The sequence below is a fragment of the Pseudomonas sp. Tul2A7 genome, assembly GCF_054790505.1.
Genome location: NZ_CP186499.1, coordinates 2,141,319 through 2,198,294, shown reverse-complemented (window position 1 = coordinate 2,198,294; position 56,976 = coordinate 2,141,319). Strand labels below are relative to the sequence as shown.

At 59.8% G+C, this 56,976-nt stretch carries 49 protein-coding genes and 1 pseudogene (2 of these 50 running past the window's edge); 24 read left to right on the top strand and 26 right to left on the bottom strand.

Annotated features, from left to right (window positions below):
* On the bottom strand, positions 1-542 hold the 5' portion of the coding sequence (gene pdxR, locus ACOYXJ_RS09810) for a MocR-like pyridoxine biosynthesis transcription factor PdxR (RefSeq protein ID WP_460369220.1). The gene continues 1,012 nt to the left of window position 1, outside the view; only the first 542 of its 1,554 coding nucleotides appear in the window; the start codon lies at positions 540-542; the stop codon falls past the left edge of the window.
* Positions 543-634: 92 nt separating this feature from the next.
* On the opposite strand from pdxR, the gene ACOYXJ_RS09805 reads away from it, so the two are divergent.
* From ACOYXJ_RS09805 to ACOYXJ_RS09795, 3 genes are read left to right on the top strand one after another with little or no spacing between them, the layout of a single operon-like run.
* On the top strand, positions 635-1,258 hold the full coding sequence (locus ACOYXJ_RS09805) for an FMN-binding negative transcriptional regulator (RefSeq protein WP_150793860.1): 624 nt from the start codon (positions 635-637) through the stop codon (positions 1,256-1,258).
* A 10-nt stretch (positions 1,259-1,268) separates the two neighbouring features.
* Positions 1,269-1,715, top strand: a complete 447-nt coding sequence (locus ACOYXJ_RS09800) for a GNAT family N-acetyltransferase (protein ID WP_460369218.1) — start codon at positions 1,269-1,271, stop codon at positions 1,713-1,715.
* Positions 1,716-1,727: 12 nt separating this feature from the next.
* A complete protein-coding gene (locus ACOYXJ_RS09795; RefSeq protein WP_460369215.1) occupies positions 1,728-2,399 on the top strand; it encodes a GNAT family N-acetyltransferase in 672 nt (223 codons plus the stop codon).
* Between the two features lie 100 nt (positions 2,400-2,499).
* Here the strand turns inward: ACOYXJ_RS09795 and ACOYXJ_RS09790 are convergent, their stop codons facing one another.
* The gene (locus ACOYXJ_RS09790) at positions 2,500-3,399 is read right to left on the bottom strand and encodes a homocysteine S-methyltransferase family protein (protein WP_150793863.1); all 900 of its coding nucleotides are present in this window, start codon (positions 3,397-3,399) and stop codon (positions 2,500-2,502) included.
* A gap of 113 nt (positions 3,400-3,512) precedes the next feature.
* On the opposite strand from ACOYXJ_RS09790, the gene ACOYXJ_RS09785 reads away from it, so the two are divergent.
* Together ACOYXJ_RS09785 and ACOYXJ_RS09780 are read left to right on the top strand one after the other, a co-directional pair.
* Positions 3,513-4,334 (top strand): ABC transporter substrate-binding protein, encoded by an 822-nt coding sequence (locus ACOYXJ_RS09785; protein WP_460369213.1) that lies wholly within the window; start codon positions 3,513-3,515, stop codon positions 4,332-4,334.
* A complete protein-coding gene (locus ACOYXJ_RS09780) occupies positions 4,331-5,167 on the top strand; it encodes an amino acid ABC transporter permease (protein ID WP_460369211.1) in 837 nt (278 codons plus the stop codon). The genes ACOYXJ_RS09785 and ACOYXJ_RS09780 overlap by 4 nt, the downstream gene beginning before the upstream one ends.
* A gap of 32 nt (positions 5,168-5,199) precedes the next feature.
* Here ACOYXJ_RS09780 and ACOYXJ_RS09775 read toward each other — a convergent pair whose 3' ends face one another.
* Positions 5,200-5,478, bottom strand: a complete 279-nt coding sequence (locus ACOYXJ_RS09775; RefSeq protein WP_077575106.1) for a helix-turn-helix domain-containing protein — start codon at positions 5,476-5,478, stop codon at positions 5,200-5,202.
* A 243-nt stretch (positions 5,479-5,721) separates the two neighbouring features.
* Between ACOYXJ_RS09775 and ACOYXJ_RS09770 the strand changes: the two genes are divergently transcribed.
* Positions 5,722-8,679, top strand: coding sequence for an autotransporter outer membrane beta-barrel domain-containing protein (locus tag ACOYXJ_RS09770; protein WP_460369209.1), 2,958 nt, complete (start codon positions 5,722-5,724; stop codon positions 8,677-8,679).
* 200 nt (positions 8,680-8,879) lie between these two features.
* Entirely contained in the window at positions 8,880-11,072 is a 2,193-nt protein-coding gene (locus tag ACOYXJ_RS09765; protein WP_460369207.1) for an autotransporter family protein, read from the top strand.
* A 122-nt stretch (positions 11,073-11,194) separates the two neighbouring features.
* On the opposite strand, the gene oadA is transcribed toward ACOYXJ_RS09765, so the two are convergent.
* Together oadA and ACOYXJ_RS09755 are read right to left on the bottom strand one after the other, a co-directional pair.
* Complete coding sequence (oadA, locus tag ACOYXJ_RS09760) at positions 11,195-13,018, bottom strand: sodium-extruding oxaloacetate decarboxylase subunit alpha (protein ID WP_460369204.1); 1,824 nt, start codon at positions 13,016-13,018, stop codon at positions 11,195-11,197.
* 11 nt (positions 13,019-13,029) lie between these two features.
* Complete coding sequence (locus ACOYXJ_RS09755; protein WP_025112637.1) at positions 13,030-14,445, bottom strand: acetyl-CoA carboxylase biotin carboxylase subunit; 1,416 nt, start codon at positions 14,443-14,445, stop codon at positions 13,030-13,032.
* Between the two features lie 189 nt (positions 14,446-14,634).
* Between ACOYXJ_RS09755 and ACOYXJ_RS09750 the strand changes: the two genes are divergently transcribed.
* A complete protein-coding gene (locus tag ACOYXJ_RS09750) occupies positions 14,635-15,597 on the top strand; it encodes a LysR family transcriptional regulator (RefSeq protein WP_095119741.1) in 963 nt (320 codons plus the stop codon).
* Here ACOYXJ_RS09750 and ACOYXJ_RS09745 read toward each other — a convergent pair.
* The 3 genes from ACOYXJ_RS09745 to ACOYXJ_RS09735 all read right to left on the bottom strand — a co-directional run bounded on the left by ACOYXJ_RS09745 (position 15,539) and on the right by ACOYXJ_RS09735 (position 19,845).
* Complete coding sequence (locus ACOYXJ_RS09745; RefSeq protein ID WP_008078845.1) at positions 15,539-15,742, bottom strand: PA3496 family putative envelope integrity protein; 204 nt, start codon at positions 15,740-15,742, stop codon at positions 15,539-15,541. The two genes, ACOYXJ_RS09750 and ACOYXJ_RS09745, sit on opposite strands and share 59 nt — an antisense overlap.
* A 238-nt stretch (positions 15,743-15,980) precedes the next feature.
* Positions 15,981-16,847 (bottom strand): transcriptional regulator HexR, encoded by an 867-nt coding sequence (gene hexR / locus ACOYXJ_RS09740; protein WP_008078846.1) that lies wholly within the window; start codon positions 16,845-16,847, stop codon positions 15,981-15,983.
* 127 nt (positions 16,848-16,974) lie between these two features.
* Entirely contained in the window at positions 16,975-19,845 is a 2,871-nt protein-coding gene (locus ACOYXJ_RS09735; RefSeq protein WP_460369201.1) for a putative bifunctional diguanylate cyclase/phosphodiesterase, read from the bottom strand.
* A 257-nt stretch (positions 19,846-20,102) separates the two neighbouring features.
* On the opposite strand from ACOYXJ_RS09735, the gene uvrD reads away from it, so the two are divergent.
* The 3 genes from uvrD to ACOYXJ_RS09720 all read left to right on the top strand — a co-directional run bounded on the left by uvrD (position 20,103) and on the right by ACOYXJ_RS09720 (position 24,005).
* A complete protein-coding gene (gene uvrD, locus ACOYXJ_RS09730) occupies positions 20,103-22,286 on the top strand; it encodes a DNA helicase II (protein ID WP_016984013.1) in 2,184 nt (727 codons plus the stop codon).
* 297 nt (positions 22,287-22,583) lie between these two features.
* Positions 22,584-23,459, top strand: coding sequence for a Tim44 domain-containing protein (locus ACOYXJ_RS09725; RefSeq protein ID WP_095119739.1), 876 nt, complete (start codon positions 22,584-22,586; stop codon positions 23,457-23,459).
* A 138-nt stretch (positions 23,460-23,597) separates the two neighbouring features.
* Positions 23,598-24,005, top strand: coding sequence for an SMI1/KNR4 family protein (locus ACOYXJ_RS09720; RefSeq protein ID WP_329516754.1), 408 nt, complete (start codon positions 23,598-23,600; stop codon positions 24,003-24,005).
* Between the two features lie 21 nt (positions 24,006-24,026).
* On the opposite strand, the gene ACOYXJ_RS09715 is transcribed toward ACOYXJ_RS09720, so the two are convergent.
* Positions 24,027-25,790, bottom strand: a complete 1,764-nt coding sequence (locus ACOYXJ_RS09715; protein WP_102902487.1) for a cation:proton antiporter — start codon at positions 25,788-25,790, stop codon at positions 24,027-24,029.
* A 279-nt stretch (positions 25,791-26,069) separates the two neighbouring features.
* On the opposite strand from ACOYXJ_RS09715, the gene ACOYXJ_RS09710 reads away from it, so the two are divergent.
* A complete protein-coding gene (locus ACOYXJ_RS09710; protein WP_460369198.1) occupies positions 26,070-26,552 on the top strand; it encodes an acyl-CoA thioesterase in 483 nt (160 codons plus the stop codon).
* A 104-nt stretch (positions 26,553-26,656) separates the two neighbouring features.
* On the opposite strand, the gene pdxY is transcribed toward ACOYXJ_RS09710, so the two are convergent.
* The gene (pdxY, locus tag ACOYXJ_RS09705) at positions 26,657-27,529 is read right to left on the bottom strand and encodes a pyridoxal kinase PdxY (RefSeq protein ID WP_007912061.1); all 873 of its coding nucleotides are present in this window, start codon (positions 27,527-27,529) and stop codon (positions 26,657-26,659) included.
* Positions 27,530-27,646: 117 nt separating this feature from the next.
* Here pdxY and ACOYXJ_RS09700 point away from each other — a divergent pair, with 117 nt between their 5' ends.
* The gene (locus ACOYXJ_RS09700; RefSeq protein WP_007912059.1) at positions 27,647-28,060 is read left to right on the top strand and encodes a DUF3301 domain-containing protein; all 414 of its coding nucleotides are present in this window, start codon (positions 27,647-27,649) and stop codon (positions 28,058-28,060) included.
* A gap of 78 nt (positions 28,061-28,138) precedes the next feature.
* On the opposite strand, the gene ACOYXJ_RS09695 is transcribed toward ACOYXJ_RS09700, so the two are convergent.
* Complete coding sequence (locus ACOYXJ_RS09695; RefSeq protein WP_460369196.1) at positions 28,139-29,104, bottom strand: CobW family GTP-binding protein; 966 nt, start codon at positions 29,102-29,104, stop codon at positions 28,139-28,141.
* A gap of 29 nt (positions 29,105-29,133) precedes the next feature.
* Between ACOYXJ_RS09695 and ACOYXJ_RS09690 the strand changes: the two genes are divergently transcribed.
* On the top strand, positions 29,134-29,490 hold the full coding sequence (locus tag ACOYXJ_RS09690) for an NADH:ubiquinone oxidoreductase (RefSeq protein WP_223026547.1): 357 nt from the start codon (positions 29,134-29,136) through the stop codon (positions 29,488-29,490).
* 4 nt (positions 29,491-29,494) lie between these two features.
* Here the strand turns inward: ACOYXJ_RS09690 and ACOYXJ_RS09685 are convergent, their stop codons facing one another.
* Together ACOYXJ_RS09685 and zigA are read right to left on the bottom strand one after the other, a co-directional pair.
* Positions 29,495-30,139: a DUF1826 domain-containing protein gene (locus ACOYXJ_RS09685; protein ID WP_460369194.1), complete on the bottom strand. Its 645-nt coding sequence runs from the start codon at positions 30,137-30,139 to the stop codon at positions 29,495-29,497.
* Positions 30,139-31,344: a zinc metallochaperone GTPase ZigA gene (gene zigA / locus ACOYXJ_RS09680; protein WP_095119733.1), complete on the bottom strand. Its 1,206-nt coding sequence runs from the start codon at positions 31,342-31,344 to the stop codon at positions 30,139-30,141. Before zigA ends, ACOYXJ_RS09685 begins: the two co-directional genes overlap by 1 nt.
* Positions 31,345-31,565: 221 nt before the next feature.
* On the opposite strand from zigA, the gene ACOYXJ_RS09675 reads away from it, so the two are divergent.
* Positions 31,566-31,943 carry a glutamine synthetase gene (locus ACOYXJ_RS09675; RefSeq protein WP_460369192.1) on the top strand — a complete coding sequence of 126 codons (378 nt, stop codon included), beginning with the start codon at positions 31,566-31,568 and terminating at the stop codon, positions 31,941-31,943.
* Here the strand turns inward: ACOYXJ_RS09675 and ACOYXJ_RS09670 are convergent.
* Positions 31,940-33,142: an N-acetylmuramoyl-L-alanine amidase gene (locus ACOYXJ_RS09670; protein ID WP_460369190.1), complete on the bottom strand. Its 1,203-nt coding sequence runs from the start codon at positions 33,140-33,142 to the stop codon at positions 31,940-31,942. The two genes, ACOYXJ_RS09675 and ACOYXJ_RS09670, sit on opposite strands and share 4 nt — an antisense overlap.
* A gap of 84 nt (positions 33,143-33,226) precedes the next feature.
* On the opposite strand from ACOYXJ_RS09670, the gene folE2 reads away from it, so the two are divergent.
* Genes folE2 through ACOYXJ_RS09640 form a run of 6 tightly spaced genes read left to right on the top strand, consistent with a single transcriptional unit; the run spans position 33,227 to position 38,433 of the window.
* Positions 33,227-34,123 carry a GTP cyclohydrolase FolE2 gene (gene folE2 / locus ACOYXJ_RS09665; protein ID WP_110718270.1) on the top strand — a complete coding sequence of 299 codons (897 nt, stop codon included), beginning with the start codon at positions 33,227-33,229 and terminating at the stop codon, positions 34,121-34,123.
* Complete coding sequence (locus tag ACOYXJ_RS09660) at positions 34,120-34,788, top strand: metal ABC transporter ATP-binding protein (protein ID WP_460369188.1); 669 nt, start codon at positions 34,120-34,122, stop codon at positions 34,786-34,788. The genes folE2 and ACOYXJ_RS09660 overlap by 4 nt, the downstream gene beginning before the upstream one ends.
* Entirely contained in the window at positions 34,788-35,654 is an 867-nt protein-coding gene (locus tag ACOYXJ_RS09655) for a metal ABC transporter permease (protein ID WP_095119729.1), read from the top strand. Before ACOYXJ_RS09660 ends, ACOYXJ_RS09655 begins: the two co-directional genes overlap by 1 nt.
* Before the next feature lie 11 nt (positions 35,655-35,665).
* Positions 35,666-36,541, top strand: a complete 876-nt coding sequence (locus ACOYXJ_RS09650) for a metal ABC transporter substrate-binding protein (protein ID WP_102902496.1) — start codon at positions 35,666-35,668, stop codon at positions 36,539-36,541.
* Entirely contained in the window at positions 36,538-37,098 is a 561-nt protein-coding gene (locus ACOYXJ_RS09645; RefSeq protein WP_102902497.1) for a gamma carbonic anhydrase family protein, read from the top strand. The genes ACOYXJ_RS09650 and ACOYXJ_RS09645 overlap by 4 nt, the downstream gene beginning before the upstream one ends.
* Before the next feature lie 3 nt (positions 37,099-37,101).
* Complete coding sequence (locus ACOYXJ_RS09640; protein ID WP_460369185.1) at positions 37,102-38,433, top strand: dihydroorotase; 1,332 nt, start codon at positions 37,102-37,104, stop codon at positions 38,431-38,433.
* 113 nt (positions 38,434-38,546) lie between these two features.
* Here the strand turns inward: ACOYXJ_RS09640 and ACOYXJ_RS09635 are convergent, their stop codons facing one another.
* Positions 38,547-39,065: a DUF3617 domain-containing protein gene (locus tag ACOYXJ_RS09635; protein WP_095119725.1), complete on the bottom strand. Its 519-nt coding sequence runs from the start codon at positions 39,063-39,065 to the stop codon at positions 38,547-38,549.
* Between the two features lie 131 nt (positions 39,066-39,196).
* Between ACOYXJ_RS09635 and cls the strand changes: the two genes are divergently transcribed.
* Positions 39,197-40,636 (top strand): cardiolipin synthase, encoded by a 1,440-nt coding sequence (gene cls / locus ACOYXJ_RS09630; RefSeq protein ID WP_460369183.1) that lies wholly within the window; start codon positions 39,197-39,199, stop codon positions 40,634-40,636.
* 48 nt (positions 40,637-40,684) lie between these two features.
* On the opposite strand, the gene cfaB is transcribed toward cls, so the two are convergent.
* The 5 genes from cfaB to hflK (ACOYXJ_RS09605) form a co-directional block, all read right to left on the bottom strand.
* Complete coding sequence (gene cfaB, locus ACOYXJ_RS09625; RefSeq protein WP_095119723.1) at positions 40,685-41,872, bottom strand: C17 cyclopropane fatty acid synthase CfaB; 1,188 nt, start codon at positions 41,870-41,872, stop codon at positions 40,685-40,687.
* A 167-nt stretch (positions 41,873-42,039) separates the two neighbouring features.
* On the bottom strand, positions 42,040-43,947 hold the full coding sequence (locus ACOYXJ_RS09620; RefSeq protein ID WP_150793882.1) for a heavy metal translocating P-type ATPase: 1,908 nt from the start codon (positions 43,945-43,947) through the stop codon (positions 42,040-42,042).
* Positions 43,944-44,993: a protease modulator HflK gene (hflK, locus tag ACOYXJ_RS09615; RefSeq protein ID WP_460369178.1), complete on the bottom strand. Its 1,050-nt coding sequence runs from the start codon at positions 44,991-44,993 to the stop codon at positions 43,944-43,946. Before hflK (ACOYXJ_RS09615) ends, ACOYXJ_RS09620 begins: the two co-directional genes overlap by 4 nt.
* The gene (gene hflC / locus ACOYXJ_RS09610) at positions 44,990-46,030 is read right to left on the bottom strand and encodes a protease modulator HflC (RefSeq protein WP_460369176.1); all 1,041 of its coding nucleotides are present in this window, start codon (positions 46,028-46,030) and stop codon (positions 44,990-44,992) included. Before hflC ends, hflK (ACOYXJ_RS09615) begins: the two co-directional genes overlap by 4 nt.
* A complete protein-coding gene (gene hflK / locus ACOYXJ_RS09605) occupies positions 46,027-47,991 on the bottom strand; it encodes a protease modulator HflK (protein ID WP_460369173.1) in 1,965 nt (654 codons plus the stop codon). Before hflK (ACOYXJ_RS09605) ends, hflC begins: the two co-directional genes overlap by 4 nt.
* Before the next feature lie 212 nt (positions 47,992-48,203).
* On the opposite strand from hflK (ACOYXJ_RS09605), the gene lpdA reads away from it, so the two are divergent.
* Complete coding sequence (gene lpdA, locus ACOYXJ_RS09600) at positions 48,204-49,604, top strand: dihydrolipoyl dehydrogenase (RefSeq protein WP_460369171.1); 1,401 nt, start codon at positions 48,204-48,206, stop codon at positions 49,602-49,604.
* A gap of 129 nt (positions 49,605-49,733) precedes the next feature.
* Here the strand turns inward: lpdA and ACOYXJ_RS09595 are convergent, their stop codons facing one another.
* Positions 49,734-50,207, bottom strand: a complete 474-nt coding sequence (locus ACOYXJ_RS09595; protein WP_405122613.1) for an Lrp/AsnC family transcriptional regulator — start codon at positions 50,205-50,207, stop codon at positions 49,734-49,736.
* Between the two features lie 144 nt (positions 50,208-50,351).
* On the opposite strand from ACOYXJ_RS09595, the gene ACOYXJ_RS09590 reads away from it, so the two are divergent.
* Positions 50,352-50,981, top strand: a complete 630-nt coding sequence (locus tag ACOYXJ_RS09590; RefSeq protein ID WP_460369168.1) for a LysE family translocator — start codon at positions 50,352-50,354, stop codon at positions 50,979-50,981.
* Here ACOYXJ_RS09590 and ACOYXJ_RS09585 read toward each other — a convergent pair.
* The 5 genes and pseudogenes from ACOYXJ_RS09585 to ACOYXJ_RS09565 form a co-directional block, all read right to left on the bottom strand.
* A complete protein-coding gene (locus ACOYXJ_RS09585) occupies positions 50,978-53,116 on the bottom strand; it encodes a hypothetical protein (protein WP_460369164.1) in 2,139 nt (712 codons plus the stop codon). The genes ACOYXJ_RS09590 and ACOYXJ_RS09585 overlap by 4 nt on opposite strands.
* A complete protein-coding gene (locus ACOYXJ_RS09580; RefSeq protein WP_460369161.1) occupies positions 53,103-54,287 on the bottom strand; it encodes a DUF3142 domain-containing protein in 1,185 nt (394 codons plus the stop codon). Before ACOYXJ_RS09580 ends, ACOYXJ_RS09585 begins: the two co-directional genes overlap by 14 nt.
* A 148-nt stretch (positions 54,288-54,435) precedes the next feature.
* Complete coding sequence (locus tag ACOYXJ_RS09575; RefSeq protein ID WP_460369158.1) at positions 54,436-55,263, bottom strand: class I SAM-dependent methyltransferase; 828 nt, start codon at positions 55,261-55,263, stop codon at positions 54,436-54,438.
* Positions 55,257-56,411: pseudogene (locus tag ACOYXJ_RS09570) on the bottom strand (acyltransferase family protein). Before ACOYXJ_RS09570 ends, ACOYXJ_RS09575 begins: the two are co-directional and overlap by 7 nt.
* Positions 56,408-56,976 carry the 3' portion of a class I SAM-dependent methyltransferase gene (locus ACOYXJ_RS09565; RefSeq protein WP_102902510.1) on the bottom strand. 307 nt of this gene lie beyond the right edge of the window, so only the last 569 of its 876 coding nucleotides appear in the window; its start codon lies beyond the right edge, outside the window; the stop codon is at positions 56,408-56,410. The pseudogene ACOYXJ_RS09570 and the gene ACOYXJ_RS09565 overlap by 4 nt, the downstream one beginning before the upstream one ends.

Below are 56,976 nucleotides of genomic sequence, written 5' to 3'. Positions count from 1 at the left end.
TTGCGCCAGAAAGCCGCATTCAGCTTGGCCCACACCTCAAACGGGAACAGATCAAACGCTGGAACCCCGACCCGAAAGGCGCGCGGCGGACCGCTTGGTGGCTTGGACAAATGGTTGTTTTCGATGCGCGAAAAACCACCACTGTGGATAACTTTACTGGATGGAACCACAGGCAAATCCAGCCAATTTGTGGATAAGGCTGTGGGTAAGCCTGTTGAAAACCCTGTGGATACTTTTGTGGATAAATTTTTCGTTGGACTCGCCACGGGCATCAGTTGTGCGACGTAGGTGCCATCCCCTACCCGCCCTTCGATAAACCCCTCGGCATAAAGCTGATCGTAGGCCCGCACGACGCTGTTGCGGGAGATCCCCAACGCCGCCGCCAGATCGCGACTGGCCGGCAACCGCGTGCCGCTCGCCAGTCGCCCGTCCAGTACCCGCAGGCGCAACGCCTGATAGAGCTGCCGACTCAAACCCTGGCGGCGATCAAGCTCGATACCGGCAGGGTTGAATGGCATGGACATCGTTGGCGAATCGGACATGACAATGGACCTATGAAATTGGTCATCAATGGCTCTTACAACAGACCAATAGCCTGCCTACGATGCTGGCATTCGCCAAGGAAAATCTGCCCATGTACACGCCACGCGCCTTTGCCATCGAAGAGTTGTCCCAACTGCACGAACTGATCCTCGCCACCCGCCTCGCCATTTTGGTGACCCACGGCGAAAGTGGCTTGCAGGCCAGTCATGTACCGGTGCTGCTGCATTGCGAACAAGGCGAGTACGGCACGCTGTACGGGCACCTGGCCCGCGCCAATCCACAGTGGAAAGACTTGCGCGACGGTGCCGAAGCCATGCTGATCTTCGCCGGCGCGGATGCCTACGTCAGCCCGGGTTTTTACCCGAGCAAGGCCGAGCACGGCAAAGTCGTGCCGACCTGGAACTACATCGCCGTGCACGCCTATGGCCACGCCGAAACCTTCAGCGATGGTGGGCGTTTGCTCGACATCGTCAGCACCCTCACCGACCGTCATGAGGCCGGCCGCGCCCAGCCGTGGTCAGTCGCCGATGCGCCCGCCGATTACATCGACGGCATGCTCAAAGCGATTGTCGGTTTTGCCATTCCCATCGACCGTCTCGAAGGCAAGCGCAAACTCAGCCAGAACCGCAGCGCCGAAGACATTGCCGGCGTGCGCGAAGGCCTCGCTGCCAGCCCGGAAATCAATGATCAAACCCTCGCCCGATTGATGCGCTAAGGAAATCTCCATGAGTCAGATCGACATTCGCCCGGTCAGCGCCGACGACCACGCCGCGTGGCTACCGCTGTGGCAGGCTTACTTGCGTTTCTACAACACTGAATTGCCGGAAGCTGTGACGCACAGCACCTGGCAGCGTTTTCTCGACCCAAGCGAGCGAACCCACGCAGCATTGGCGTGGGCCGACGGTAAAGCCGTGGGCATGGTGCATTACATCTACCATCGCTCGAACTGGAGCATCGAAAACTCCTGCTACCTTCAAGACCTGCTGGTGATACCCGAAATCCGCGGCACCGGCGTCGGCCGTCTGTTGATCGAACACGTTTACGCCACGGCCAAGACTGACGGCTGCTGCAAAGTGCACTGGCTGACCCACGAAACCAACGCCACCGCGATCCAGCTCTACGAGCGCATCGCCGAACGCCCGGGCTTCATCCAGTTTCGCAAAGCCATTTAAGGAGACGCACGCATGACCGCATCACTCGCTGACTGGAAAGGCGTCCCTGCCCCTAGCGCCACACTGCTCGAAGGCCGTTTCATCCGCCTGGAAAGACTCGACCCGGCGCGCCACGGTGACCAACTGTTCGCCGCCCTCGAAGGCCCCGGTGCCGACCCGAAACTCTGGGATTATTTGCCCTACGGCCCGTTCCCGGAACGCAGCGTTTTCGACGCTTGGCTGAACAACCACGCGGCCGCCAGCGACCCGTATTTCTTCAGCATCGTTGATCGCGCGACCAATCAGGTACAAGGCATCCTCAGCCTGATGTCGATTGTCCCGGCCCAGGGTCGCATCGAAATCGGCCACGTCACCTTCGGCGCGCCGATGCAACGCTCGCCGAAAAGCACCGAAGCGGTGTACCTGCTGGCCAAACACTCCTTCGACCTCGGCTACCGCCGCCTCGAATGGAAATGCAACAACGGCAACGCCCGTTCCAAGTACGCCGCCGAACGTCTGGGTTTCAGTTTTGAAGGTGTGTTCCGCCAGCACATGGTGGTCAAGGGGCAGAACCGCGACACCGCGTGGTATTCGATTCTGGATGGCGAGTGGCCGGCGATTGCGGCAGGGTTCGAGAGGTGGCTGTCGGATGAAAATCAGACGCCCGACGGACAGGTGAAAGGCTTGGTTGAATGCCGATCGTGATTACCTGAAAAGCAAAAGATCGCAGCCTGCGGCAGCTCCTACACGGGATTGACGTTCACCCTGTAGGAGCTGCCGCAGGTTGCGATCTTTTGAGCTATTTTCAGCCCAGCTTTTGCGCAAGCACCGCAATGTGCTCTGGCCCGATCCCGCAGCAACCGCCCAAATGGCTCGCACCGCGCTGCTGCCAGTCAATCGCCCAGTGCAAGTAACCCGGCGGATCCAGATCCTCGCGTAGCGGATCGAGTCCGTCATTGGCGGTAGCTTCTTTTGGCTGCGGCGGAAACGCATTGGCGTAAGCACCAATGTGAATCTTCACCCCCAGACGCTCGAAGGTGTCACGCGCGGCATCAATCGCGGCACCGATCACTTCTGGCTGACTGCAATTGAACAACAACGTCTCGACACCCAACTCAGCCGCCACCGCCGCGGCCTCGGCGACCGGTTCGCCAGAGCGCAGGCGCGGCACTTCATCGGTGTCTTCGTCCTTCAAGGTGAACGACAACCAGAACGGTTTGCCATCCTTCGGCAATCCCGCGTGAATGGCTCGCGCCTCGATGATCGAGCTTTGGGTTTCCGCCAGCCACAGATCAACGTGCGGTGTCAGGCCATTGACCAAGGGCGTCAGCAACTCGGTTACTCGTGCGGCCTCGAACAGATCCGGACGATAGGAGCCAAACAGCGGCGGCAATGAGCCGGCCACCCGCACGGATTTCCCCGAGGCCTGCACCGCACGCCGCGCCAGCTCACCGGCCAACGCGGCCAGCGCCTGCCCTTCGGCGGCGAAACGTTCTTCGCCAATATGGAACGGCACCACGGCGTAACTGTTGGTGGTAATCACATTGGCGCCACTGGCGATATAAGCGGCATGCACCCCCTCAACCGCTTGCGGCGCCTCGCTCAACGCCAGCGCCGACCACTCCGGCTGACGAAATGGCGCCCCGGCGCGCTGCAACTCACGGCCCATGCCGCCATCGAGAATAATCGTGCTGCCTGCGCCCATATGCTTTTCACTCATATGCTTATGAAAATAACTCACTATCAGAGTCGTTCTTATAACTATTTAATACGCACCATTCCGTTAAAAACAACCTCTTTTTTACCCAGGGATCGACTGTGAAATTCAAACCGCTACTGGCCCTGGGCCTGACGATTCTGGCCGCGTCCACTCACGCCTTTGCTGGCGCCACGCTGGATCGTATCGAGCAGAAAAAAGAACTGGTCGGCGTGCTGATGGAAAGCTATCCACCGTTCTCGTTTCTCAATGACCAGAACCAGCTCGATGGCTTCGACGTGGACGTCGCCAAAGCAGTGGCTGACAAGTTGGGTGTCAAGCTGCGACTGGAAACGCCGTCGTGGGACGTCATTGCCGCCGGCCGCTGGAGCGGGCGTTACGATATCTGCATCTGCTCGATGACGCCGAGCAAGGCCCGCGCCGAAGTGTTCGATTTCCCGGTCGAGTACTACGCGTCGCCGGCAGTGATCGTGGTCAACGCCAAGGATGATCGGATTCACGCTGCCAAGGATTTGAGTGGTAAAAAAGTCGGCCTCACCAGCGCGTCCAGTTACGAAAGTTATCTGAACAAGAACCTGGTCATCGAAGGCGCCGAAGACACGCAGTTGCAGTACCCGTTCGACGATGTGCAGATCGCGCCGTACGATACCGACAACGTCGCCTTCCAGGATTTGGGCCTGGGTGCCGGCGTGCGCCTGGATGCAATCCTCACCAACCTCGTCACCGCGCAACCACGTCTGAACCAGGACAAACGCTTCAAACTGGCCGGCGCGCCGCTGTATTCGGAACCGAACTCGGTGGCCATCGAAAAGGGTGACGCGCAATGGGATGCCAAAGTGCGCGAGGTGTTCGCGCAACTGAAACAGGACGGCACCCTGGGCAAGCTGTCGCAAAAATGGATCGGCGCCGATATCAGCCAATGACTTCTTTCCCGACACCGCCACAGCCACCACAACCGGTGGCTGAATCACGCCTGCAACGCCTGTTCGGTTTTCGAACGCGGCTGTACATGACCTGGGCCGCGCTGTTCTGCCTGTTCGCCGGGTTCTTTCTGAGCTTCGACCTGAAGTTCTCGATCATCCTCGACAAACTGCCCAATCTGATCGGTCTGCACCTGGCGCCCAACGGTTTTCTACAGGGTGCGGCGCTGACGCTTTTCCTCTGTGTGTGCTCGATTGTCGCCTCGTCCCTGCTGGGCTTCGTCACGGCATTGGCACGCCTGTCGAAAAGCGCCGTGGCGTTCGGCATCGCCAGTTTTTACACCTCGTTCTTTCGCGGCACGCCACTGCTTATCCAGATTTTGCTGATCTATTTGGGCTTGCCGCAACTGGGCATCGTGCCTGGCGCCATCGTCGCCGGAATCATTGCCCTGTCGTTGAACTACGGCGCCTATCTCAGCGAGATCTTCCGCGCCGGCATCCTCGGTGTCGACCACGGCCAGCGCGAAGCTTCGCTGGCCTTGGGGATGCGCGAGACAGTGATTTTCTGGCGTATCACCCTGCCGCAAGCCATGCGCACGATCATCCCGCCCACGACCAACCAGTTCATCTCGATGCTCAAGGACTCGTCGCTGATTTCGGTAATGGGGGTTTGGGAAGTGATGTTTCTCGCCCAGTCCTATGGACGCTCAAGCTACCGCTACATCGAAATGCTCACGACGGCGGCGATCATTTACTGGCTGATGTCGATTGGACTGGAATTGATTCAGGCGCGGATGGAGCGGCATTACGGCAAGGCTTACGTGCGGCGGAGCTAGGGCGATCGACACATTGCGGGCTGCGTCGGATTTTAATTGGTCTCTCGGCGTACCCGCACGACGCCCATTTTCAGGCCAAACAATCGGAATATTGAGTCCAACGACCTCAACGTCTGATTACCCTCAGCGTGCTCTATGTGTATCAACGTGCGGACCGAAATTTTGCACATCTTAGCGAATTGGATTTGATGCAGCCCTGTCACCTCCACTCGTAAACGGCGGACGGCTTCGCTGATTTCCAATGTCCCGTCGGCCAGCGCTTCTTGGATGCTTTCGATGAGCGCCATGCGCTCAGCTACCGTCAGGCTCATTGCAGATCCCACGCTTTCATTTCCTGTACTTTTAAATACATTTCAACAGAGCCTTCATTGATGCCGGATGCAATGTAGTGCATTCAAAGCCTGATAGAACGCCAAAATCTGCAACAAAATGCAGATTTACCCCTAACAAGCGAAATCTGAATGCAAAACAATGCAGATCAACCACCGACATCATTCTGTAAAAACCCTTCGCTATACAGGACGGCCCGCTTATAACAAGAAGGCCGTACGACCATGCCGTTCCCGCCCCAGCGTCTGTCCCTCGCCATTGCCCTGTTGATCGCTGCCACATCGGCAAACGCTAAAACCGTGCAGATCGACACCGCCACCACGGCAGCGCAAACCCTGGGTGGCAGCGACACATTGACGATTTCCACGCCGGGCAGCATCACCAACAGCGGCAAGGCCGTGAGCCTGAAAGACAAGACCAGCGGTGCCGGTGTGGTGATCGATAACGCCGGCAAAATCGTTTCCAGCGGTGGCCGGGCCATCGACAGCAGCGGCGATCTGACCCAGGCGCGGAACTACATAATCTATAACCGCAGCGGCGGGCAGATTCTCGGCGCCAACGACGCCTTGCGCATCGACAGCAACTTTGTCAGCGGCAGTCTGTTGATCGACAACAGCGGCGTGATTCGCTCCACAACCGGTCAGGGTCTGGACCTCGATGCGCTGCGCAGTGACGGCGTGAAGACCACCATTATCAACCGCGTCGGCGGGCTGATTCGCGGCGACGCCAGCGACGGCATGAAGACCGGCGCGAATGCGACGATCAGCAACTATGGCGAGATTTCGACCGGCGATTCGCACAATGCCGACGAGAAATTCGACGGCATCGATATCGATTCCGCGAGCGGCGTCAGTGTGACCAACTACGGGGTGATTTCCGGTGGCCGGCACGGCATCACCACCGATCTTGGCGCGACGCTGATCAACTACGGGCAGATCACCGGCCGCAATGGTTCCGGCTTCGGTTCCGACGGCGATGGCACGGTGATCAACCACGGCACCATCAACGGGGCTTACTCAGGCTTGCAAGCGAACGGTGACGGCGACGGCGTGGACATCGACAAGATCGCCCACATCGAAAACTACGGGACCATTCAGGGGGTCGGCGCGGGCGGTGTGGACAAGGGCGGTTTCGCCAATGGCAGCGAGGGTATCGCGCTGGGTGGCGGTTACATCCTCAACGCCAGCAACGCTTTGATCAGCGGTGCCGACAGCGCCATTCTGGTCGACGATGGCAGCGGCGGCTCGGGACTGGCGGCGACCACGCTGGAAAACTTCGGCACCATTCAAGGCCTCAACGGTTTCGGCGTAAAGTTCGTCGGCGAGTTCGCCGACAACGTCATCAACGGCGGCACAATCAGTGGCAGCAATGGCCTGGCGCTGGATCTGGGTGGCGGCAACGACAGCCTGACCCTGCGCAACGGCAGTCGCTTCGTCGGTGTTGTCGACGGCGGCAGCGGTTATGACCGGGTGGTGATGGATGACGCGGCCGGTGGCAGCTTCGGCGCCAGTCGCAACTTCGAATGGCTGGAGATCGAACAAGGTGCGTGGACGCTCACCGGCAGCGGCGACTTCAGTGACGGTGGCGCGGTGCGCGACGGTGCCACACTGGTCAACCAAGGCAGCATCGCCGGCAACCTGACCGTGGATGCCGGCGGTGTATATGCCGGTGGCGGTTCGGTGGGCAGCCTCACTGTCAACGGCACATTGCGCACCGATACCAGCCTCGGTCGCGCAACCATCGTTCGCGATTTGATCATGGGCAGCACAGCCACCCTCGCTTACAGCGTCAACGCCGACGGCAGCAGCGCGCCGGTACAGGTCGGCGGCATCGCCAATCTCAACGGCGCAACGCTCGCAGTGAATCCCGGCAGCGGCACGTATCCATGGCAGAGCCACTACACCGTGCTGCAAGCGGCGCAGGTCAACGGCACCTTCGGCAAGGTCAGCAGCGACTATGCGTTCCTGACGCCGACCCTCGCCTACACGCCAACCCAGGTCGACCTGACCTACACCCGCAATGACGTGGCGTTCAATGAGTTCGCCACGACCGGCAACGGCAGCAACGCCGCCAACAGCCTCGCCTCGATCGGTAAAAACAATGCGCTGTACAACGCCTTGCTCAACACCAGCCAAAGCACGGCCGGCGCGGCGATCGAGCAACTGGCCGGCGCCAGCAACGCCAACCTGACCAGCGCCACCCTCGGCGCCAGCAGTCAGGTCGGCAGCAGCATGCTCTCGGCGATGCAGCAAATGGGCGGCAGCCCGGGACTGCTGGTCGGTCTCGATCAACGCGACACACCCGTGCTGGCAGCCAATGGCGTGCCGTCCGAGGCGCGCAACCTGAATGACCCGAACGCACGCGGCCGCCTCTGGCTGCAAGGCATCGGCGGCTACGGCAAACTCGATGGCGAGCACGGCAGCAGTGGTCTGGAGCAACGCACCAAGGGCAGCGTGCTGGGCGCCGACTGGGCACTGAATCCGGCATGGCGCCTGGGCGTACTGGGCGGTTATTCGAAAACCGATCTGGACGCGACCGGCGTCGACGGCAACGTTGAGAGCTGGCACGCAGGCGTCTACGCGCTACATCAAAACGGCCCGATCTCGCTGCGTCTCGGCGCGGCGTACAGCGGCCATCAGGGCGAAAGCAAACGCACCATCGCCTTCAATGGTTTCAGCGACCGCCCGAAAGGCGACTACGACGCCGATAGCCAGCAAGCCTTCGCCGAACTCGGCTATGCCATGGGCAGCGACCGCCTCAGCGCCGAACCGTTCGCCAGCCTCGGTTATCAGCGTTACCACCGCGATAGCTATCAGGAGAAAGGTGGCGCCGCCGCGCTGCAAGTCGACAGCCAGACCCAGGACAACTTCAGCAGTACCTTCGGCCTGCGCCTGGCGCACCTGAGCAGCCTCGACAATGGCATGAGCGTAACGCCGCGCATGGCCGCTGGCTGGAAACACACCTACGGCGATGTCAGCAACTCGACGCGTCAGGCGTTTATAACCGGCGGCACAGCATTCAACGTCGATGGCAGTGCGCTGGATCGCGACAGCCTGGTGCTGGAGGCTGGGCTGGATGTGGGGATTTCTGCGCGGCATACCCTGGGTGTGGGATACAGCGGTGAGATCGGCAGCAACAGTCGTAATCACGGGCTGATCGGGCAGTGGCAGATGAGTTTCTGAGGGTTGAACAGCCGGCGCGGTCTTGATTGTTTGTAGGAAAAAGGACCGCTGCGACCGAGTAAAAATCGAGGTAGCGGTTCTCTCGGTCATTTTCTACAAAACGATCCGATGTCGCCTGCAAGCGTGCGGGAAGCAGCCGACATCGGATTTTTCGGTGCATCAATAGAGTTGGGTCTCCTTCCAAAGAAAGGCTCTGTTCGATGCCCGTTCAACACACGTACCAAGCAAAAAAAATCGCGCTGGCGATCGCACTAACGCTGGGATGCTCCCCCTTTGTTCACGCTGAACTCGCTGCTGATCCAGTGCCACGTGCCGACGGATTGATCGGGATACTCGACGCTTTCGTCGGTGATCCTGACACCGTCAAACACCTTCCCACTAAATCAAAAGTCAGTGCCACCGACGGTATTTCACTTCGATTTGATGATCGCAATGACCTTATTACTCTGGGCAGCCGAGGCAGCTTTGCCGGGCTGGTCGATGGTGGCGGCGGCGTCAACGTCCTGCAACTCGATGCGGCAAAGGGAACGCTGGGGAAAACAATCAACTTCGACGGCCTGGAGGTCAAGCAAGGCGCATGGCGTCGAAGTGGCGACGGCGATTTTAGTGTTGGCGTCCTGGTCAGACCAAAAGCATCACTGACCAATGAAGGGAACATCTTGGGGGATGCGGTAGCCGGGGGGATTCTGATCAACACCGGTTCGATCGTCGGCAATGCCATAGTTCTGAGCAGCGGCGATCTCACCAACAAGGGACTGATCGGAGGTGACGTCACCGTTCAGGAAAACGGTCATTATGCGGGCTATGGAACACTGCATGATCTGAACGTCAACGGTCGTCTTTCGGTCGATGAGGTCTACCGCGCGCCAACGCTTACGGGAGACCTGAACCTGTCCCGAACAGCAGTGCTTTCATACGCCGTTGATGCTGCCGGTAGCAGCCCGACAATCGTAGTCGGTGGAATTGCCCGCCTTGGCGACGCAACACTGAAACTGGTGACTGCCGGTGAATACCCGCAAAGCAGCCAACACACCATCCTCACTGCTACGTCAGTCGAAGGTCGCTTCGCCAACATCGAAAACAAACTGGCCTTTATGACGCCAGAGTTGCATTACGACGAGCAGAAGGTCGGGCTGACTTATTCCCGTAATGAGGTAGACATTGAAAGTGTGGCGACGACAGACAATGGCCGTGCGATTGCCAACAGTATTGAAGAGCCACAAGCCCCTTCGACATCTGCAACACCAGCATCGTTGACTGCATCAGCAACTGATTCAGTTTCAGCCACGCAACCAATGGCACCATCGGTTGCGATTGCGGAGCAGCCAGCTGCTGGACCTGAAAAGCCGGTTAACGCAGCAGTCGCCGCGTTACTGACCAGCGACAAAGTCACCGCCCCAATCGCAATCGAACAACTCGCGGCTGGCAGCAATGCCAACCTCGCCAAAGCCACCCTGAGCAGCATCACACCGGTGAGCGCGAGCATGCTCTCGGCCATGCAACAACTGAATAGCCGTTACGGTTCTGCCTACAACTCCGGCAACTCACCGCGTCAGGCCGCCGGCGCTGCCGATTCAGGGCGGGTGTGGATTCAGGCGCTTGGTCATGGCGGCAAGGTCGACCGCGACTTCGACAGCACCCTGAAACACGCCACCCAAGGTCTGGTCATGGGCGCCGACTGGCGGCTCGATGGGCAATGGCATATCGGCCTGGTCGGTGGTAAGTCGCAAACCCGACTCGACGCCCGGCAATACGATGGCGACCTCGACAGCTGGCACCTCGGGGCCTACGCCGTGCGCCAGGACGGACCGTTCTCACTGCGTCTCGGGGCGACCTATGCCAGTCATGACGGTGATAGCAAACGCCGGGTGGCTTTCAACGGCTTCAGCGATCGCCTCAAGGGCAATTACGACGCCAACACTCAGCAAGCCTTTGCCGAACTGGCGGTCAATGTTGGCCGGCACAACGCGACGCTCGAACCGTTCGCCAGCGTCGGTTATCAGCGCTACCAGCGCGACAGCTACAGCGAAAAAGGTGGGGATGCGGCGCTGAAAGTCTTTGGGCAAACCCGCGACAACCTCAGCAGCACCTTCGGTCTGCGTACGGCGAAAATCAATCGGCTGGATAACGGCATGACGTTGACGCCGCGCTTCAGTGCCGGCTGGAAACACACCTTTGGCGAGATTGAAAGCGACACCCGCCAGCAACTGGTCAAGGGTGGCAAGCGGTTTGAGGTTGCCGGTGCCGCGCTGGATCGCAACAGCCTGGCCTTGGATGCCGGCATTGATCTCGGGCTGTCTGCCAATCACACGGTCGGTGTTGGTCTCACCGGTGAAATGGCCACTGACAGCCGAACTCACGGCGTGATGGGCCAATGGCGCATGGCGTTTTAACTGACACAACATTTTCTGTAGGAGCTGCCGAAGGCTGCTCCTACAGGTGAAAAATTCAGGCAAAAAAAAGGGGAGCACATTCCCCCCCCCGAGGTTTAAAGCGTTGGATCGCGGCGGTTATCTCAGCCTTCGATCTCGATCAGAATTTCGCCCGGGTTGACCCGATCACCCTTGGCCACATGAATCGCGGTGACCTTGCCGGCAATCGCTGCCTGGACTTCGGTTTCCATCTTCATCGCTTCGGTGATCAGCACAGCCTGGCCGGCCTTGACGGTATCGCCTTCCTTGACCAGCACATCGACGATGTTGCCCGGCATGGTGGTACTGACGTGGCCCGGTGCCGAAGCCTGCTTGCGCTTGCTGCTACCACCGCTGACGAACTCGTTGAGCGGCTCAAACACCACTTCTTCCGGCATGCCGTCGATGGACAGGTAGAAGTGACGCTTGCCTTCAGCCTTGACGCCAACACCGGTGATGTCGACGCGGTAGGTTTCGCCGTGGACGTCGATAACGAACTCGGTCGGCACGCCTTCGCCGCCAGCCTTCGTCACACCGCCAGCCTCTGGAATCGGCAGCAGCACTTCCGGCGTGAGGGTGCCGGCGGCACGTTCTTCGAGGAACTTGCGGCCGATGTCCGGGAACATGGCAAAGGTCAGCACGTCTTCTTCGGACTTGGCCAGTGCACCGATGTCGGCACGCAGCTTGGTCATTTCCGGCTTGAGCAGATCGGCCGGACGCACATCGATGACTTCTTCACTGCCGATGGCCTGACGACGCAGTTTTTCGTTGACCACGCCCGGCGCTTTGCCGTAGCCGCCCTGCAGGTACAGCTTCACTTCGTTGGTGATGGTCTTGTAGCGCTCGCCGGCCAGCACGTTGAAAAATGCCTGGGTGCCGACGATCTGCGAGGTCGGGGTCACCAGCGGCGGGAAGCCGAGGTCTTCACGCACGCGCGGGATCTCCGCCAGCACTTCTGCCATGCGGTTTAGCGCGCCCTGCTCTTTCAACTGGTTGGCGAGGTTGGAGATCATCCCGCCCGGCACCTGGTTGACTTGCACGCGGGTGTCAACGGCAGTGAATTCGCTTTCGAACTGGTGGTACTTCTTGCGCACGGCGTAGAAGTACAGACCGATCTCTTGCAGCAGCTCGAGGTTCAGGCCGGTGTCGTACTCGGTGCCCTTGAGTGCAGCAACCATCGACTCGGTGCCCGGGTGACTGGTGCCCGACGCGAAGCTGGAGATCGCGGTGTCGATGTGGTCGGCGCCGTTTTCGATCGCCTTGAGCTGGCACATGGTCGCCAGACCGGCAGTGTCGTGGGAGTGGATGAACACCGGCAGCGATTGCTCGGCCTTCAACGCACGAACCAGTTCACCGGTGGCGTACGGGGTCAGCAGACCGGCCATGTCCTTGATCGCCACCGAGTCGCACCCCATGGCTTCCATTTGCTTGGCTTGCGCCACGAACGCATCAATGGTGTGCACCGGGCTGGTGGTGTAAGCGATGGTGCCCTGGGCATGTTTGCCGGCCGCTTTCACCGCTTCGATGGCCACGCGCAAGTTACGCACGTCGTTCATCGCGTCGAAGATGCGGAATACGTCGATGCCATTCACCGCAGCTTTGGCGACGAAGGCTTTGACCACGTCGTCGCTGTAGTGACGGTAGCCCAACAGGTTCTGCCCGCGCAGGAGCATTTGCAGACGCGTGTTAGGCAGTGCCGCGCGCAGTTGGCGCAGACGCTCCCACGGGTCTTCTTTCAGAAAGCGTACGCAGGCGTCGAACGTCGCGCCGCCCCAGCACTCCAGCGACCAGTAGCCGACTTTGTCGAGCTTGTCGCAGATCGGCAGCATGTCTTCGGTGCGCATGCGGGTGGCGAGCAGCGATTGGTGAGCGTCGCGCAGGATGGTATCGGTGACATGTATTTTTTTAGAAACTGGGGTCTTGGACATTGTTGTATTCCTCACAGGCCTGCGTGGGCGGCGATGGCGGCGGCGATGGCCAGGGCCAGCTCTTCGGGTTTGCGCTTGATCGAGTAGTTGGTCAGTTCAGGGTGGCTTTCAACGAAGCTGGTATTGAACTGGCCGCTGCGGAATTCCGGGTTGCGCAGAATTTCCTGGTAGTACGCGGCGGTGGTCTTCACACCTTGCAGACGCATGTCGTCGAGGGCACGCAGGCCACGGTCCATCGCCTCTTCCCAGGTCAGCGCCCAGACCACAAGCTTCAGGCACATCGAGTCGTAGAACGGCGGAATGGTGTAGCCGGTGTAGATCGCTGTGTCGGTGCGCACACCCGGGCCGCCGGGGGCGTAGTAACGGGTGATCTTGCCGAAGCTCGGCAGGAAGTTGTTCTTCGGGTCTTCGGCGTTGATACGGAACTGCAACGCGAAACCACGGTGCTGAATGTCTTCCTGTTTCACCGACAGCGGCAGACCGGAGGCGATGCGAATCTGCTCGCGGACGATGTCGATCCCGGTGATTTCTTCGGTGATGGTGTGTTCCACCTGCACCCGGGTGTTCATCTCCATGAAGTACACCTCGCCCTCGGCGAGCAGGAACTCCACGGTGCCGGCGTTCTCGTAACCCACTGCCTTGGCAGCACGTACCGACAGGTCGCCGATGTAGGCACGCTGTTCCGGGGTCAGTTGCGGGCTCGGGGCGATTTCAATGAGTTTCTGGTTGCGGCGCTGGATCGAGCAATCACGCTCGAACAGGTGCACGACGTTGCCGAAGCTGTCGCCGAGAATCTGCGCTTCGATGTGCTTGGGATTGACGATGCATTTTTCCAGGAACACTTCGGCAGAACCGAAGGCCTTGGTCGCTTCGGAAATCACCCGAGGGAAATTCTGTTCGAGTTCTTCGCGGCTGTTGCAGCGACGGATACCGCGACCGCCACCACCGGAGGTGGCTTTAAGCATCACCGGGTAACCGATGCGGTCGCCCTCGGCCAAGGCTTCTTCGATGTCGGCCACGTTGCCTTCGGTGCCCGGCGTGACTGGTACGCCAGCCTTGATCATGCTGCGGCGCGCTTCGGTCTTGTCGCCCATGCGGCGGATGACTTCTGCCGACGGGCCAATGAATTTGATCCCGCGTTCAGCGCAGATATCAGCCAGCTCGGCGTTTTCCGAGAGGAAACCGTAACCGGGATGCAGTGCATCGCAACCGGTTTCGACGGCGAGGTTCACCAGCTTGCGCGGGTTCAGGTAACCGGCCAGTGGCTCGGCACCAATGCTGTGGGCCTCATCCGCACGCTTCACATGCAACGCATGACGGTCGGCGTCGGAAAAAATCGCAACCGAGCGAATGCCCATTTCGGCGCAGGCTCGCACGATTCGTACGGCAATCTCACCACGGTTGGCGATCAGGATCTTTGTTATCACTTGGAGGTTCCCTTGAGCCGGTGGCACCACGACCTGCTAGACCCAGGTCGACGCGTGACCAAATGTTTCAATTTAGTCGCAGGTCCACACTAGCGCTCATGAGGGATTAACAAAAATGAATAAAAATTGGGTCAGGCATAAGTAAAGACTTATAGTTGAAACATCCGCCAGCCGCCAGAGCCTATAAAAATGCGTAAGTCCTTGATGCGTATGACATTACGCCAGCTTCAGATCTTCAACGAAGTGTGTGATTTACGCTCTTACAGCCGCGCAGCCGAGGAAATGTCGCTCACACAACCGGCCGTCAGCCTACAGATTCGTCAGCTCGAAGAGCTGATCGGGCAGCCATTATTCGATTATGTCGGCAAAAAACTCTACATGACCGAGGCCGCTGAAGCCTTGCAGCGTGCCAGTCGGGACATCTTCGGGCGCCTGGAAAATCTCGATATGCAGCTGTCGGACATGCAGGGCTCGCTGCAAGGTCAGCTGAAACTGGCGGTGGAATCCAGCGCCAAGTATTTCGTGCCGCACCTGTTCGCCGCATTCAAGCGCCAGCACCCGGAAGTGAATCTGCAACTGACCGTGGTCAACCGTGGCCAGGTGATTCGCCGGCTTTCGGACAACCGCGACGATCTGGTGATCATGTCGATGGTGCCGCAGGACATGGGCCTGGAATTCCTGCCGTTCCTGAACAATCCGATTGTCGCCGTGGCGCGCCCGGATCACCCGCTGGCGCACATGGGGCCACTGCGTCTGCAAGATCTTGAGCCTTACACGCTGCTGATTCGCGAACCCGGTTCAGGGACGCGGTTGGCGTGCGAGGAATATTTCAAAGAGAAACGCGTGCACTTCACCCAGACCCAGGAAGTAGCGTCGGCCGAAGCGCAACGAGAATGTGTGCAAGCGGGTCTGGGCCTGGCGCTGTTGACGCGCCACGCCCTGAACCTGGAGCTGGCGACCGGCGGCCTCGTCGAGTTGCCGGTCGAGGAATTGCCGCTTTTCCGTAGCTGGTGCCTGGTGCAAGCGAAAGCCAAACGCTTGTCACCGGTGGCGCACGCCTTCCTGGCGTTTATCCGCAGCGAACGTGTGCAGATCAGCGCGCTGGTTGAGCGCTTCGACGGGAAGCTGCGGGTGCCGCCTGCCAGTGAGTGATCTCGGGAAAGTCGCCGATTTCGGCTTGAAGCTGACGGAGTTCGAAGCGATCTTCGATGGCGCGGCGAAATTCCATGCGGCGCTGATCTTCCTGCTGACGACGGGTTTTCGCGGCGCTGTTGCGTTCTTCGTAGGGCTGAGCCATTTCGAGTCTCCCAAGGCGATGACGGGAGTTTCACGATAGGCGGCGGGGATGACGGTTTGGCTGCGTGTGGATGACAGTGCGATGAAACTTGCGCAGGGTTGTGGTGTTTCTGAGGACGCCTTCGCGAGCAGGCTCGCTCCCACATTTGATATCGGTATGACACAGAATTTGTGTACCCGGAGATCCCCTTTGGGAGCGAGCCTGCTCGCGATTAAGGTCGGAACGACCTTGGATGGCTTCAGTCATCCAGCGCTTTGGCGGCTTTTGGCGACAGACGCAAGCTGCGCAGACTGCGCTTCACGCTCTTGAGGTGGTTGACCAGGCTCGGCCCGCGCGCCATGGCCACGCCCATCGCCAGCACATCGATCACCACCAGGTGCGCAATGCGCGAAGTCAGCGGCGTGTAGATTTCCGTATCCTCATGCACATCGATCGCCAGATTGACCGTCGACAATTCGGCCAACGGTGTCTGGCTCGGGCACAGGGTAATCAGTGAAGCGCCGCTCTCACGCACCAGATTGGCGGTGATCAGCAGATCCTTGGACCGCCCCGACTGCGAAATACAAATCGCCACATCGGTCGGTTTCAACGTCACCGCCGACATCGCCTGCATGTGCGGATCGGAATACGCCGCTGCGGTCAGCAGCAAACGGAAGAACTTGTGCTGGGCATCAGCCGCCACCGCGCCCGAGGCACCGAAACCGTAGAACTCGACGCGCTGCGCCTGCGACATCAACGTCACCGCACGCTGCAACTCGATCGGGTCGAGCTTCTCGCGAACCTCCATCAGGGTGTGCAACGTGGTGTCGAAAATCTTCAGGCTGTAATCGGCAACCGAGTCGTCTTCATGGATCGCGAACTGGCCGAAGCTGGCACCGGCGGCCAGGCTTTGCGCCAGTTTGAGTTTGAGATCCTGAAAACCGGAGCAACCGATGGCGCGACAGAAGCGCACGATGGTCGGCTCGCTGATGCCGACGCTGTGGGCCAGGTCGGCCATGGAACTGTGCATCACCGCCGCCGGGTCAAGCAGCACGTGGTCGGCGACCTTGAGCTCCGACTTGCGTAACAGGTGACGTGACTGGGCGATGTGTTGCAGCAGATTCAAGGGGCTGGACTCTTCTTATGGGCAAGGATGTAGCACGCTTGTAGTTATACTACATGAATTGGCTTTTTGCCTGCTCAATGCGTAACTCGATGTCCCCATATCAGGCGCGATGGGGTGCATGTAGCCCTTAAAGCGGTTTGTCCTGATCGCGCAAAAGCCCGGCCAGACTGGCAGCTTCCACGGGCCGGCTGATCAGATAGCCCTGCACCTCATCGCAACGCTCGGCGCTTAAAAACTCCAACTGATCCTGTCGCTCGACGCCCTCAGCCACTACTTTCAGCGACAGCCCGTGAGCCATGGCAATGATCGCGCGAGTAATCGCCGCATCTTCACTGCCCTCACCCAACCCGCGAATGAACGCCTGATCGATCTTCACGTAATCCACAGGAATGCGCTTGAGGTAACTCAGCGACGAATAGCCGGTGCCGAAGTCATCGATGGCCAGCTTCACCCCCAGATCGCGCAACTGCTGGAAGGTCGCGATGATGTGTTCGACGCTGTCGAGCAACTGGCTTTCGGTCAGTTCCAGTTCGAGGAAGTGCGGCGCCAGCCCGGTTTCCTCCAGCACCTGGCGCACCAGACTGACCAACTTGCCCTGACGCAATTGATGCACCGACAGGTTCACCGAAACACGGATCGGCGCAAGGCCCTGACGCTGCCACTCGCAGGCCTGCCAACACGCCTGACGCAGGACGAATTCGCCGATCGGGCCGATCAGACCTGTTTCCTCGGCCAGCCCGATGAAATCCCCCGGCGGCACCCGCCCCATGGTCGGATGATCCCAGCGCACCAGCGCTTCCGCCGCATTCAAGCGCCCTGTTTCCAGACACAGTTTGGGCTGATAGAACACTTTCAGTTGCTTGTCTTCAATAGCCTTGCGCAACTGGTTTTCCAGCTGCAAGCGCTCAAGGGTGCTGGCCTGCAGGCTGTCGGTGTAGAACTGGAAGTTGTTGCCGCCCAAGTGCTTGGCGTGTTGCATGGCCATGTTCGACTGGCTGACCAGCGCAGAAATCTCCCGGGCATTGTCCGGCAGCATGCTGATGCCCATCGACGCGCTGACCACCAGTTCATGACCTTCCACGGTCAGCGGCAAGCGCAACTTGGCCGACAACCGCGTGGCCACCCGGGCCAGACTCGACAGGTTGCCGTAGGCATCGAACAGCACCGCAAACTCATCGCCGGACAAACGGGCAATGGTGTCGGCTTCCGGCAAGGCGTTGACCAGCCGGCGTGCCATTTTCTGCAGCAACTGGTCAGCAATCTCATGGCCCAAACTGTCGTTGAGCAATTTGAAGCGATCCAGATTGATGTGCAGCAACGCCAGACTGCGTCGGCCCTGACGCGAACGTTGATGCGCTTCGTGCAGTCGCTCGCGGAACAGCGAGCGGTTGGCCAACCCGGTCAGTTCGTCGTAATGGGTCAGGTAACGCATGCGCTCTTCGGATTCGCGTCGCGCTGAAAGATCGGCGAAGAAGCCGACGATATGACTGACATTTCCCCGACCATCGCGCACCGCATTCAGTTGCAGCCACTGCGGGTACAACTCGCCGTTCTTGCGCGTCTCCACCAGTTCGCCCTGCCAACTGCCATGCTGCTCGAGTGCATGACGGATCGCCACGTAATGACGGCGGGCGTCGCGGCTGCATGGCAGCTCGACGACGTTGCGCCCGAGCATGTCCTCGATGTCGTAACCGGTGACCCGGCTGAACGCCTGATTGATGGCGATCAGCGCGTAGTTCGGATCGAGAATCACGATGCCTTCACTGGCCGCTTCGAACACCGTCGCCGCCAGCCGTTGCTGCTCTTCAAGGCTTTTACTGGTGCTGATGTCGCGGCGGGTGCCGACCATGCGGATGACTCGCCCGCTGTCGCTGCGCTCGACCGCGCGGCCACGGTCTTCGATCCACACCCAATGGCCATCGCTGTGACGCACGCGGTATTCGATCTGGTAGTCCTCGGTGCGCCCCTTCAAATGCTCGATCAGCGCGTATTTCAGCGTCGGCACATCGTCTGGATGCAGGCGTGGTTTGAGGTCGCGCAGGAGCGCCGTGACGTATTCCGGAGCGAGGCCGAACAGTTCCTGAATCTGCGTGTGGTGGACTTCGTCAGTTTGCAGGTTCCAGTCCCACAGGCCCAACTCACTGGCCTTCAACGCCAGCGCCAGCCGCGCCTCGCTTTTGCTCAGGGCCTGATTGGCGGCGTCCAGTTCTCGGCTGCGCTGGGCAACGCGGTCTTCGAGTTCGACCTGGGCTTCGCGCAGCTTGCCCTCGGCGCAGCGGCGATGATCGATTTCCTTGGCCAGTTCCTGATTGAGCTGTTCGCTGCGCGACTGCGTCTGCTGCAGGTGTTCGATCAAGTGCTGATTCTGGAAGCGCCGCAGTAAACCGCGATCAATCAGCCGATTGACCTGCCACGCCACCACGCTCAGGGAGCCGAGCAAGATCAACCCGAGCCAGCCCCAGCCGCGCGCCTGCTCATCGCCGCCCCAGAACAGATAACCGATCGCCGGCAATAGACAGGGCAAGGTAAACGACAGAAACGCCGGCAGGCTCACCGCATAGGCGACGCTGGCCGACAGGGTTGCGGCGCCGATCAGGCCGAATACCCAGGCTTGTTGCATGAAGTTGTCGGCGGGCACCAGGGCGATGCCGGCGCCGGCCAGAGTCAGGCCGGTCATGGTCGAGCCGAGCAGAAACATCCGCCGCCAGATCGGTTGCGCCTGACGGTCAGGGATCGCCGAATCGAACGCGGCAACCTGAATCACCCGCAACGCCACCAGCGACAACAACCACACCAGCCAGACGCTGACCACGAAATAACGCTGCGGGCTCCAGAGCAAAGCGGCGCAGACCAGACCATTGATCAACATGAATAACGTGGGCAACAACGAGCCCTGATACAGCAGACGCGTGCGCTCCACCGCCATTTCGACGGCATAGTGCTTGCGGATAACCCGGGGTTCCACAGAGGGGCCCGACGGTTCGGCGCTGAGGGTCATGGGCAACGTTCTTGTTCTTATAAGGAGGGCGTGCGCCCGAAGCGTGGACGGAGCATACACAAGCCGATCCCGTTGCCAAACTGCTCCAGGTCATATTTTCAGCGAAACTTTTCGCCCCCGCGAAGCCAACGAAACCCGCAGAGCGAGGCAGGCTGACGCTTGCAGGGGGTGACCGACCGGTCGTCATTCGCAGCACTTTCATCGGCTAATGCAAAGCTCGGTTTGCCCGGGCCTGCGGCGCACCCTAGAATGCCCCGATGCGCGATGATCTCTCCCTTCTGCTGAACTCCCTCAACGATGCCCAACGCCAGGCCGTAGCAGCCCCCGTTGGCCGTCAGTTGGTTCTGGCCGGTGCTGGCTCCGGTAAAACCCGAGTGCTGGTGCACCGTATCGCCTGGTTGATCCAGGTCGAAAACGCCTCGCCCCACTCCATCCTGTCGGTGACCTTCACCAACAAGGCCGCTGCGGAGATGCGTCATCGCATCGAGCAGTTGCTGGGGATCAACCCGGCCGGCATGTGGGTCGGCACCTTCCACGGCCTGGCGCACCGCTTGCTGCGGGCGCACTGGCAGGAAGCCGGCCTGAGCCAGACATTCCAGATTCTCGACAGCGACGACCAGCAACGGCTGGTCAAGCGGGTGATCCGCGAGCTCGGTCTCGACGAGCAGCGCTGGCCGGCCCGTCAGGCGCAGTGGTTCATCAACGGCCAGAAAGACGAAGGTCTGCGCCCGCAACACATTCAGGCCAGCGGCGACTTGTATCTGGCGACCATGCGCGGCATTTACGAAGCCTACGAGGCGGCGTGCCAGCGTGCCGGCGTCATCGACTTCTCCGAACTGCTGCTGCGCGCCCTCGATCTGTGGCGCGATCATCCGGGCCTGTTGGCGCACTACCAGAAGCGCTTCCGGCATATTCTGGTGGACGAGTTCCAGGACACCAACGCCGTGCAGTACGCCTGGTTGCGCCTGCTCGGCAAGGGCGGCGACAGCCTGATGGTGGTCGGCGACGACGACCAGTCGATTTACGGCTGGCGCGGCGCGAAGATCGAAAACATTCATCAATACTCCTCCGACTTCGCGGATTCGGTGACCATTCGTCTGGAGCAGAACTACCGCTCCACCGCCGGCATCCTCAAGGCCGCCAACGCCTTGATCGCCAACAACACCGGGCGTCTGGGCAAAGAGCTGTGGACCGATGGCGGCGACGGCGAAGCGATCAATCTGTACGCCGCGTTCAACGAACACGACGAAGCTCGCTACGTTGTCGAAACCATCGAAAGCGCGCTGAAAACCGGCTTGGCCCGTAGCGATATCGCGATTCTGTATCGCTCCAACGCCCAATCACGCGTTCTGGAAGAAGCGTTACTGCGTGAACGCATTCCGTACCGCATCTATGGTGGTCAGCGCTTCTTCGAACGTGCGGAAATCAAGAACGCCATGGCCTACCTGCGTTTGCTCGAAGGTCGCGGCAACGATGCGGCGCTGGAACGGGTGATCAACGTGCCGGCCCGTGGCATCGGCGAGAAAACCGTCGAAGCCATCCGCGATCACGCGCGTCACAGCGATGTATCGATGTGGGAAGCGATGCGTCAACTGGTCGCCAACAAAGGCCTGACCGGTCGCGCGGCGGGTGCCCTTGGTGCGTTTATCGAGCTGATCGAGAACCTCGCCGCCAAGTGCATGGAAATGCCGTTGCACCTGATGACGCAAACCGTCATAGAGCAGTCCGGCCTGATCGCTTATCACGAAGCGGAAAAAGGCGAGAAAGGCCAGGCCCGGGTAGAAAACCTTGAGGAACTGGTCAGCGCCGCACGCAACTTCGAGAACACCGAAGAGGACGAAGAGCTGACGCCGTTGGCGGCGTTCCTCGGCCACGCTTCGCTGGAGGCCGGCGACACTCAGGCTGACGAGCATGAAGACAGCATTCAGCTGATGACCCTGCACAGCGCCAAAGGCCTGGAATTCCCTTACGTGTTCCTCGTGGGCATGGAAGAAGGCCTGTTCCCGCACAAGATGAGCCTGGAAGAACCGGGTCGTCTTGAAGAAGAACGGCGCCTGGCTTACGTGGGCATTACCCGGGCGATGCAGAATCTGGTGATGACCTACGCTGAAACCCGACGCCTCTACGGCAGCGAGACCTACAACAAGGTCTCGCGCTTCGTACGTGAAGTGCCGAAAGGTCTGATCCAGGAAGTGCGTCTGTCGAACAGCGTCAGCCGACCGTTCGGCGGCAATCAGTCGATGAGCGGCAGCAACCTGTTCAGCGGCAGCGAAATTCCGGAAACGGGGTTCAGCCTCGGTCAGGCGGTGCGCCATTCGGTCTTTGGCGACGGTGTGATCCTCAACTTTGAGGGTGCTGGCGCACAGGCGCGAGTGCAGGTGAACTTCAGCGAAGGCAGCAAGTGGCTGATGCTCGGTTACGCCAAGCTGGAAGCGATCTGACGCCGATTTTGCTTTTATGTGGGAGCGAGCCTGCTCGCGAATGAAATCACCGCGGTTGATCTGATAGACCGCGGTGCGGCCTTCGCGAGCAGGCTCGCTCCCACAGGGTTCGGTGTTCTGAGCCAATAATCCCGCTGAACCTATCTCCTTTTCCTACAGACAAAAGTACATAGGCTGATTGCCTCGCGAAGCTGAACGCGACCTGTCAGGCAAAAGCCCGAAACACTCTCTCGCTAGCCAGTAACACTTCAGCTGTGCAACATGGCGCGCGTGTCTCCACAAACGGGAATACCCTTTATGAAACGTTTTCTTAGCATCGCCATGGCGTTGTGCATCGGCCTGACGATGAGCCTCGACGCCAACGCCAAGCGCTTTGGTGGTGGCAAAAGCGCCGGCGCTGCGCCGACGCACCAGACCAGCCAGATGGCTCCTTCTTCTCCAGGTGTCGGCGGCGCTGCTGCGACCGCAGGTGCTGCCGGTGCCGCAGGCGCTGCTGCCAAGGCCGGCGGTGCTTCGAAATGGCTCGGCCCTCTGGCCGGTATCGCCGCCGGTGGCCTGCTCGCATCCATGTTCATGGGCGGCGGCTTCCAGGGCATGCAGATCTTCGACATCCTGATCATGGCCGTGATCGCGTTCGTGATCTTCCGCTTCATCGCCGCGCGTCGACGCAAGCAGCAGGAGCAGTTCGCTCCGGCCGGCGCGCCGATGCAGCGTGAAGCGTTCGAGCAGAAGCCTGCTGCCATGGGTTCGATCTTCGGCGGCTCGGCTGCACCTGCTGCCGCCCGTCCGGTGATCAACGCGCCGGCCTGGTTCAATGAGCAGAACTTCCTTGAAGCTGCACGCAGCCACTTCCAGTCGCTGCAGCAGCACTGGGATGCCAACGAAATGGACAAGATCGCCGAGTTCGTGACCCCGCAAATGCTCGAGTTCCTCAAGCGTGAGCGTGCGGATCTGGGCGACGCGTTCCAGTCGACCTACATCGACAACCTCCAGGTACAACTGGATGGCGTGGATGATCGTGCCGACAAGACCATCGCCACCCTGACCTTCAGCGGTGTGTCGAAGTCCTCGCGCTTCGACCAGGGCGAAGTGTTCAGCGAAAGCTGGAACATGGAACGTCCGCAGGGCGACAACCAGCCTTGGCTGGTTGCAGGTATCCGCCAGAACGGCTGATCCCTCACTACGCTTAACTTGCGGTAATAAAAACCCCAGCCTCGGCTGGGGTTTTCTATTTCGCGGTTGCATCTATAGCGAGCTACTGTATAAACCGGCCCATATAAACCGCGCCATTCAAGCAAGAGGATCCCGGACGTGGAAGAAATCATCGAACAACTGCGTGAAGCCAACGAACCCGTGCCGGTTCCTTTGGAGTTGCCTGACGAAGATCTGCTGGTCGAAATCGAAGAACAATTGTTCATCGACATTCCGTTTGTCTTCAGAGAGTTTTTGCTGACCGTCAGCGATGTGGTGTATGGCAGCCTCGAACCGGTGACCGTCACCGACCCGCAATCCCACACCTACTTGCCGGATGTTGCCGCCAACGCCTGGGATGTCGGTGTTGATCGCAGCCTGATCCCGATCTGTCAGGACGGCGATGACTACTACTGCGTCGAAGAAGATGGCACGGTGGTGCTGTGGCAGGCCGAAGAAGAGCTGATTGCCGAAGAAACCTGGGAATCGGTATGGCACTGGGCGCGGGACGTCTGGCTGGAAAGCTGATCAGCCAGCCGCCCCGCCAGGTCAATGCCCCGACGACTCCTTGTGGTTGTCGAGGGTTTCCAGCAGCGCCACCTGCATCCGCGTGTGCACGCGGATGAACCAGCGCCAGAGCAACGCCGCCACGGCGGCAGCGACCACGGCGATCAGCACCAGCAACTTGTTGGTCGGCAAGATACTGGCCGACAAGGCTGCCAACAGCAGGAAAATCACCAGCAGCGAGAGAATCGGGATCACTTCGGAGATCACCCGGCGCACTCGCTGCGTGTGCCTCCCCGCCATCTCCGGCTTCACGCCCATCTCCGCCAGCAGCATCGACAGCGCCTTGAGCTTGCGATAGGCCGCGATCAAGAACGGCAGCGAGACCAGCAGCGCCCCACCCCAGATCAACGCCTTCTGCCAACTCGGGTCGGCAATCCAGTCCTGCAGCCAGGTCGAGAGACGTTCAGCAAAGAATGCCCCGCTAAAGAAGATCGCAATCACCAGTGCCAGATTGACCCCGACCTGCAGCAAGATCTTGCGGATAATCGAAGCCAGCATCGCACCCTCACCTTGCGGCTGAATGCTGCGCAACCATTCGCCGTACATGCCCAGCACTCGGCCAAGAGGCTTGGGCACCGCCGCCGACAACTTGATCGACAGCGGATCCGCCGCACGGATCAGATACGGCGTCAGCAGCGTGGTAATCACCGACACCGCCACGGCGACCGGATAAAGGAAGTTGCTGGTCACCTGCAAGGTCATCCCCAGCGCGGCAATGATGAAGGAAAATTCGCCAATCTGTGACAGCCCCATCCCCACGCGCAGCGAGGTGCGTCCGTCATTGCCGGCGATAAACGCCCCGAGGCCACAGGACAACATCTTGCCGAGGACAACGGCCACGGTGATCACCGCAATCGGCCACGCGTATTCGAGAAGAATCATCGGGTCGAGCATCAGGCCAATGGCAACGAAAAAGATCGCACTGAACAGATCACGGACCGGCTCGATCAACCGCTCGATTTTCAGCAACTGCCGCGACTCGGCCATGATCGCGCCGATCAGGAAGGCACCGAGGACCATGCTGTACTCAAGCTTGACCACCAGCAGACAGAAGCCGAAACACAGGCCTAGCACGGTGATCAGGAGCATCTCGTTGCTTTCGAATTTGGCCACATAAGCCAGCAGACGCGGCACCAGCAAAATGCCGATGACCAGCGCGACGATCATGAACAGCGACAGCTTGCCGACTGTGGAAAACACTTCGCCGGAGCTGACCGTGCCGCTGACAGCGATGCTGGATAGCAGCGCGATGATGCCGATGCCGAGGATGTCTTCGACGATCAGCACGCCGAAGATCAACTGCGCAAAGCGCTCGTTCTTCATCTTCAGATCATTGAGTGCCTTGACGATGATGGTGGTCGAGGAGATCGCCAGAATCGCGCCGAGGAACAGCGAGTCCATGGTGTTCCAGTCGAACCATTGGCCGATTTCGTAGCCGATCCAGATCATCAGGACGATCTCGAGGAACGCCGCAATAAACGCCGTGGCGCCGACCTTGAACAGCTTGCGCAGGCTGAACTCCAGTCCCAGGCAGAACATCAGGAAAATCACCCCGAGCTCGGCGAGGGTCTTGATGGTTTCTTCGTCGTGGATCAGGCCGAACGGCGGCGTATGCGGACCGATGATGAAACCGGCGACGATGTAGCCAAGCACTACCGGTTGTTTGAAACGGTGGAACAACACGGTCACCACACCTGCGACCAACATGATCACTGCCAGGTCCTGAATAAAACTGATGGCATGCATGGCGTGGGCTCCTTGAATGACGAGGCTCGCCGGCAGACGTCAGAAAAGTCTGGGCGAGCTAGGTAAAAATCCGCTTTTGGTGTGGGAATTGCCCTTGAGGCGGGCTTTTGCAGGGTAACACCGCGACTTCCGCCTGGAAGGCGGTGCAATATATGGAAACAGATCGATTCCGGCGTGACGGCGGCCAGTCGCCCGGCGTCCCGATAACGGTGCTTTTGAAAAGCGACCAGGCACCCGCAGAGGTGCTTCCAGCAACCAGCCTTGATCCGTGAGAACGTTATGGAACCCGGAAACGCCCAGCTGTCGATGACGGTACTGATGACCCCCGACATGGCCAACTTCTCTGGCAATGTCCACGGCGGCACCCTGCTCAAATACCTCGACGAAGTGGCCTACGCCTGCGCGAGCCGTTATGCCGGCCGCTACGTGGTGACGCTGTCGGTGGATCAGGTGATTTTCCGCGAGCCGATTCATGTCGGCGAACTGGTGACCTTCCTCGCGTCGGTCAACTACACCGGCAACACGTCGATGGAAGTCGGCATCAAAGTCGTCACCGAGAACATCCGCGAGCGTTCGGTGCGCCACACCAACAGCTGCTTCTTCACCATGGTTGCGGTGGATGACCTGCGCAAGCCGGCCGCCGTGCCGCCGCTGCAACCGCAGAACAGTGAAGACAAGCGTCGTTATATGCAGGCGCAGCAGCGTCGGCAGATTCGCCAGGAGCTGGAGAAGCGCTATCAGGAGATCAAGGGCGACGCCTGAGATTTGTAGCGTTAAGAAATCGCTATCGCAAGCAGGCTCACTCCTACATTGGAATGCGTTTCCCTGTAGGAGTGAGCCTGCTCGCGATTGGATTCAACGCGGTATTACAAGCTGATTGCAGTAGCCTCGAACTTCACCCGCGGATGTGCAATCCGATCCTGCGCCCGCACCAGTTGCAGTTCATAACTGGCGCACGCCTGAGTCTCCAGCAACACCTCATGCACCGCCGCCGCGGTGAATTCGAACGCCGCCACCAGACTGTCACCCAGCAGCACCCGCGCCAGGAACAGGCCAGACGTCAGATCGCCCACGCCCACTGGCTGACGCGGAAACGCCAGCAGCGGACGACGCAGATGCCAGCTGCCTTCGGCCGTCACCAGCAACATCTCGAAGCCATCGGCCGGTTTGCCCGGATAATCCAGATGCTTGACCAGCACCGCTTTCGGCCCACGCGCCAGCAACGCGCGCGCCATCGCCAGGCAATCAAACAAGGACTGCGGCTTGCGCCCGGAAAAGCTGTCCAGCTCCAACTGGTTCGGGCACATGATGTCCGCCACGGCCGCCGCCTCTTCCAGTAGGAAGTCGCTGACCTCGGTCGGCACGCTGCAACCCTTCTCCGGATGACCCATTACCGGATCACACAGATACAACGCCTTTGGATTGACCGACTTGATGCGCTCGACGCCGCTGAGAATCGCCCGGCCCTGCGCCGCGCTGCCAAGGTATCCGGACAGCACCGCATCGCAGTTACCCAGCTCGCCAATCGCGGCGATGCCTTCGACCAGTTCGGGAATCTGCTGCGGCGCCAGCACTTCGCCGGCCCATTGGCCGTACTGGGTGTGGTTGGAAAACTGCACGGTGTTGAGCGGCCAGACATTGACCCCGACCCGCTGCATCGGAAAAACCGCGGCGCTGTTGCCGGCGTGGCCGAACACCACGTGGGACTGAATGGCGAGCAGATGAGGCGTACGTTTCATTCGGGTCATTCCGTAAAACGATTGAAATTCAAGCCGCGCAGTATGCGACGAAACGCAGCCTGTACGACAGACCGGCGACGCAGTTAAGCTGACGCTATCTTTTGGAGTTCGATGTTGATGCTGACCCTGGAAAACATCTTCGTGCTGATACTGTTCGCCGCTGCCGGCGCGTGGCTATGGCACAACCACGGCTTGCGCGAACGCGCGCTGGAGCGGGTCAAACAGCATTGCCTGAACGTGCGGGTCGAGTTGCTCGACGGCAACGTTGCCTTGAAGAAGATCGGTTTCATCAAGGACGCCAACGGTCGCCGCCGACTGGCGCGGGTGTACAACTTTGAGTTCACCGTAACCGGCGAAAGCCGCCATAACGGCACCATCACCCAGTTTGGCGCGCACAGTGCGCAGATCGAACTGGCGCCCTACCCGGCACCGTTCGACGACACGCCGCCGGTGGTTGAGGTGCACAAGCCGCGCGCCGAAGTCATCGAGTTGAGCCAGTGGCGCCAGGAACACACCAAGTGGAAGCCTTAAAAATCAAAAGATCGCAGCCTTCGGCAGCTCCTACAGGGAATCCCATGTAGGAGCTGCCGAAGGCTGCGATCTTTTGATCTAACTTTCCCGACACCCCGACAAACCCTGCTGCAGCTCATCAATGTTTTGCGGATCGACGAAGATCAGCTCAATCCGCGAATCCTTTCGCCACTCACTGACCTGCCAAATCAACTCGGCATTATCCAAAGCATTCGCAGACACCCAACCCTCCGAGCTGTGGATAACCAGTTTCGCCCGCTGCCAATTGAGGCGTGCGAGCCAGTCAGCGATGCGCCGCTTGTCGAACGTCTGTCCCGGATGCCAACGCCAACCAATGCTCCAACCGCCCTCCTGCGCCTGACTCAGGCAAATCGGCAGCGTCGGATCAGTCCAGACGGCCGGCATTTGTCCTGATGCCTTGGGCACGGCCAGGTTATCCACACCGTTGAGCGCTTTTGCGGCCAGCCCCGGCAGTTCGCTCAGGCTCAATTGCGCCTCTCGAGTCCAGACCAACGGCACTGCCGGCAACTGGCTGGCGATGTTTTCCCTGGCCCTGTCATCAAGGTTTTCAGCCTTGTTCAACAACAGCAGGCCGGCGGTTGCCAAGGCTTCCCGTTGCGCTGCCGGCAAGGCTTTCCCCGCGTCAAGCGCTTGAGCATCCAGCACCAGCACACACGGCTGCACCGCCAGTACACCCAACCACGGTGCCTCATTCAATTGCTTGAGCAACTGCGCTGGATGCCCCAGCCCGGACGGTTCGATGAATAGCCGATCCGGCCGCGCCTTGCGCAACAGCCGCCCAAGACCAATCTGAAAAGGCGCGCCATTGACACAGCACAAGCAGCCACCGGCCACTTCGCCCAGTGCGATACCATCGGCGTCACTCGTCAGCAATGCGGCATCGAGGCCGATCTGGCCGAACTCGTTGATCAGCACCGCCCAGCGCTCGCCAGACGGCCGCTGAGCCATCAGTTGACGAATCAGGCTGGTCTTGCCGGCGCCCAAAGGGCCAGCAATGACATGGGTAGGAATGTTCTGCAACATGGTCGGGAGCTTTTTTGGGAGATTCAAAGATGCGTTGGATGGGATGGTCGTTGCTGTTGACGCTGCTGTCGAGTGAAGCGTGGGCTCAGGCCTGCGTGGTGCACAGTCAGGGTGAGCGGCTCGACGTCAAAGTCTGTCAGCAGAACCGCAACATTCCGGAAAAACTGTTCAATGACGGTTTCTGCCAGCCAACGCTGGCCGGACAGAAAGTCGAAGTACAGTACGTCGATCAATGCCCGAGCGGTGCGTTTGGTGTGTGCAGCAACGCGCAGGTCGCCAATATGCCTTATCGCCAGGACATCCACTATTACGGCATCGCCACCGATGCCGCGTATCTGAAGCCGTACTGCGAAGGCCAAAGCCAGGGTTCTTGGCTCAAGCCTTGAGGCATCAGCCGAGCCAGTCGAGGGTCAGTATCAGACGACGCTCGCCCGCGCCCGGTTGCGGCGAGCGATGGATCAAGCCAAAGCCTTCATTGCCGTGCCATTTCTCGCCTTTCAACAGCCCGACGTCACCACTGGTGAGTTGCTGGATTTGCACTTGGGGTTCGGCGTTGGCCTGTCCCAGCTGACTGCGATCCATCGCGCCTTCCTTGAGCCATTGGCTGCCGACGCCGGCGTAGGTGGTGATCAGCCGTACGGGCACGTGATCGACGTGGAAACGCGGGCACATGGCTCTATCGAGTACCCGCAGGCGCAGGCCAATGCGCTTGGCTCCCAGCAAACAGGCGAAAGCGCTCACCAGCCATTTCAGATCGGCGATAAAGCCTTCATAGCCTTCCAGATCACGAAAGCCTGATGCCAGCCCGGTGAGATCAGGCTCGGCGTCCTCGCTCGCCAGCTCCAGACACAACGATTCCGCCAACGGTTCGTTGCGCGACAGCAATAACTGAGCGAAATCACTGATGTGCAACGGCAGTTGCCGCTGCCAGACGGCGAGATTGGTGTCGTCATCAAGAATTCGCGTCAGCGTCCCTGGCGTCGGGCCTTGATGCTGATGACGCGTGCGGTTTTGCATGAGTTTGAGTGCAAGCATCAGGCAGCCTCTTCATGCCAAGGGCCGAACGGATCCGCCAGCAATCGCCAGCCTTCTACGCCGAGGGCCATTTCTTCATCGGTCAGCAGGCAGCCGTCCAATTCGTCGGAGAGCTGTAGGAAATCGATGTTCTGACCGATGAAAACCAGCTCCTGACGACAGTCGCCTACGCTCGGCGTCCAGTTTTCCATGATCGCGGCGGTACTTTCCTGATCCTGTGGCCATTGGTTTTTCGGCACAAAACGCCACCAGCGCCCGGCGAAACCATGACGCATCAGCCCGCCGGCCTGCGACCAGCTGCCAGCGTCTGTGGGTTTGCTCGCCAGCCAGAAGAATCCTTTGGAGCGCAGCAATTTTCCGTTCAGCCACGGGCGGTCGATGAAGTGGTAGAAGCGCTCCGGGTGAAACGGGCGGCGTGCGCGGTAAGCCGTGGAGGCAATGCCGTACTCGTCGGTTTCTGGCACGTGCTCACCGCGCAACTCTTGCAGCCAGCCCGGTGCCTGGGCGGCTTTGTCGAAGTCAAATCGACCCGTGTTGAGGATCTTCTCCAACGGCACTTCGCCCATCACCATTGGAATGATTTCAGCTTGGGCGTTGAGGCGTTTGAGGATGGCAATCAACTCTTCGCGCTCGTGCTGGCTGATCAGGTCGATCTTGCTGATCAACAGCACGTCGGCGAACTCGATCTGCTCGATCAACAGGTCGGTGATGGAGCGTTCGTCTTCTTCGCCGAGGATTTCGCCACGCGAAGCTAGGCTTTCTGCCGCCTGGTAGTCCGGCAGGAAATTCACACCGTCGACTACAGTGACCATGGTGTCGAGACGGGCGATGTCCGAGAGGCTTTGGCCGTGTTCATCGCGAAAAGTGAAGGTTTCTGCGACCGGCAGCGGCTCGGAGATGCCGGTGGATTCGATCAGCAAATAATCGAAGCGCCCTTCCCGGGCGAGCTTGCTGACTTCTTCAAGCAGGTCTTCGCGTAACGTACAGCAGATACAGCCGTTACTCATTTCGACTATTTTTTCTTCTGCACGATTCAGGCTGACATCACGCTGGACTTCGCTGCCATCAATATTGATCTCGCTCATATCATTGACGATGACAGCAACACGCAAACCCTTGCGATTACGTAGTACGTAATTCAAAAGTGTACTTTTTCCGGCACCAAGAAATCCTGAAAGTACGGTAACGGGCAATTCGGCTGACATTGGATAATCCTCTTTAAATGGCAGCCGATTAGCGCTTTGCTGGCGCTTGGCGTTTTTGTGCTTCATGCGAAGGTTTTCGCTCAAAGTAAACGCTTGAAATCGGCCTGCTCATGCTTGGTTATCTTTTATGTTATAGTATAACAATATGAATAAACCAGCCCTTCTCTTGTCTTGAGCGATAAACCGCAGGAAGCTGAGCCGATACCACTCCGGAATTCGCAATGAAAACTGCGCTGAAATACTCGTTGTTGAGCCTTGGATTGTTAATGATCGGCAATGCATCGGCTCAGTTACCGGCACTTGCAACCTGTACACGCAGCGCAAATCTGTTGGCCTGCGCCGATGCCGACGGCAACGCCTATAGCGTCAACACCGTCGGCGACACGCTTTATCTGCGTGGGTTTGAAAAAACTGGCCGGCGTTATTGGGCGCAAACCAATAGCCGTTTCGGTCAGCTGACGTTCTTTACTGGCGTCGCCTCTGACGGCGAAGCCTGGGTGGGTTACACACGACGTGTCGGCTGGACGACGATCAACCGGTTCTCCAGTTCGGGCGGTAGCAGCGCGAAATTCACCTGCAGCCGGATCACCGGCTGTTAGACCTGGTCCTCTTGCTGCGCCTGCTGCCAGGCCAAGTAACTGTCGACGGGAGGATTCTTTTCAAAGTAGCGCTGCAATCCTTTAAACAAACCGTCTGCTACGGCTTGCTGATGCCGAGCGGTGACCAATCGCTGGCTGTCCCGCGCATTGGAAATAAAGCCGGTTTCCACCAGGATTGAAGGCACGTCCGGCGATTTCAGTACTGCGAATCCGGCCTGTTCCACGCGCTTCTGGTGCAGAGTCGTAATGTCGGCAAGGCTGCCCAGCACCGTACTGCCAAGCTGCAAACTGGCGGCAATCGTTGCATTCATCGACATGTCGAGAATCACCCCAGCGAGCATCGGATCCTTATCTTTCAAGTTGAGCAGACTCGTTGCGCCGAGCAGGTCGGCGCCGTTCTCCCGCTGCGCCATGAAGCGCGCAGTCGCCGACGTTGCGCCACCCTCAGAAAGGCAATACACCGATGCGCCAGAAGCCGTCAGACGCGGCGCTGCATCGGCATGCACCGAGATAAAAATGTCGGCCTTGTGCTGACGGGCGATCGCCACGCGCTTGCGCAATGGAACGAAAAAGTCGTCATTGCGTACCAGCTTTACGTCAAAGCCCTTCTCCTTTTTCAGGCGCTTGGCGAGTAGCTGAGCAATGGAAAGCACCACATCTTTTTCCCGCTCACCTTTCGCACCCACCGCACCGGGATCCTTTCCACCATGCCCTGGATCGACGACTACGATGATGTCGCGCTTCGGATGAGCGCTGGTCTGCGGTGTTTCACGTGGAACCTTTGGAGCTATTTGTATCGGGTTTGCGCTGACCAAATCCAATACCAAGCGATGACTTTGTCCGTCTTGCGGCGCCAAAAGAAAGCTGTTCAGTAATACCGGGCTGCTCAGATCTAGAACAATCCGCGTATCACCCTGACCCAATGGCCCGGATCGGATCGCGCGTATCACTGTGTCGTTGAGCGCCAACTGGCTGAAATCTCCACCCAAGCTTGCCCCACTCACATCAATGATTAGTCGTTCAGGCGCACTGAGCGTGAAGGTCTTGTAGCTGACCGGCCCACTCAAATCGAACACCAACCGCACTTTGTCCTCAGATCGCCAAAGTCGTGCCTGACGAATTTGCGTAGCAGACACACTGAAGGGCAAAGCAAAAGCGGCGCTGGCCAAAATCAGATTGAGCACTTGACGTCTGTGCATATGAAAACCTGTTCATGAAAAAGACATCGTGATTTGAATTGTTATAATGTAACATCGATTTGAATCACCATGATGGTCCCGAACATGAATTCGCTTTCACTCCCGGATATCGCCGCGCAGACCGCTCGCCAAGCTTTGCCACTCGAATGGGTGGGCATGCAGGGCATCGCGCTACCTGTTTTTTTGGAAGGCCAACACCTGAATGCCAAGGCTGACGCTGGAGTGAGCCTTGATGATGGCGAGGCGCGCGGCATTCATATGTCTCGGCTGTATTTGGCCCTGGAGACACTTGAACAGGAACGCCTGACACCTACTCTCCTGCACCAGTTACTCAAGCGTTTTCTGGAAAGCCACCAAGGGCTGTCCAACTGTGCGTACGTGAATATTCACTGCGACTTACTGCTGAAGCGCCCTGCGCTGATCAGCCCATTGGCCGGCTGGAAATCCTATCCAGCAACTATTTCGGCAAGCCTGAAAAATCAAATGTTCCACGTGGAACTCAAAATTGACGTGCATTACTCTTCGACCTGCCCTTGCTCAGCGGCGCTGGCGCGGCAGTTAATCCAGCAACAATTTATCGACGACTTCGCCAACAAAGGCCTTCAGCACGCAGACGTTTTGGCATGGCTAGGTTCGACTCAAGGCATCGTCGCCACGCCTCACAGCCAACGCAGCACTGCGCAATTGCATCTACACCTCGACGAATTCATCGATGAGTTCCCATTGAGCGTGATCATCAATGACGCCGAAGCGGCCCTTGGCACCGCCGTACAAACCGCCGTAAAACGTGCGGACGAACAAGCCTTCGCCCTCGCCAACGGCCAAAACCTGATGTTCTGTGAAGATGCCGCACGCCGTCTGAATCTGGCACTGCGTCGCACACCGGGAGTCAACGCATTCCAGCTGCGAGTGATTCACGCTGAAAGCCTGCACGCCCACGACGCCGTCGCCGAAAGCCACTGGCAGCGTGAACAGGCATGATTCGCTGCCAATCGCTGAGTTGGGGCGCACCGGGCCAACCACTGACGACCCCGCTGAGTCTTGAGTTCGACAGTGGCAGCCTGACCGCCATCATCGGTGCCAATGGCTGTGGCAAGAGCAGCCTGCTGAAAGTCATCGCCGGATTGCAGAAACCTTTGGCAGGTAACGTTGCCCTCAGTGTTCCACGTCAAAGCGGGTTGTCATTCCTGCCCCAGCAACAGCATCTCGACCGACAATTCCCCATCAGCCTGGAAGAGTTGATCAGCGCCGGTTTCTGGGGCCGACGGCTTTCAACACAATTGCGCGCACAACGTCTGAAAGACGCACTGGAAAACTGGCATCTCAGCGGGCTTGAACAGAGTCCCCTCATAGCCCTGTCCGGCGGCGAACTGCAACGTGCCCTCCTCGCCCGACTGAGTCTGACCGACGCTGCGGTGCTGTTGCTCGACGAACCCCACGCCGCACTCGATGAGCTCGGCCAACAACTGCTCTGGCAGCACATCCATACTTGGCATCGCGAAGGTCGAACACTGGTCGTCGTGTGCCACGACCTCGCCGCCGTACGCCAGCACATCCCGCAAACCTTGCTGATCAAAAACCGCGAATGCGTGTTCGGAGCCAGCAACGAATTGATCCGGCAAACCCCTCACACGCAGGTGGCCTGATGCTCGCCGTCGCCCATTTCTGGCAACCATTCAATGAGTTCGTGTTCATGCGCCGCGCCCTGCTCGGCGGACTGGTCTTGGCGTGCAGCACGGCACCACTCGGCGTGTTTTTGATCCTGCGACGGATGAGCCTGATCGGTGACGCTGTTGCCCACGGCATCCTCCCCGGCGCTGCATTGGGTTTCTGGTTCGCCGGTCTGAGTCTGCCAGCACTGACGCTCGGTGGTCTTGGGGCCGGCCTGAGCATGGCCGGCCTCGCCGCATGGATCACCCGTCGCACGGGCCTGCGTGAAGACGCCAGCCTCGCCGCGATCTATCCCATTTCCCTCGCCAGCGGCGTACTGATTCTCGGCATCGCCGGCAAACGCCTCGATCTGTTGCACCTGCTGTTCGGCTCAGCACTGGCCGTCGACGGGCCGACCCTCAACGGCATGTTATGGGTCTCGGCATTCAGCCTGATCGCCATGGCGCTGATCTACAAACCGCTGTTGCTCGACACCCTCGATCCACTGTTCTTGAGAACGGTCAGCCGCCTCGGTCCACTCGCTCACGGCGTGTTCCTGACGCTGGTGGTGCTCAATCTGGTGATCGGTTTCCAGGCCATCGGCGCACTGATGGTGGTTGGACTGATGATGCTTCCCGCCGCCGCTTCGCGATTCTGGAGCCGCCGACTGCCGATCCTGATCGTTATCGCAGCAGTCATCGGGTGTCTCTCGGTCTGGATCGGCTTGCTCTTGTCGTTCTACTACTCGCTGCCAAGCGGCCCGGCCATCGTGCTGGTCGCAGGCCTTGGCTATCTGTTGTCCGTGGTGTTCGGGCCGGTACACGGTCTGTTACGCCGCCCACCGTTGCTCACATCCCAATGAGGTGTTTCCCGATGCGCGCTCTACTCGTGCTGTTCAGCCTGATGCTGTCGATGTCCTTGTCGGCGGCAGAAAAATTGCCGGTGGTGACCAGCTTCAGCATTCTCGCCGACATGGTTCATCAGGTCGGCGGCGAGCATATCCAGATCACCAACATGGTCGGTCCGGACGCCGACGCACACACTTACGAACCGACGCCAGACGATGCCAAAGCCCTGCTCAAGGCAAAACTGGTCATCAAGAATGGCCTGGGATTCGAACCCTGGCTGGATCGACTGGTCACCAGCACCGACACCAAAGCCACCGTCATCAGTGCCAGCCACGGCGTGATTCCACGCTCACTGGATGAAGACGGCGAGACCGTTCCCGACCCGCATGCCTGGCACAACCTGGCGAACGCTGAGTTGTACGTTGCCAATATCACCAACGCACTGATCGCTGCGGATCCGGCGAACAAAGCCGACTACGAACGCAACAGTAAAACCTACCTGAAGCAGATCTACGCGCTGCTGGCTGAAGCCAAGGTCAAACTCGGTTCGCTGCCGCCGGGCAATCGCAAGATCGTCACCAGCCACGACGCCTTCGGGTATCTCGGTCAGGCGTACGGCATTGATTTCATGGCGCCACAGGGTTTGTCCACGGAGCGTGAACCCTCGGCCGCCGAAGTCGCCGCGCTGATCACCCAGATTCGCCAGGCCAAAGTCAAAGCGGTGTTCATGGAAAACATCAAGGACGCACGCTTGCTCAAGCAGATCGCTGACGAAAGCGGCGCGCACATCGGTGGCACGTTGTACTCCGACGCCCTCGCCGCGAAGGGTCCGGCAAGTACCTTCACCGGTCTGTTCGAATACAACCTCAACACTCTTTACGACGCGCTGGGCCGACCATGATCCGCAAGAATCCATCCGGTGATTTACCGCAAATTGCTGAGTCAGCCTACGTCGACAAGACCGCAATCATCTGCGGCAAAGTGGTGATCGGCGAGAACGTGTTCGTCGGTCCCTACGCGGTGATCCGCGCCGACGAAGTGGACGCCTCGGGCGAGATGGAGCCGATCACCATCGGCGCCAATTCAAATATTCAGGATGGCGTGGTGATCCACTCCAAATCTGGCGCGGCAGTCACCATCGGCGAGTTCAGTTCCATCGCCCACCGTTCGATCGTGCATGGCCCCTGCGTGGTTGGCGATCGGGTGTTTATCGGTTTCAACAGCGTCCTGTTCAACTGTGTCGTCGGTAACGGCTGCGTGGTGCGGCACAACTCGGTGGTCGACGGCCGCGATTTACCCGAGGCGTTCTACGTGCCCTCCACTACCCGCATCGGACCGAACACCGACCTCTCGCAATTTCCGCCGGTGAGCGTCAGTGCCTCGGAGTTTTCCGAAGACGTGGCGCGCACCAACGTCGATCTGGTGCGCGGCTACAAAGCCTTGCAGAACGAGTTTTGAACCATGAGCAGCGTGCTGATTCGCAACGCCAGACTGGTTAACGAGGGTCGCGAGTTCGAAGGTGAGGTGTTGGTCAGCAACGGGCGAATCGTCAAGATCGCCCGTAGCATCGACGGCGAAAACGCGGCGGTAGAAATCGACGCCAATGGCCAATGGCTGCTGCCGGGCATGATCGATGACCAGGTACATTTCCGCGAACCGGGTGCGCCGGCCAAGGGCAGCATACATACCGAATCGCGTGCGGCCGTCGCCGGCGGCATCACCAGTTTCATGGACATGCCCAATACAAACCCGGCCACCCTCACCCTCGAAGCACTGGCGGATAAAAAACGTCGAGCAGCGATCAGTTCGGTGGCCAATTATGGTTTTCACTTTGGCGTGAGCCGGGACAACCTTGCCACGGTCGCCGCGCTCAATCCTTGTGAAGTTGCCGGCGTCAAAGTGTTCATGGGCGCGTCCACCGGCAACATGTTGGTGGATGATCCGCAAATTCTTGAGCGGCTGTTCTCAGAGGTGCCGACAATTCTGTTGGCCCACTGCGAACACACGCCGAGTATCGACGCCAATGCAGCCAACTTGCATGAACTGTTCGGCGAGCGAATTCCACCCGGCGCTCACCCACTGATACGCAATGCCGAGGCGTGCTATCGCTCTTCTTCATTGGCGGTGCAACTGGCGAAAAGTCACGGCACGCGCTTGCACGTTTTGCACCTGACCACCGCGCGAGAACTGGCGTTGTTCGAGGACAAACCGCTGGCGCAAAAACGCATCACTGCCGAAGTATGCCTGCACCATTTGTTATTCGATGATCGCGACTACCCAAGCCTCGGCAACCTGATCAAATGCAATCCGGCGATCAAGACCCAGGCGGATCGCGATGCGTTGCGCGCGGCCCTGAGCAGCAATCTGCTGGACGTGATTGGCAGTGACCATGCACCGCATACCTGGGAAGAAAAGCAGCGAGCTTATGCGCAGGCGCCTTCTGGATTACCGCTGGTACAGCACGCGTTGCCGGCACTGATGGAGTTGGTTGCGGACGATGTATTGCCAATCACCACGTTGGTAGCGAAAACCAGCCACAGAGTCGCGGATCTGTTTGCGATTCCCGATCGTGGGTATTTACGTGAAGGCTACTGGGCGGATCTGGTGTTGGTTGAACGGCAAACACTGGAGGTCGATCGGCAACCCATTCTGTCGCAGTGCGGGTGGACGCCGTTTGCCGGACGCAGCTTTCGGCATCGGGTGAATACGACGATTGTTTCGGGGCAGATTGCCTGGCGGGAGGGACGGGTGAACGAGGGGTGTCGGGGGTTGGCGCTACGATTTATGCGTTGATTCAAAAAACCTGTAGGAGCTGACGAGTGAAACGAGGCTGCGATCTTTTGATCTCGTTTTTGACAATCAAGATCAAAAGATCGCAGCGTGCCGCAGCTCCTACAGGGATCGCATTAAGCGCGGGGTTTCACAGCGCCGCAATCCTGGCCTAACCAAACCGCACGAGTCTCAAGGCTGCCCTTCTGGTTGATCCCGATCGCATTGAACGTGCCGTTGGCCACGGTAGTGAACTCACGATCACTGAGGAACGTCGCCACCCCGGTGCCCTGCGCTTTCGGGCAACTGAAACGGAATTTCCATTGGTTGCCGCTGCGCTCGGTGATCTGCTGTTTGCAACCCGATTGCGGGTCGGCCAGCGGAATATCGTTGGTCGCCACTTGCTGCGGCGTCAGACACGCGCGAATACCCTTGCCGCCGATATTGATCCCGTTCTTTTCCAGCGCTGCGCGCTGTTGCGGGGTCATCTGGCCTTGCAGCTGGCCAAGGATCGATTGCACATCCATTGGCTGATCATCGACCTTGACGTTACTCGATGTCATTTCCCACAGCCCCGGCTGCAGCATCTGCGCCTGCGCAACCACCGGCAATGCCAAACCCAGGCCCAGCGCCAAACCCAGCAGACGAACGTTCATCGAAAAACTCCTGATCAGTTGTGGCCGTTAGACGTCGGCCGATTGCTTCGGTTCATGCCCCAATTAAATAGCGACATTCGCGGCAGAACATGGTCTGTTAAGCATTGAATCTTCCGGAGCAAGGCTGCCCCATGGATTATTTTGGACCGCACATTTTCGGTTATCTGATCGCCCTGATACACACCCTCGGCATGATCGCCGCCATCCATGCGGTGCTTACCGTGCGCACGGCCCAAGGCTCGATCGCCTGGGCATTGTCGCTGATCTTCATTCCCTACCTCACGCTTATTCCGTACCTGGTGTTCGGCCGCAGCACCTTTGATGGATACATCAAGGCGCGGCGCCAGGCGAATGAACAAATGCGTCAGGCCATCTCCGAATTGAACTGGCGTCCGTGGGTGGAAGAGGCACTGACTGCGCGCGCCTCGAATGCCTACGCCTCGTTACGCGCCATGCCCAAGCTCGGCCGCATGCCGTGCCTGGCGAACAATCAAGTGCAACTGTTGATAAACGGTGCGGCCACTTTCGACGCGATCTTCCAGGCTATCGATCAAGCGGAAGAAGCGGTGCTGATCCAGTTTTTCATCATTCACGATGATCGGCTCGGCCAGCGCCTGCGCGATCTGTTACTGAGGAAAGCCGCCGAAGGCGTGTCTATTCACCTGCTCTACGACGGCATCGGCAGCCACGCCCTGCCCCACAGTTATGTGCAGGCATTGCGCGATGGCGGCGTCGAGGTCAAAGCATTCGCCACACGCAGCGGCTGGCTCAATCGCTTTCAGGTCAACTTCCGTAACCACCGCAAGATCGTCGTGGTCGATGGCGTGGTCGGCTTTGTCGGCGGACATAACGTCGGCGATGAATACATGGGCGAAAAACCACCACTGGCACCTTGGCGCGATACCCATGTGAAGGTACGTGGCCCGGTCGTCGCGTGTATGCAGGAATCCTTTGCCGAAGACTGGTTCTGGGCCGCGCGCACCCTGCCGCCACTGATCCTGCCGGATGAATACCCGGATGACGGCGTGCTCTGCCAATTGCTCGCCAGCGGCCCGGCGGATGCCTACGAAACCTGCTCGCTGTTCTTTGTCGAAGCGATTCACGCGGCGACCGAGCGAGTGTGGATCACCAGCCCGTATTTCATCCCTGATGAAGCTGTGTTCGCTGCATTGCGGTTGGCCGTGTTGCGTGGGGTCGATGTTCGATTGCTACTGCCGTCGCGTCCCGATCACCGCATCGTCTACGCCGCTTCCAGCCTTTACGCATTTGAAGCCGTGCGCGCCGGCGTGCGGGTATTCCGCTACGAACCCGGTTTCCTGCATCAGAAAGTGGTGTTGATCGACAGCGAGATCAGCGCCATCGGCAGCGCCAATCTGGACAACCGCTCATTCCGGCTGAATTTCGAAGTGATGCTGCTGACCGTCGACAGTGACTTCGCCGCCAGTGTGGAAAACATGCTCAAAGAGGATTTCGAGCAAGCCTATGAAATCGCCAAGGAAGAAAGCCGGGAGATCCACCGCCTGCAACAGGTCGGCATGCGGATCGCCCGGCTGATTTCGCCGATTCTCTAAAAACCCTTCACCCTGACCATCGGCCAAGGGAGAGAGGATTGTTCAGTGTTAAGGGTTATAGATGTCGTCGCGAGTCCACGGCAGTTCATGGCTGCCATCCGGGTGGGCCTTTACCGCGAGGATCTGATGCAGATTGATCCAGCCACGCGCGAACGCATAGGCGCAGCCGGCCAAGTACAAACGCCAGATGCGCAGCGCTTGATCCGGTACCAGTTTGCCGGCGGCTTCGAGATTGTCCTCCAGCCGCTCGCTCCAGTGATCCAGCGTGCGCGCGTAATGCAGCCGCAGGCTTTCGACGTCGACAATCTCAAGGCCCGCTTCGCTGATCTCGGCCGAGATCATCGCCAGATGCGGTAACTCACCGTTGGGGAATACGTATTTCTCGATGAATTCCCCGGCACCGCGCCCCACCGGACGACCATCAGTGTGTTTGGCGGTGATGCCATGATTCATCACCAGACCGCCCTCCTTGACCGCGCCGAACAGGGTTTTGCAGTACTCGGCGAGATTGGCGTGGCCGACGTGTTCGAACATGCCGACGCTGACGACCTTGTCGAAACGCCCGTCCTGGGGCAAATCACGGTAGTCGAGCAACTGCAGTTCGATCTGGTCTTCCAGGCCTTCGGCTTCAACCCGCTCGCGTGCCAGTTCAAGCTGTTCCTTGCTCAGGGTGATGCCGAAGACCTTGGCGCCGAACTCGCGAGCGGCATACCGTGCCAGCCCACCCCAACCGCACCCGACATCCAGCAGATAGTCACCCGGCTGCAATCGCAGCTTGCGGCACAGATGACGGAATTTGGCTTGTTGCGCTTGCTCAAGCGTTTCGCTACCCGTTTCGAAATACGCGCAGGAATACGCCATGTCGCTGTCCAGCCAGAGCTGGTAGAACGCGTTGGACAGGTCGTAGTGGTAGGAAATGGCCTTGGCGTCAGTTTCCTTGTCGTGCACCGAACGCACGGGGTTACTGTCTTCATCTTCACCGAGCAAGGCATTGCTCAATTCGTCGCAGACCCGGATGACTTCGCTGATCGAGCCCTCCAGTTCGAGTTTGCCTTCAACGAATGCCGCTCCGAGCGCATCAAGGCTAGGATGGGTGAACTGAGTGACCATCTGCGGGTCCTTGACCACGATGGTGACGCTGGGCGCAGGCCCTAGATTGAACTCATGACCGTCCCAGAGCCGCAGTCGAAGCGGTAGCTGCAGATTCTGTAAGGCCGGTGGAAGTTGCGCGAGCATGGAAAATCCCCCTTGTTTCAGACGTCTGATCTGAGGGTAGACCATCCTTGAAAAATAGCAGGCTATCGATTTGATAGCCGCCGACTATGAACCTGCAAGGCTGTTTGATCCGTTTTCAACGCGCCTGATCTGAGGACATACAACGCGGCTCGCAGTTCAAAAAACGATCAATTCTGCTCTTTCATCTTTAGCAGAGGCTCCTGAAAACGCAACAAACGACCGGCATTACCCAGCACCAGCAACGTGCTGAGGTTGTGCAGCAGCGCGGCGATCATGGCCCCGGCAGCGCCGAGCCAACCGAAGGCGGCGAACACGACGATGGCCAGCGTCCAGCCCAGCCCGATGATCACGTTGACCTGCAACGTCCTGCGGCACTGTCGACTGAGTCGTACGCAGGTGCCGAGCCGACGCAGATCGCTGCCAATCAAGACGATGTCCGCCGAGGCCAGCGCGATATCCGCTCCGCCCGCCCCCATCGCCACACCGACCACGCCAGCCTTAAGCGCGAGGGAGTCATTGATGCCGTCACCGACCACCATCGGCCGGAAGCCATTGTCGATTTCCTTGAGTACGCGATTGAGTTTGTCTTCGGGCAAGGCCTGGGCCTGGACTTCGTGCAAACCGACATCACGCGCCAGGGTCTGAGCCACGCTCTGACGATCCCCGGTCAGCAGCAGTTGCCGACCAAGGCCCAGTTCACGCAATTCGCCGAGGGCAAAGCGGGCTTCCGGCTTAACCGTGTCGGCCAGCAATAACCAGGCGAGGAATTCACCGTTCAGGGCCAGTCCGGCGATCGGTCCATCATGCTCAGGGACCGCGGTGGTTGCGATCCCCAACTGCGCGAACAATTCCGGTCGACCGAGTGCCGCTTCGCCCTGCTCCGTCATGGCCACCACGCCGAGTCCCTGGCGTTCATGAATATCAGTCAGCGGCACACATTCTTCCTGACCGACCAACCCCGCAAGCGCACGACTGACCGGGTGACTGCTTGCCGCGCCGAGGCTGGCGGCGAGCGCCATGACCGTGGAGGACTCTGTGCGCGGGCTGTTGATCGACTGCAAGCGGAGGGTGCCGTAAGTCAGGGTTCCAGTCTTGTCGACAACCAGTGAAGTGAGGTCGGCCAGCTCTTCAAGGAACGCCGAACTGCGGATCAGAATGCCGTGACGTGCAGCCACCGCGACACCGGCAATCGCCGTGGCCGGAGCCGACAGCACCAACGCACACGGACAAGCGGCGACCAATACCGCAAGCATCGCTTGCGCATCGTGAGTGATAAACCAGGTCACCGCCGCCAGTAGCAACACCAGTACCATGTAGCTGCCGGCGTAACGTTCGAGCAAGCGCGTGATTGGCGGTTTCGAGCGCTCGGCGTTCTGCATCAACGCAATGACCTTGCCCAACGTCGACTCGCCACCGGTGCGCGTTACTTCAATCCGCAACAAACCGTCGAGGTTGATCGCGCCGCCGAACACCGACAGGCCGACACCCGCCTCGACCGGTACCGATTCACCGGTAATCGAAGCGGTGTCGAGACTGGCCTGACCGGACAACACTCGACCATCGGCGGGAATCCGATCACCGGCGCGCACTTCAACGGTGTCGCCGGCCTTCAACGTGCCGTTGTCCACTTCGATGATCGAGCCATCTGCTTGAACCTTGCGCGCATGGCTGCGGGTCAGTTGACCGAGGGCGTGGATCGCTTCCTGCGAACCAATGACACTGCGCTCTTCCAACACATGACCAAAGATCATGATGATCGGCAGCAACGCCGCCGTCAGCAGATCTCCGGTCGCCCAGGCGCCGAGCATCGCCAGGGCGATCAGTTGATCGGTGATGCCGTGCAGGCTCGGATAGCGCAGGCTGAACCACGCCGAACGCATCACCGGCACGCCCACCAATAAAGATGCAAACCCAAGCAGCAACTGACTGACACCGGTTTGCTCGGGCATCTGCCAGCGCCAGATCAGACCCAGACCCAACAGGCCCAGCGCAAGCATGGCCAAGGTGAGTTGCCGTGCAGCGCGGCGTTGTTCGGCCGAAGACAACAGGCTCGGTGCGGCGGTCGTCGCAGTCATTTACTGGCTCCCTGAATGATCAGGCGGGAATCGTCTTTCGGGTCGACCGTGGTCACCGATCCGGCCTGGCCGAGAATTTTCGGCATGCGTTCGCGGTAAATGCGCAGGAGCATTTGCGGGTCGGTGGCGCTGGCCAGACTCGATACTGTGGCGGTGTCAGCAGAGGCTTTGGCCAAACGCTCACCGGCCTGCGCATGGGCGACTTGTAGCGTGCGATCGGCTTGTTCGTTGGCGCTCTGGGTGAGTTTCTCGGCGTCGGTACGTGCATTGGCCACGGCTTTGTCGGCCTGCTGACTGGCCGTCAATACTGCGTTAAAAGCACTGACCGCCGGATCGGGCAGACTCGATTGCACATCGACGCGCGCCACTTCGATGCCGATGCCCTGCCCGCTCGCCTTCAACTCGGCCAAGCGTTTGTTGATGCCTTGCACCAGATCACCGCGCAGTCTTTCACGGCGTTCGGCCGCTTGATTGTCAGTGCCGATCAACTCCGGACGAGCGACGAGAATCGTGTCCAGATCCCGAGCGGCAGTCAACGCCACGGCGCTGCGGGTGACCAATCGATCCAAGGCTGGCAGCACATGATCGGCCTGCAACACGAAGTCGTAAGGGTCGCTGACTTTGTAAAACACCCGCACATCGAGCTGCACTACACCGGCATCGCCGGTCAATAAATAACCAGATCCAGCCAACGCATCGCTCAGCGGTACGGCGAACGAAGCGACACGATCGCCCTTCAGTGCTTCATCGCTGCGCAACAGGTTTTCCACTCGACGTTCAATGATCCGATCCGCTGCCGGCAGCAAAATCACCTGTTCGAACGGCTGTGGCCAGGCCAATAACAGACCGGCATTCTGGATGCGATCAAGTGCGCCGAAATGCAAAACCACCGCACGACTCTGCGGGTCGATCTGCCGCACATTAGAAAATGCCCACGCCAGCGCGGCCAATATTGTCACCGCATACAGGGCGAAAAACGCCAAACGCCCAGCCTGAATCCATGGACTGTTCAGCGAATGTGTTCCACGTGGAACTTCTTCACTCATGGCTGCGATCCGGATTTACTGTCGAGTGTTGGCGGGCCGTCGACCAGCACGCGGAATGGCGCCGCGTCAGTGCGCAAGATCAGTTTGGTGTCTGGCGTGACGATGGTGCCGAGGGTGTCCAGTGAGCGCAGCAAATTGTAGAGCTGTGGTGAACTGGCGTAAGCGCGGCCATAAATCTGCGCCGCTTCGACGCGAGACTGCGCTTCGATTTCTGCTGCCTTTACCGTGGCATCCGCTTGAACAATCCGCGCATCGCGTTCGGCAGCGGAACGGATTTGCGCGGCTTCACGTTTGCCGATCGCCGTGCGTTCAGTGGCGATGGTTTCCCGCTCGGCGCGCATGCGATCGACGGTGGCGGTAAGTGTCACCGACGGCAAGGTCAAACGTTCAATGCCGACTTGCACCACCCGCACGCCATAGGTCGCGAGCAATTGCTGATCGATCTGCTGACGCAACTGCGCTTCGAAATCGGCGATGCGTACCTGATTGGCATCGGTGTTTACCAGATTCGCCAGATCGAAGCTGCTCGCGGTGGTTTCCAGCGCCGAGCCGACGAAGGTGCGAATCTGCCGCGCCGCTTCATCCGGTTGATTCTGCACCGCACGCATAAAGCGCTGCACATTGTCCGGATCACCCTGTACCTGCCACGCCACATAGGCCTGAACAATGATGCGCAAACCGTCCCGCGTGCCGACATCCTGCAAGCCACTGGAGGTCGTCCGCAAACGTAAGTCCACCGGAATCGCCGCCTCGAACGGCGCCGGCCAGCGCCAGCTCAAACCTGGGTCGAGCAGCACCCGCGATGGATTTCCGAAACGGGTAATGACCGTGGCTTCGCCGGAGCGCACTTGCACCAGGCTCGCCGCCGCAATGGCAAACGCCACCAACAAGGCTGCCCAGCCCATCCGGCGCCACGGAAAAGGCCCGGCCTCTTCCGGCGCACCGTGGTGGTGATGGCCATGATGATGGTGATGCCCGCCGTGACCGTGAGCGTGGCCGCTGTGGTCATGATGATCGTGTGTGTGCGACTGGCTCAATGGGCGACTCCTGGTTGAGCGGTGGTGCGCGCGGGCGTCGGGTCAGCCGGCAGCGAGAACGTACGCAGGTCGATGGTCGGGGCATTGCTGCTGCCACCCAGACGATGATCGAGTATCAGTAATTTGGCTTTGCTCAGGCCTTGGCTGAGCTGGCCGAGGTATTGCTCGAGCACAAAGGCCTGACCAGCGCTGGCGAAGGCTTTTTGCTCGGCACGGAATCTCAGATCCACCGCCTGCGCCGTAGCGCTGGTTTCCCGCGCATTGGCGCTGGCCTGGTCGCGAGCAAGACTGGCCTGCAACTGCGCCTGATTGCTCGCTTCAGCTGCCGTGCCACGCTCGCGGGAGATCAAAGCCTGCGCACCAATCTGCGCCGCTTGCACGCTGTGATAGGCATTGGCGGCACCGGCCGGCGGGTGAATGGCTTCAACGACCGTGGCGAGAATTTCCACACCGCTGTCGAGTTTTTGCAGATCGCTTTGCACCGCGCGACCGATCTCCTCGCCCAGCCCGACACGGTCTTGACCGAGCAAACCGTCGAGCGTGCGTGAAGCAAAGTCGTGCACCAGAATCCGGCTGGCGGTGCTGCGGATCAACGTTGGGACATCGGCACTGTTGTAGGTCGCGGCCAGCGCAGCCTGATCAGTCAGGCCAATGCGATAGACGAAGCGCACGTCCATGTTGACGATCTGGAAGCTCTGTTGCTCGCCACGACTGCTGGCGATGACTTGCGACTTGTCGTTGACATGACTGGCGTCCCACAAACGGTTGGCGGTAATGGGCGCCGGGCCTTCAGCTGGGTCGGCTTGCAGCGGTGCAGGGTTCTCGCCGACGCTGGTGGCCAACTCATGAACCACGCCGTTTTCAACGATCAACACCCGCCCCAACGGCCACGGCAGACCCGTGTGCAATCCCGGGCCGAACACCTGCACCGGTTTGCCAAAACGCTCATAAATACCACGACCCTGTAACGGGATTTCATGGATTCCAGTGAGTAACCAACCCACTGCTGCAACCAATGCCAGCACCGGCAGAAACGCCCGGCGCATGTAACTGAATGCCCAGATCTGGCGCAGATCGATGCCGAAGCGGTTGTGCAATTCATGCTGCAAGGCGAGTAACGGCTGCGGAGGCCAACGCAGCATGTCGGCGACAAAACTGCGCGCCAACAACGTCGGTTCAAGCCGCTCACGGCGAGGGCTGAATATCGAGAGAACGGCGCGCACTAGCAGCTCGATCGCGACCAGTCCCGGCAAGATGCCGATCAACACGGCAACGCGCGCCGGCCACACGGCATTCTCGCCGGCAAACAGCAAACACAACGCGCCCAGCACCAGACTGATGATCGCCACGCGCGTCAGTTGTGCCAATGCCCCTGCTTCGGGCCATTGCGCTGGATGTTCCTGGGCCAGTTGCCGCTCCAGTACCAGCAAGCCGAATGCCAGCAACAGCGCCAACGCAGCCCCCACCGTGGCAGATAACCCCATGGCAGCGGCCGGCAACGCGAGGTTCCACACTGAATCGATGCTCAGCACCACCAGCAGCGCCCAGCCCGACAGCCACAGCGTCGCCGCACCGATCTGGTTGAGCAGATGCAGAGTGCCTTGGCTCAAGCGCTCCAACAGCCGCTCGTACCAGCCCTGCGGTTCGGATTGTTCCTCCTCAGCAAGCGGCACCAGCACAACAGCAGGATTGATCACCTGCGCGCGCCATTGCGTCACCCACCACGCCGATTGCAGCCCTGCGACCAGCACCAGCAACCCCGCACTCTGGTTGACCAGCAGCGGCAGCCACAAGGACTGCGGGGCAAACAGCCCGATAAAGAACGCCAGCACCCACCCTGCCCCGGCCAATCCGCCCAGGCCGATCGCCCAGCGGCGCAGGCGTCGGCTTTGCACGGCTGCCTGCTGAAAGCGCGGCAGTCCGGTCACTTGCGTGCCTTCTACGTCCAGATCGACTTGCATATCACCCCAAATTCATTGGCTCACACCTGTATATCGTTACGATATAACGAAATAGGTGAAATATTCGTACACAATTACGCTTATTCAAAGATGGCCAACCTGTCGCTTGCCTGAAGCCTTGACCGAAATGTGGAGAAACGCACATATTACGTTCGTAATTTTCATCCGGAACTACTTTTAGCGATCCGCATCCATCAAACAGGAGCAAGCGCATGAGCAACTATGACGTGGTGATTCTAGGCGGCGGCCCCGGTGGCTATAACGCGGCAATTCGCGCCGGCCAGTTGGGCCTCAAGGCCGCCTGCGTGGAAGGCCGGGCGACCCTCGGCGGCACCTGCCTGAACGTCGGTTGCATGCCGTCCAAAGCCCTCTTGCATGCGTCAGAGCTGTACGACGCGGCCATGGGTGCGGAGTTCGCCAACCTCGGCATCGAGGTCAAACCGACGCTGAACCTCGCGCAAATGATGAAACAGAAAGACGAGAGCGTGAGCGGCCTGACCAAAGGCATCGAGTTTCTGTTTCGCAAAAACAAAGTCGAGTGGATCAAGGGCTGGGGCCACATCGACGGCCCCGGCAAGGTCACAGTGACCGACGATCAGGGTGGCAAAGTGGAGCTGACCGCCAAGGACATCATCATCGCCACCGGTTCCGAGCCCACTCCCCTGCCAGGCGTCGAGATCGACAATAAACGCATACTTGATTCGACCGGTGCGCTGTCCCTCAGCGAAGTGCCCAAGCACCTGGTGGTCATTGGCGCCGGCGTCATCGGCCTCGAACTGGGCTCGGTATGGCGGCGGCTGGGCGCGCAGGTCACCGTGGTCGAATACCTTGATCGCATCTGTCCGGGCGTCGATGGCGAGGCCGGAAAGACCCTGCAACGCTCGCTGAGCAAACAAGGCATCGCCTTCAAGCTGAGTTCGAAAGTCACCCGCGCCACGTCTTCCGCCAATGGTGTACAACTCAGCGTCGAGCCTGCCGCCGGCGGCACTGCCGAGTTGCTTGAAGCCGATTACGTATTGGTCGCTATCGGTCGCCGCCCTTACACAAAAGACCTCGGTCTGGAGAACGTCGGCCTGAGTACCGACAAACGCGGCATGCTCGCCAACAAACAACACCGCACCGAAGCCACCGGCGTCTGGGTGATCGGCGACGTGACCTCCGGGCCGATGCTCGCGCACAAGGCTGAAGACGAAGCGATGGCCTGCGTCGAGCAGATCCATGGCAAGGCTGGCGAGGTCAATTACGACCTGATCCCCAACGTGATCTACACCAAGCCGGAACTGGCCAGCGTCGGCAGGACCGAAGAACAGCTCAAGGCCGAGGGCCGCGCCTACAAGGTCGGCAAGTTTCCGTTCACCGCCAACAGCCGGGCGAAGATCAACCACGAGACCGAGGGTTTTGCCAAAGTCCTCGCCGATGAGCGCACCGATGAAGTACTTGGCGTGCATCTGGTCGGCCCGAGTGTGAGTGAAATGATTGGCGAGTTCTGTGTGGCAATGGAGTTCAGTGCTTCGGCCGAGGACATTGCTTTGACTTGCCATCCGCATCCAACAAGATCAGAGGCGTTGCGCCAGGCGGCGATGAATGTCGAGGGGATGGCGACGCAGATGTAGGGTTCTGAAATCTTTATTGACCGGACTCCCGCTTTCGCGAGCAGGCTCGCTCCCACATTCGACCGCAGTCCTCCAGAAGGAGCGCGGTCACTGTGGGAGCGAGCCTGCTCGCGAAGGGTGCGACTCGGTCTACAGCGGAAGATGCCCCAAGGGCAAAGCACCCGGCGTCTTCACCGTATGAATCGCAAAGTTGCTGCGAATATCGCTCACCCCCGGCAGTTTCAACAGGCAGCCGCTGAGAAAACGGTCATACGCACGCAAATCCGGCACCACCACTTGCAACAGAAAATCCGACTCGCCCGAGACCAGAAACGCTGAAATCACCTCCGGCAGCGCCGTCACCGCGGTGTAAAACGCCTCGGCCTGTGCATCGTTGTGGCGCTCGACCTTGACCCCGACAAACACCGTCAGCCCCAAGCCGACTTCATCGCGATCGAGATTGGCCTGATAACCGCGAATCACCCCGGCCTCCTCGAGCATCCGCACCCGGCGCAGACACGGTGAGGCCGACAAGCCGATTTCGTCCGCCAGCTCGACATTGCTCAGGCGTCCATTGCGTTGCAGGGCCGCGAGAATCTTGCGATCAAAGGCGTCGAGTTTCATGTTTGGCAGATCCCGCTAGCTGTTACGTCGAAAGCCAGCAGGTTATGCCAAAACAGCAGGCTTTTGAAGTGGACTACGCAAGCACCTGCTCCACCTTTCGGCCCTAGACTTGGCTCACCGAATCGACAACGAAAGGGGTGTAGCGTGGCGAGTCTCTGGCTGTTTCTCCTGGCATTGGCCGTGGTCTATCTGCTGCCCGGCCCGGACATGATCCTGCTTTTGCAAACCGGTGCCTGCCAGGGTCGCAGCGCGGCACTGGCCACGGCCATCGGCCTGGGCGTTGCCCGTGGTTGTCACGTGGCCTTGGCGGCGTTGGGGCTGGCGGCGCTGTTCAAAGCCGCGCCGTGGACATTCGAGGCGGTGCGACTGGCGGGGGCGGCGTATCTGCTGTGGATCGGCATTCAATGCCTGCGCAGCACCCTGCTGCCGAACCTGAATACTGGCGAGCCTGACGACGCCCACGGGCAATGGCGCGAAGCCGTCCGACGCGGTTTGCTGACTAATCTGCTCAATCCCAAAGCGTTGTTGTTCTGTTCGGTGTTGCTGCCGCAATTCATCGTCAATGATGGTGCGCCGGTGCTAAGTCAGTTTGCCGTGCTTGGCACGCTTCTGGTCGGCGTCGGCCTGCTGTTCGACAGCGCTTACGCGCTGACCGGCGCCGCGCTGGGTCGTTGGCTGCAACACAGCCCAACGGCCCAACGCGTACAACAATGGCTGTTCGGCAGCCTGTTGATCGGTTTCGCCGTGCGCCTGACGTTCGTGCAGCAGGCTTAGCCTTTACGCGCCTTGCGCTGGCGACGACTGATCAACAGCAACGCAGCGCCCGCGACCAGCACAACCGCGCCGATCTGCACCGGCCACTTATACGGCCGCAACGATGAACGCACAGCATCGGTTACCTGAGTGACATAACGCTTGTCGGCGTTTTCGAAATCCGGGTACGGGCACTGATTGCCGAAATCCACCGCCCACGGGACGAACGGCCCTTCCTTGATGTAGCGCTGATACAGCGCGCTCTGATCTTCCAGGCTGCTGTTCCAGCCAGCGGCGTTGCACAGCACAGCAGCAAACGCCTGACTGGTGTGCGGCAGATTGTCAGCGGCGCGCCCGGCCAGCTCGGTGGCGACGAAACGGTAGTGATAGCGCTGATCCGGTTTCGCTTCGCTGGCGGCCTGACGCTGCACTTCGGCTTCGCTGACCAGCGGGCCGACTTTCAACTCAACACTTTCCAGGCTGTAGTTGCCGCCGAACGTGGCGTAGTCCGGCGCCATCTCGTAACCGAGAATATCCATGCCCCATTCACGCGCCGTCCACGCGGCGTTGTACAACGCACTGGCGCGTTTGGTCGGCCACCACGCGGCCTCGGCCTTCAGCCGTTGTTCGCCGTAGAGGCGAGCCTTGTTTTGCAGGTCGGGATTGTCGAAATAAGCCACCGCGTCGGCGTAATGCCCTTCACGCAGCAAGCGCCGACCAAGCAGATTGCGCAGGCTGGCGGCGACCGGCAGCGGCACGTAGTTGTCGCGCTCCTGCTGGGTCAACGCCGGCGGCGCCGGGACGTTGTCATCGACGTACTTTTGCAGTTCTTCGACCGTCAGCACGCGCTCGGCCACGCTCGCGGCATCGAACCAATAGACACTGTTGCTGCGATACAACTGCACGAACGCTTGCAGATACTCGCCGCGCTGCAAGGCGAGAATCGCACTTTCACCCTCGACCCGGCACTTCGGCTGAACGGCTTCATACGCCCAGTCCGGTGTGCGCCGGTAACCCCAGTCTTCGCTCTGCGGGAAGGCCTGCGCGGCTTTCGAATAGGCGGCGGCCGCGGCATTTTTATCGCCGTCACGCACCGCCAGTTTCGCCCGTAACCACCACGCCAGGCCGCCGTCACCGGCATTTTCAAGGAAGGCTTTGGCGCCAGCGTAATCGCCCTGTTGATAACTCATCGCCGCCAGACGATCAGCGTTGTCGAGGCTGCCACGGGTACTGTTCTGCAGCTGCTTGACCAGTTTCTTCTCGTTCGGCGGCTCATCGCCAAACGACCAGCCCTGGCGGCTGACCAGCGATGCCGTGACCAGTTGCTGCACGGCTTTGTGCTGCAGCAAATCGGCGAGTCTGGCCTCGGGCAACTCCGCCAGTTCATTCATCAATTGCTTGAGCGAGGTGTAACCCACGGCAGAACCGTGCAGATTCTGTGCTTCATACAATTCGATGGCGCCGTTCCAGTCGCCCGCCGAGCGCAACACCCGCGCCTCTTCACCGAGGCTGGCAACACCCAACTCCAGCGGATCGCTGAAACCGTCGATGCTCAGTTGCCGGGCCTGGCGGAACGCATCACGCGATTGCTCCAGCGCCTCGACCGCATCCCCGCCTTCGCTGCTCATGGCAAACCAGGTACGGCCCAGCGAATACGCCGCCCAGGTGCTGCGCAACGGACGCTGACCTGCCGGCAGCGCCAGCAGCTTGTTGAAATACTCGACCGCGAGTTGATGATCGCCTGTGGCAAACGCCACCGCACCGGCAACGTACAAGCGAATTTCCGCCGGCAGGCTGGCGCCCTGCGCCTCGACCTGACGCGCATCGGTCAGACCGCGCAGTTGTTTGACCAACGCTTGCTGCTCGGCGCTCAGTCCGGCCTGTTCAGCCTTTTCCCGAGCCTCGGCCGCCGCGTTTTCTTCGCCGTACATATCGTTGGGATTGTGCGTCGCCGCAGTGACATTCTTCAGCCCGGCGATGGTTTTGCCGAGGCGGCTGAGTTCGAAGTTGAAGTTGCCCTCAGGCAGATCCGCGAGGGTCTGCCCACGATTGTCGAGCAGGCGCATGGGGAAATCCGGCCCGCAGGCCAGCGCCGAACCCAGCGGCAGGCAGAGGCTCAGGCAGAGCAGATGGCGGGGCCAGTTACGGGTCAACATGCGAACCTCCTTGATCAATATTTGCGCAACGCGCCCAACCGATGGCGCGTTGTCCGCCCGCCGGCAATCGGCCGTCGCGCAGGCGGGTGAAGGTAAGCAGATCCGGGCTTTGTTGCAACGAGTAACCAGCGAGCGCATCGGCGCCTTCACAACTTTGCGCCTTCAGCGTGATCCGCTCGGGCCAGGCACTGTCGAGGTTGCCCGGGTTGTCGAGTCTGATGTCGTAGAGACCGTCGTGTTCGCTCAACGTCACGCCGAGCTGACTGCTAAGTTGATCACCCCGGGCCACCGCACGCAGGGTGGTCAGACTCCAGGCGCGGCGGTCATTGGCCAGCGGCAGGCGAAACCAGATCAGACCGGCCAGATGCGCGGGCGGGTCTGCGCGCAATGCCTGACCGAGCTGGCTCAGTTGCAGCGGATCAGCCAGCAGTTCCCGGCGCTGCCCGGCTCGCTCAAGTTGCACTTCGCTTTCCACCACCGGCGCCCCGCCGTCATCGGGCAACAGCGCAACGCCGTAAGCCGGCAGCGCCAGATAGAACGGCTTGTCAGTGATACCTGCCCAAGCCTTGGCCCACTTCAACGCCTGATCAGGATCGAACAAACCGCGACGCGGATCACTGACCGCATGCACTTGCAGCACGCTGCTGTCGACGGTTTGCAGGAGTTCGGGCAATTGCGCACTGCCGAGCCAGGCTGGCAGCGCAGTGATACTCAAGGGCAGATTCTTCGGTAAGGCCGAGCGCAGATGTTTGAGAAATTCAGCGTACGCCGGTAACCGCGCATTGCCCGCGTCGTGATCGATTTCGACGCCGTTCAATGTCAGGCCTTGTGTTTGCCAATCGGCGAGCACCTGCAGAATCTGCGCAGTGACCTGATCCTGATCCAGCGACTTGAGCTGGCCGTCGAGACGAATCACGGCTATCAATGGACGGCCATCGGCTTTCAATAGTTGCGCATCGATCCGCGCGCGGCTCCATCCTGCATTCGGAAAGGCCTGCAGCGCCAGCACGCGCAGCGTCGAGAAGTCTTGGCGACTGTCACGCAGCGCCGCCTCGTGGGCCGGCGTCCATTGGCGTTGCCAGATGTAGAGTTGTTGGTCGAGAGGGGGCGCGTCGTGTTGCTCGCAACCCGCGATAACGATGCCCAAAAACAGACCCACAATAAACCGCATACCTTCCAGCCCCCTGACACCACAAGGCTGCAAGGGTACACAAAACCCTGTGGGAGCGAGCCTGCTCGCGATGGCATTTGTCATTCAACCACGAAGGCGACTGACACGGCCTCTTCGCGAGCAGGCTCGCTCCCACAGGGGGAAAGGTTCAGGGTTTGCGGGCGATGATGACTTGGCTCTTCGCAACCACCGCGTCCAGCGCCTGTTTGATCTGCGCACCACGCGGCGAGTCCAGCACGGCTTGCCAGGTGTCGGCCCAGTGATTGAGCAGCGGATGATCCGGGTTGCTGAAATCGACCTTGGCTTCCCAGAACAGCAGCATCCACATCGACCAGTAAAAACCGTACTGACTGTGGCTGATTATCTCCAGCCCGGCCTCACTGACCAGCGCCTTGAACTGCTCTTCGCTGATGATGCGAATGTGATTGGGCTTCTGGAAATACTCGGCCGCGGCGATGTCTTTCTGCAAGTCTTCGGAGCTTGGGTGCGGCACGCTCAGCAAGTACAAGGCACCCGGTTTACCGACACGCACCAGTTCGGCGAGGAACTGCGCCGGATCATCGACGTGCTCGATGACTTCGGTGGAGACCACGCGCGTTGCGGTGCCGTCGGCGATCGGCAACGGATTGCAATCGGTGACGTGGCATTCGATGTCCCGTGCCGGCGTACCGCTCAGGCGCTGACGAGTCGCTTCGACCTTGGCGCCGTCGATGTCGGCGATGATGATCTTCGCCCCGCGCATGCCGCAAAAATGCACGTTGCCGCCATCACCGCAGCCAACATCAAGCAGGGTGTCATCGGCAGACACCACAAAGCCTTTGAACAGCTCGTTGGTTTCCTGGTTGAACCAGCCGCTGAGCTTGGCATCGTACAGGCCGAGCATGTACGGATCGACCTTGCTGGCGACCGGTTCCACTGCCTGCGTGGGCGCCGGTGCTGGCGTCGCCGCCGTGAGTTTCTTCAGTAGGCTCAGCATGAGGTGGCTCCGGAGGATGGGACGGTGGATCGGGACGTACCGAGGCGTCGCACGAGGGCGGCACCACGGTCGCGCATGGGCATTTCGACCAAGCGGTAATTGAGTTCGCTGAGCAACACGATCAGGCCGAAAGCGATCAGCAGCGTCAGCACCGGGTGGCCGGCAGGGCTGGACAGACCGGCGCTCTGCAGGCGAAAGATCAGCTCACGCACCAATTGATAAGCGGGTATGTGAATCAGGTAGATGCCGTAGGATCGGCTGCCGACCCACCCCAGCAACCGCTACATCGCGCCAGCGGGCATCAGGTAATTGCAGTTATACGATGCGATCCACACCAGTATTGCGCTCAGTACAGCGATTGAACCGATGCGGTACCAGGCAAACGTGAAGCGATCGGTGGCCATGAAACTCAACAGCGCGCCGATCAGCATCAACGCCGAAATCCCGACCCATGGCCGATCGAGAAAATTCGGCCGCCAACGCTGATAACTCGGCTGCGCACTCCACATCGCCAGCAACACACCGAGGGCCAGCGCATCCGTACGCACCACCATCAGCAACGGCGTACGCAGGGTGAAAATCTGCACCGCGACCAGCGCCAGCAATGCCCAGACCAGATATTTGCGAAAGAGCAGAATCAGCAGCGGGAACAGCAGATAGAACTGCTCCTCCAGTGCCAGGCTCCAGTAGACGAAACTGCTGCCGTACTCGTAGCGAAAGAAGCTGTCGGCAAAACGGAAGTTGGCGTACTGCAACACCCCGGCCAGCGTCGCTTGCAGGTTGGCCGACAACGTACCGAACGCCCCCGAACGATTGAGAAACACGCACGCCAGCAACATCAGCGCCAGCCATAGCCAGGCCGACGGCAATAACCGGAAAACCCGGCGAAGCCAGAAATTGCGCGTCTGCTGCCAGTATTCCTGGCGGGTTGTACAGCCTTGCAGCGCCGGGATCAGGCTTCGGGCAATGACAAACCCGGAGATGGCGAAAAACAGATCGACGCCCCACCACGGCTGCGCCCAGGCATGGATCTTTTCCAGCGACGGCACGACATCGGTGAACAGGCTCCCCTGCAGGTGATGGAACAGCACGCCCAATACGGCAACTGCGCGCAGCACTTCAATGTCCATGATCCGTTTGCCGCTCATGGTACCTCCCCCACAACCGCTGGCTTGCGGGCGATGATCACTTGGCTCTTGGGCATGAAGCGGTCAAGCGTCTGCTTGATCGCCAGCCCGCCCGGCTGAGCGAGCAGGTCCTGCCAGGTCTTGGCCCAGCTCTCCATCAATGGCATGAAGGGCTCCTGAATCCGGTCACGTACCGCACCGCCCGGGTCACGCCCGGCAGCCCGTTCGCCGGCCCAGAAAAAGATCATGCCCATCACCCAGAAGAATCCGCTGGCCTGACGATGTTCGATCACCAGACCGGCATCTTCTACCAGCGCAGCGAAGCGCTCCGGGGTGAAAATCTGCACATGATTGGGAGACTGATAGTAACTGTCCGGGGCGATGCCTTTTTGCAGGTGTTCGCCCGTCGGTGCCGGCACGCTGAACAGATACTGCGCACCCGGGCGCCCCATGCGCACCAGTTCGGCCATGAACGGTTGCGGCTGGTCAATGTGCTCCAGCACTTCCATGCACACCACTTTACTGGCGCAGCCGTCAGCCAGTGGCAGCGGCAGGCTATTGCTGACCAGCCCCAGACTGGCTTTGC

What these genes read in the sequence shown, in the direction of transcription:
- ACOYXJ_RS09675 (WP_460369192.1), top strand. Translation starts at nt 31,566, where the DNA reads ATGAAAACTGCGCTGAAATACTCGTTGTTGAGCCTTGGATTGTTAATG.
- ACOYXJ_RS09695 (WP_460369196.1), bottom strand. Translation starts at nt 29,104, where the DNA reads ATGTTGCAGAACATTCCTACCCATGTCATTGCTGGCCCTTTGGGCGCC.
- ACOYXJ_RS09670 (WP_460369190.1), bottom strand. Translation starts at nt 33,142, where the DNA reads ATGCACAGACGTCAAGTGCTCAATCTGATTTTGGCCAGCGCCGCTTTT.
- zigA (WP_095119733.1), bottom strand. Translation starts at nt 31,344, where the DNA reads ATGTCAGCCGAATTGCCCGTTACCGTACTTTCAGGATTTCTTGGTGCC.
- ACOYXJ_RS09725 (WP_095119739.1), top strand. Translation starts at nt 22,584, where the DNA reads ATGAAACGTTTTCTTAGCATCGCCATGGCGTTGTGCATCGGCCTGACG.
- uvrD (WP_016984013.1), top strand. Translation starts at nt 20,103, where the DNA reads ATGCGCGATGATCTCTCCCTTCTGCTGAACTCCCTCAACGATGCCCAA.
- hflK (WP_460369173.1), bottom strand. Translation starts at nt 47,991, where the DNA reads ATGCAAGTCGATCTGGACGTAGAAGGCACGCAAGTGACCGGACTGCCG.
- lpdA (WP_460369171.1), top strand. Translation starts at nt 48,204, where the DNA reads ATGAGCAACTATGACGTGGTGATTCTAGGCGGCGGCCCCGGTGGCTAT.
- ACOYXJ_RS09770 (WP_460369209.1), top strand. Translation starts at nt 5,722, where the DNA reads ATGCCGTTCCCGCCCCAGCGTCTGTCCCTCGCCATTGCCCTGTTGATC.
- ACOYXJ_RS09585 (WP_460369164.1), bottom strand. Translation starts at nt 53,116, where the DNA reads ATGTTGACCCGTAACTGGCCCCGCCATCTGCTCTGCCTGAGCCTCTGC.
- ACOYXJ_RS09655 (WP_095119729.1), top strand. Translation starts at nt 34,788, where the DNA reads ATGCTCGCCGTCGCCCATTTCTGGCAACCATTCAATGAGTTCGTGTTC.
- hflK (WP_460369178.1), bottom strand. Translation starts at nt 44,993, where the DNA reads ATGAGTGAAGAAGTTCCACGTGGAACACATTCGCTGAACAGTCCATGG.
- ACOYXJ_RS09580 (WP_460369161.1), bottom strand. Translation starts at nt 54,287, where the DNA reads ATGCGGTTTATTGTGGGTCTGTTTTTGGGCATCGTTATCGCGGGTTGC.
- ACOYXJ_RS09690 (WP_223026547.1), top strand. Translation starts at nt 29,134, where the DNA reads ATGCGTTGGATGGGATGGTCGTTGCTGTTGACGCTGCTGTCGAGTGAA.
- ACOYXJ_RS09800 (WP_460369218.1), top strand. Translation starts at nt 1,269, where the DNA reads ATGAGTCAGATCGACATTCGCCCGGTCAGCGCCGACGACCACGCCGCG.
- ACOYXJ_RS09645 (WP_102902497.1), top strand. Translation starts at nt 36,538, where the DNA reads ATGATCCGCAAGAATCCATCCGGTGATTTACCGCAAATTGCTGAGTCA.
- ACOYXJ_RS09700 (WP_007912059.1), top strand. Translation starts at nt 27,647, where the DNA reads ATGCTGACCCTGGAAAACATCTTCGTGCTGATACTGTTCGCCGCTGCC.
- ACOYXJ_RS09795 (WP_460369215.1), top strand. Translation starts at nt 1,728, where the DNA reads ATGACCGCATCACTCGCTGACTGGAAAGGCGTCCCTGCCCCTAGCGCC.
- ACOYXJ_RS09715 (WP_102902487.1), bottom strand. Translation starts at nt 25,790, where the DNA reads ATGCATGCCATCAGTTTTATTCAGGACCTGGCAGTGATCATGTTGGTC.
- ACOYXJ_RS09735 (WP_460369201.1), bottom strand. Translation starts at nt 19,845, where the DNA reads ATGACCCTCAGCGCCGAACCGTCGGGCCCCTCTGTGGAACCCCGGGTT.
- ACOYXJ_RS09575 (WP_460369158.1), bottom strand. Translation starts at nt 55,263, where the DNA reads ATGCTGAGCCTACTGAAGAAACTCACGGCGGCGACGCCAGCACCGGCG.
- folE2 (WP_110718270.1), top strand. Translation starts at nt 33,227, where the DNA reads ATGAATTCGCTTTCACTCCCGGATATCGCCGCGCAGACCGCTCGCCAA.
- ACOYXJ_RS09745 (WP_008078845.1), bottom strand. Translation starts at nt 15,742, where the DNA reads ATGGCTCAGCCCTACGAAGAACGCAACAGCGCCGCGAAAACCCGTCGT.
- ACOYXJ_RS09805 (WP_150793860.1), top strand. Translation starts at nt 635, where the DNA reads ATGTACACGCCACGCGCCTTTGCCATCGAAGAGTTGTCCCAACTGCAC.
- ACOYXJ_RS09685 (WP_460369194.1), bottom strand. Translation starts at nt 30,139, where the DNA reads ATGCTTGCACTCAAACTCATGCAAAACCGCACGCGTCATCAGCATCAA.
- ACOYXJ_RS09765 (WP_460369207.1), top strand. Translation starts at nt 8,880, where the DNA reads ATGCCCGTTCAACACACGTACCAAGCAAAAAAAATCGCGCTGGCGATC.
- ACOYXJ_RS09710 (WP_460369198.1), top strand. Translation starts at nt 26,070, where the DNA reads ATGGAACCCGGAAACGCCCAGCTGTCGATGACGGTACTGATGACCCCC.
- ACOYXJ_RS09790 (WP_150793863.1), bottom strand. Translation starts at nt 3,399, where the DNA reads ATGGGCGCAGGCAGCACGATTATTCTCGATGGCGGCATGGGCCGTGAG.
- ACOYXJ_RS09775 (WP_077575106.1), bottom strand. Translation starts at nt 5,478, where the DNA reads ATGAGCCTGACGGTAGCTGAGCGCATGGCGCTCATCGAAAGCATCCAA.
- pdxY (WP_007912061.1), bottom strand. Translation starts at nt 27,529, where the DNA reads ATGAAACGTACGCCTCATCTGCTCGCCATTCAGTCCCACGTGGTGTTC.
- ACOYXJ_RS09780 (WP_460369211.1), top strand. Translation starts at nt 4,331, where the DNA reads ATGACTTCTTTCCCGACACCGCCACAGCCACCACAACCGGTGGCTGAA.
- ACOYXJ_RS09620 (WP_150793882.1), bottom strand. Translation starts at nt 43,947, where the DNA reads ATGACTGCGACGACCGCCGCACCGAGCCTGTTGTCTTCGGCCGAACAA.
- ACOYXJ_RS09640 (WP_460369185.1), top strand. Translation starts at nt 37,102, where the DNA reads ATGAGCAGCGTGCTGATTCGCAACGCCAGACTGGTTAACGAGGGTCGC.
- cfaB (WP_095119723.1), bottom strand. Translation starts at nt 41,872, where the DNA reads ATGCTCGCGCAACTTCCACCGGCCTTACAGAATCTGCAGCTACCGCTT.
- ACOYXJ_RS09635 (WP_095119725.1), bottom strand. Translation starts at nt 39,065, where the DNA reads ATGAACGTTCGTCTGCTGGGTTTGGCGCTGGGCCTGGGTTTGGCATTG.
- ACOYXJ_RS09595 (WP_405122613.1), bottom strand. Translation starts at nt 50,207, where the DNA reads ATGAAACTCGACGCCTTTGATCGCAAGATTCTCGCGGCCCTGCAACGC.
- oadA (WP_460369204.1), bottom strand. Translation starts at nt 13,018, where the DNA reads ATGTCCAAGACCCCAGTTTCTAAAAAAATACATGTCACCGATACCATC.
- ACOYXJ_RS09650 (WP_102902496.1), top strand. Translation starts at nt 35,666, where the DNA reads ATGCGCGCTCTACTCGTGCTGTTCAGCCTGATGCTGTCGATGTCCTTG.
- ACOYXJ_RS09750 (WP_095119741.1), top strand. Translation starts at nt 14,635, where the DNA reads ATGCGTAAGTCCTTGATGCGTATGACATTACGCCAGCTTCAGATCTTC.
- cls (WP_460369183.1), top strand. Translation starts at nt 39,197, where the DNA reads ATGGATTATTTTGGACCGCACATTTTCGGTTATCTGATCGCCCTGATA.
- ACOYXJ_RS09660 (WP_460369188.1), top strand. Translation starts at nt 34,120, where the DNA reads ATGATTCGCTGCCAATCGCTGAGTTGGGGCGCACCGGGCCAACCACTG.